54 protein-coding genes and 1 pseudogene (1 of these 55 cut by a window edge) are annotated in these 55939 nt (G+C 65.1%); 36 read left to right on the top strand and 19 right to left on the bottom strand.

Features of this window, described 5'->3' with window-relative positions:
* Together CFB17_RS19505 and CFB17_RS17265 are read right to left on the bottom strand one after the other, a co-directional pair.
* On the bottom strand, window positions 1-191 hold a 191-nt coding region (locus CFB17_RS19505; RefSeq protein WP_207762162.1), incomplete at its 3' end, for a hypothetical protein.
* Between the two features lie 105 nt (window positions 192-296).
* Complete coding sequence (locus tag CFB17_RS17265; RefSeq protein ID WP_088562829.1) at window positions 297-1241, bottom strand: ABC transporter substrate-binding protein; 945 nt, start codon at window positions 1239-1241, stop codon at window positions 297-299.
* Window positions 1242-1385: 144 nt separating this feature from the next.
* On the opposite strand from CFB17_RS17265, the gene CFB17_RS17270 reads away from it, so the two are divergent.
* Window positions 1386-2942, top strand: a complete 1557-nt coding sequence (locus tag CFB17_RS17270; RefSeq protein WP_088562830.1) for a ribulokinase — start codon at window positions 1386-1388, stop codon at window positions 2940-2942.
* A 25-nt stretch (window positions 2943-2967) separates the two neighbouring features.
* Here the strand turns inward: CFB17_RS17270 and CFB17_RS17275 are convergent, their stop codons facing one another.
* Window positions 2968-3627 carry an MBL fold metallo-hydrolase gene (locus CFB17_RS17275; protein WP_088562831.1) on the bottom strand — a complete coding sequence of 220 codons (660 nt, stop codon included), beginning with the start codon at window positions 3625-3627 and terminating at the stop codon, window positions 2968-2970.
* Window positions 3628-3855: 228 nt separating this feature from the next.
* Between CFB17_RS17275 and CFB17_RS17285 the strand changes: the two genes are divergently transcribed.
* A complete protein-coding gene (locus tag CFB17_RS17285) occupies window positions 3856-4803 on the top strand; it encodes a DMT family transporter (protein ID WP_133063949.1) in 948 nt (315 codons plus the stop codon).
* Window position 4804: 1 nt separating this feature from the next.
* On the opposite strand, the gene CFB17_RS17290 is transcribed toward CFB17_RS17285, so the two are convergent.
* Entirely contained in the window at window positions 4805-5761 is a 957-nt protein-coding gene (locus CFB17_RS17290) for a threonine dehydratase (protein ID WP_088562834.1), read from the bottom strand.
* Between the two features lie 250 nt (window positions 5762-6011).
* On the opposite strand from CFB17_RS17290, the gene CFB17_RS19345 reads away from it, so the two are divergent.
* Window positions 6012-6164, top strand: a complete 153-nt coding sequence (locus CFB17_RS19345) for a hypothetical protein (RefSeq protein ID WP_165769686.1) — start codon at window positions 6012-6014, stop codon at window positions 6162-6164.
* 343 nt (window positions 6165-6507) lie between these two features.
* Here CFB17_RS19345 and pcaD read toward each other — a convergent pair whose 3' ends face one another.
* Window positions 6508-7305 (bottom strand): 3-oxoadipate enol-lactonase, encoded by a 798-nt coding sequence (gene pcaD / locus CFB17_RS17300; RefSeq protein ID WP_088562836.1) that lies wholly within the window; start codon window positions 7303-7305, stop codon window positions 6508-6510.
* Between the two features lie 175 nt (window positions 7306-7480).
* Between pcaD and CFB17_RS17305 the strand changes: the two genes are divergently transcribed.
* Window positions 7481-8314 (top strand): EcsC family protein, encoded by an 834-nt coding sequence (locus CFB17_RS17305; RefSeq protein WP_243389930.1) that lies wholly within the window; start codon window positions 7481-7483, stop codon window positions 8312-8314.
* On the opposite strand, the gene CFB17_RS17310 is transcribed toward CFB17_RS17305, so the two are convergent.
* On the bottom strand, window positions 8284-9897 hold the full coding sequence (locus tag CFB17_RS17310) for an FAD-dependent oxidoreductase (RefSeq protein ID WP_088562837.1): 1614 nt from the start codon (window positions 9895-9897) through the stop codon (window positions 8284-8286). The genes CFB17_RS17305 and CFB17_RS17310 overlap by 31 nt on opposite strands.
* 182 nt (window positions 9898-10079) lie before the next feature.
* Between CFB17_RS17310 and CFB17_RS17315 the strand changes: the two genes are divergently transcribed.
* The 12 genes from CFB17_RS17315 (at window position 10080) to CFB17_RS17370 (ending at window position 23435) form a co-directional block, all read left to right on the top strand.
* Window positions 10080-10499, top strand: a complete 420-nt coding sequence (locus CFB17_RS17315) for an EVE domain-containing protein (protein ID WP_088562895.1) — start codon at window positions 10080-10082, stop codon at window positions 10497-10499.
* 8 nt (window positions 10500-10507) lie between these two features.
* Window positions 10508-11182, top strand: a complete 675-nt coding sequence (locus tag CFB17_RS17320) for a class I SAM-dependent methyltransferase (protein ID WP_165769687.1) — start codon at window positions 10508-10510, stop codon at window positions 11180-11182.
* Between the two features lie 327 nt (window positions 11183-11509).
* Window positions 11510-13324, top strand: a complete 1815-nt coding sequence (locus tag CFB17_RS17325) for a type I secretion system permease/ATPase (protein ID WP_165769688.1) — start codon at window positions 11510-11512, stop codon at window positions 13322-13324.
* Window positions 13325-13335: 11 nt separating this feature from the next.
* A complete protein-coding gene (locus CFB17_RS17330) occupies window positions 13336-14724 on the top strand; it encodes an HlyD family type I secretion periplasmic adaptor subunit (RefSeq protein WP_088562840.1) in 1389 nt (462 codons plus the stop codon).
* Between the two features lie 800 nt (window positions 14725-15524).
* The gene (phnC, locus tag CFB17_RS17335) at window positions 15525-16325 is read left to right on the top strand and encodes a phosphonate ABC transporter ATP-binding protein (RefSeq protein ID WP_088562896.1); all 801 of its coding nucleotides are present in this window, start codon (window positions 15525-15527) and stop codon (window positions 16323-16325) included.
* Window positions 16326-16380: 55 nt separating this feature from the next.
* Window positions 16381-17319: a phosphonate ABC transporter substrate-binding protein gene (gene phnD / locus CFB17_RS17340; RefSeq protein ID WP_088562841.1), complete on the top strand. Its 939-nt coding sequence runs from the start codon at window positions 16381-16383 to the stop codon at window positions 17317-17319.
* An 89-nt stretch (window positions 17320-17408) separates the two neighbouring features.
* Complete coding sequence (phnE, locus tag CFB17_RS17345) at window positions 17409-18320, top strand: phosphonate ABC transporter, permease protein PhnE (protein WP_088562842.1); 912 nt, start codon at window positions 17409-17411, stop codon at window positions 18318-18320.
* A complete protein-coding gene (gene phnE / locus CFB17_RS17350; RefSeq protein WP_207762164.1) occupies window positions 18317-19198 on the top strand; it encodes a phosphonate ABC transporter, permease protein PhnE in 882 nt (293 codons plus the stop codon). The genes phnE (CFB17_RS17345) and phnE (CFB17_RS17350) overlap by 4 nt, the downstream gene beginning before the upstream one ends.
* 182 nt (window positions 19199-19380) lie before the next feature.
* Window positions 19381-19830: an RbsD/FucU family protein gene (locus CFB17_RS17355; RefSeq protein ID WP_088562898.1), complete on the top strand. Its 450-nt coding sequence runs from the start codon at window positions 19381-19383 to the stop codon at window positions 19828-19830.
* A 149-nt stretch (window positions 19831-19979) separates the two neighbouring features.
* Entirely contained in the window at window positions 19980-20945 is a 966-nt protein-coding gene (locus CFB17_RS17360) for an ABC transporter substrate-binding protein (RefSeq protein ID WP_088562843.1), read from the top strand.
* 26 nt (window positions 20946-20971) lie between these two features.
* Window positions 20972-22471 (top strand): sugar ABC transporter ATP-binding protein, encoded by a 1500-nt coding sequence (locus CFB17_RS17365; RefSeq protein WP_207762165.1) that lies wholly within the window; start codon window positions 20972-20974, stop codon window positions 22469-22471.
* Entirely contained in the window at window positions 22464-23435 is a 972-nt protein-coding gene (locus CFB17_RS17370; RefSeq protein ID WP_207762166.1) for an ABC transporter permease, read from the top strand. The genes CFB17_RS17365 and CFB17_RS17370 overlap by 8 nt, the downstream gene beginning before the upstream one ends.
* 310 nt (window positions 23436-23745) lie before the next feature.
* Here CFB17_RS17370 and rpsU read toward each other — a convergent pair whose 3' ends face one another.
* The gene (rpsU, locus tag CFB17_RS17375) at window positions 23746-23949 is read right to left on the bottom strand and encodes a 30S ribosomal protein S21 (RefSeq protein WP_088562900.1); all 204 of its coding nucleotides are present in this window, start codon (window positions 23947-23949) and stop codon (window positions 23746-23748) included.
* Between the two features lie 177 nt (window positions 23950-24126).
* On the opposite strand from rpsU, the gene def reads away from it, so the two are divergent.
* Both def and CFB17_RS17385 read left to right on the top strand, forming a co-directional pair.
* The gene (gene def / locus CFB17_RS17380; RefSeq protein ID WP_088562845.1) at window positions 24127-24696 is read left to right on the top strand and encodes a peptide deformylase; all 570 of its coding nucleotides are present in this window, start codon (window positions 24127-24129) and stop codon (window positions 24694-24696) included.
* Complete coding sequence (locus CFB17_RS17385; RefSeq protein WP_088562846.1) at window positions 24693-25445, top strand: COQ9 family protein; 753 nt, start codon at window positions 24693-24695, stop codon at window positions 25443-25445. Before def ends, CFB17_RS17385 begins: the two co-directional genes overlap by 4 nt.
* A gap of 7 nt (window positions 25446-25452) precedes the next feature.
* On the opposite strand, the gene CFB17_RS17390 is transcribed toward CFB17_RS17385, so the two are convergent.
* Window positions 25453-26001 carry a DUF2239 family protein gene (locus CFB17_RS17390; RefSeq protein ID WP_088562847.1) on the bottom strand — a complete coding sequence of 183 codons (549 nt, stop codon included), beginning with the start codon at window positions 25999-26001 and terminating at the stop codon, window positions 25453-25455.
* A 101-nt stretch (window positions 26002-26102) separates the two neighbouring features.
* On the opposite strand from CFB17_RS17390, the gene CFB17_RS17395 reads away from it, so the two are divergent.
* Window positions 26103-26942, top strand: a complete 840-nt coding sequence (locus CFB17_RS17395; RefSeq protein ID WP_207762167.1) for an SDR family NAD(P)-dependent oxidoreductase — start codon at window positions 26103-26105, stop codon at window positions 26940-26942.
* Between the two features lie 40 nt (window positions 26943-26982).
* On the opposite strand, the gene ilvD is transcribed toward CFB17_RS17395, so the two are convergent.
* On the bottom strand, window positions 26983-28839 hold the full coding sequence (gene ilvD, locus CFB17_RS17400) for a dihydroxy-acid dehydratase (protein ID WP_088562849.1): 1857 nt from the start codon (window positions 28837-28839) through the stop codon (window positions 26983-26985).
* Between the two features lie 166 nt (window positions 28840-29005).
* Here ilvD and CFB17_RS17405 point away from each other — a divergent pair, with 166 nt between their 5' ends.
* Window positions 29006-29386, top strand: coding sequence for a winged helix-turn-helix domain-containing protein (locus CFB17_RS17405; protein ID WP_243389931.1), 381 nt, complete (start codon window positions 29006-29008; stop codon window positions 29384-29386).
* A 314-nt stretch (window positions 29387-29700) separates the two neighbouring features.
* On the opposite strand, the gene modC is transcribed toward CFB17_RS17405, so the two are convergent.
* The 5 genes from modC to CFB17_RS17430 are packed head-to-tail and all read right to left on the bottom strand — an operon-like array spanning window position 29701 to window position 34458.
* A complete protein-coding gene (gene modC / locus CFB17_RS17410; protein WP_088562850.1) occupies window positions 29701-30789 on the bottom strand; it encodes a molybdenum ABC transporter ATP-binding protein in 1089 nt (362 codons plus the stop codon).
* Window positions 30786-31484 carry a molybdate ABC transporter permease subunit gene (gene modB, locus CFB17_RS17415; protein ID WP_088562851.1) on the bottom strand — a complete coding sequence of 233 codons (699 nt, stop codon included), beginning with the start codon at window positions 31482-31484 and terminating at the stop codon, window positions 30786-30788. Before modB ends, modC begins: the two co-directional genes overlap by 4 nt.
* Before the next feature lie 19 nt (window positions 31485-31503).
* On the bottom strand, window positions 31504-32304 hold the full coding sequence (gene modA, locus CFB17_RS17420; RefSeq protein ID WP_243389932.1) for a molybdate ABC transporter substrate-binding protein: 801 nt from the start codon (window positions 32302-32304) through the stop codon (window positions 31504-31506).
* 47 nt (window positions 32305-32351) lie between these two features.
* Window positions 32352-32891 (bottom strand): gluconokinase, encoded by a 540-nt coding sequence (locus tag CFB17_RS17425; RefSeq protein ID WP_088562903.1) that lies wholly within the window; start codon window positions 32889-32891, stop codon window positions 32352-32354.
* A gap of 31 nt (window positions 32892-32922) precedes the next feature.
* Window positions 32923-34458: an MFS transporter gene (locus CFB17_RS17430; RefSeq protein WP_088562852.1), complete on the bottom strand. Its 1536-nt coding sequence runs from the start codon at window positions 34456-34458 to the stop codon at window positions 32923-32925.
* Window positions 34459-34626: 168 nt separating this feature from the next.
* Between CFB17_RS17430 and CFB17_RS17435 the strand changes: the two genes are divergently transcribed.
* Genes CFB17_RS17435 through CFB17_RS17450 form a run of 4 tightly spaced genes read left to right on the top strand, consistent with a single transcriptional unit; the run spans window position 34627 to window position 38351 of the window.
* Window positions 34627-35103 (top strand): MarR family winged helix-turn-helix transcriptional regulator, encoded by a 477-nt coding sequence (locus tag CFB17_RS17435; RefSeq protein WP_088562853.1) that lies wholly within the window; start codon window positions 34627-34629, stop codon window positions 35101-35103.
* Window positions 35103-37175 carry an FUSC family protein gene (locus CFB17_RS17440; protein WP_088562854.1) on the top strand — a complete coding sequence of 691 codons (2073 nt, stop codon included), beginning with the start codon at window positions 35103-35105 and terminating at the stop codon, window positions 37173-37175. Before CFB17_RS17435 ends, CFB17_RS17440 begins: the two co-directional genes overlap by 1 nt.
* A complete protein-coding gene (locus CFB17_RS17445) occupies window positions 37172-37378 on the top strand; it encodes a DUF1656 domain-containing protein (protein ID WP_088562855.1) in 207 nt (68 codons plus the stop codon). The genes CFB17_RS17440 and CFB17_RS17445 overlap by 4 nt, the downstream gene beginning before the upstream one ends.
* 55 nt (window positions 37379-37433) lie before the next feature.
* A complete protein-coding gene (locus CFB17_RS17450) occupies window positions 37434-38351 on the top strand; it encodes an efflux RND transporter periplasmic adaptor subunit (RefSeq protein ID WP_088562856.1) in 918 nt (305 codons plus the stop codon).
* 6 nt (window positions 38352-38357) lie between these two features.
* Here CFB17_RS17450 and CFB17_RS17455 read toward each other — a convergent pair whose 3' ends face one another.
* Window positions 38358-38597, bottom strand: coding sequence for a hypothetical protein (locus tag CFB17_RS17455; protein ID WP_207762168.1), 240 nt, complete (start codon window positions 38595-38597; stop codon window positions 38358-38360).
* A gap of 178 nt (window positions 38598-38775) precedes the next feature.
* Between CFB17_RS17455 and rfaD the strand changes: the two genes are divergently transcribed.
* The 3 genes from rfaD to CFB17_RS17470 all read left to right on the top strand — a co-directional run bounded on the left by rfaD (window position 38776) and on the right by CFB17_RS17470 (window position 42704).
* Window positions 38776-39756 (top strand): ADP-glyceromanno-heptose 6-epimerase, encoded by a 981-nt coding sequence (rfaD, locus tag CFB17_RS17460; RefSeq protein ID WP_088562857.1) that lies wholly within the window; start codon window positions 38776-38778, stop codon window positions 39754-39756.
* A gap of 103 nt (window positions 39757-39859) precedes the next feature.
* Complete coding sequence (locus tag CFB17_RS17465) at window positions 39860-41332, top strand: glycosyltransferase family 4 protein (RefSeq protein ID WP_088562858.1); 1473 nt, start codon at window positions 39860-39862, stop codon at window positions 41330-41332.
* Window positions 41333-41375: 43 nt separating this feature from the next.
* Window positions 41376-42704 carry an MFS transporter gene (locus CFB17_RS17470; protein ID WP_165769689.1) on the top strand — a complete coding sequence of 443 codons (1329 nt, stop codon included), beginning with the start codon at window positions 41376-41378 and terminating at the stop codon, window positions 42702-42704.
* Here the strand turns inward: CFB17_RS17470 and CFB17_RS19725 are convergent.
* Both CFB17_RS19725 and CFB17_RS19995 read right to left on the bottom strand, forming a co-directional pair.
* Window positions 42689-42847, bottom strand: coding sequence for a hypothetical protein (locus tag CFB17_RS19725; RefSeq protein ID WP_165769690.1), 159 nt, complete (start codon window positions 42845-42847; stop codon window positions 42689-42691). The two genes, CFB17_RS17470 and CFB17_RS19725, sit on opposite strands and share 16 nt — an antisense overlap.
* A 147-nt stretch (window positions 42848-42994) precedes the next feature.
* Window positions 42995-43385: pseudogene (locus tag CFB17_RS19995) on the bottom strand (AMP-binding enzyme); the annotation flags it as partial.
* Window positions 43386-43972: 587 nt separating this feature from the next.
* Between CFB17_RS19995 and CFB17_RS17480 the strand changes: the two are divergent.
* The 7 genes from CFB17_RS17480 to treY all read left to right on the top strand — a co-directional run bounded on the left by CFB17_RS17480 (window position 43973) and on the right by treY (window position 52186).
* Window positions 43973-44260 carry a ribbon-helix-helix domain-containing protein gene (locus CFB17_RS17480; RefSeq protein ID WP_088562860.1) on the top strand — a complete coding sequence of 96 codons (288 nt, stop codon included), beginning with the start codon at window positions 43973-43975 and terminating at the stop codon, window positions 44258-44260.
* 84 nt (window positions 44261-44344) lie between these two features.
* Window positions 44345-44740 carry a VOC family protein gene (locus CFB17_RS17485; RefSeq protein ID WP_088562861.1) on the top strand — a complete coding sequence of 132 codons (396 nt, stop codon included), beginning with the start codon at window positions 44345-44347 and terminating at the stop codon, window positions 44738-44740.
* A 39-nt stretch (window positions 44741-44779) separates the two neighbouring features.
* Entirely contained in the window at window positions 44780-45343 is a 564-nt protein-coding gene (locus tag CFB17_RS17490) for a twin-arginine translocation signal domain-containing protein (protein WP_088562862.1), read from the top strand.
* Window positions 45344-45400: 57 nt separating this feature from the next.
* The gene (locus CFB17_RS17495) at window positions 45401-46969 is read left to right on the top strand and encodes a GMC family oxidoreductase (protein WP_088562863.1); all 1569 of its coding nucleotides are present in this window, start codon (window positions 45401-45403) and stop codon (window positions 46967-46969) included.
* A 116-nt stretch (window positions 46970-47085) separates the two neighbouring features.
* Window positions 47086-47475: a DUF2934 domain-containing protein gene (locus tag CFB17_RS17500; protein WP_088562864.1), complete on the top strand. Its 390-nt coding sequence runs from the start codon at window positions 47086-47088 to the stop codon at window positions 47473-47475.
* A gap of 122 nt (window positions 47476-47597) precedes the next feature.
* On the top strand, window positions 47598-49412 hold the full coding sequence (gene treZ / locus CFB17_RS17505) for a malto-oligosyltrehalose trehalohydrolase (protein WP_243389934.1): 1815 nt from the start codon (window positions 47598-47600) through the stop codon (window positions 49410-49412).
* Entirely contained in the window at window positions 49412-52186 is a 2775-nt protein-coding gene (treY, locus tag CFB17_RS17510) for a malto-oligosyltrehalose synthase (protein ID WP_088562865.1), read from the top strand. The genes treZ and treY overlap by 1 nt, the downstream gene beginning before the upstream one ends.
* Window positions 52187-52188: 2 nt before the next feature.
* Here the strand turns inward: treY and CFB17_RS17515 are convergent, their stop codons facing one another.
* Window positions 52189-52683 carry a Spy/CpxP family protein refolding chaperone gene (locus CFB17_RS17515; protein WP_165769691.1) on the bottom strand — a complete coding sequence of 165 codons (495 nt, stop codon included), beginning with the start codon at window positions 52681-52683 and terminating at the stop codon, window positions 52189-52191.
* Window positions 52684-52887: 204 nt separating this feature from the next.
* On the opposite strand from CFB17_RS17515, the gene betC reads away from it, so the two are divergent.
* A complete protein-coding gene (betC, locus tag CFB17_RS17520; protein ID WP_088562867.1) occupies window positions 52888-54393 on the top strand; it encodes a choline-sulfatase in 1506 nt (501 codons plus the stop codon).
* Between the two features lie 13 nt (window positions 54394-54406).
* On the opposite strand, the gene betI is transcribed toward betC, so the two are convergent.
* Window positions 54407-55006 carry a transcriptional regulator BetI gene (gene betI / locus CFB17_RS17525; protein ID WP_088562868.1) on the bottom strand — a complete coding sequence of 200 codons (600 nt, stop codon included), beginning with the start codon at window positions 55004-55006 and terminating at the stop codon, window positions 54407-54409.
* Window positions 55007-55157: 151 nt separating this feature from the next.
* On the opposite strand from betI, the gene CFB17_RS17530 reads away from it, so the two are divergent.
* A protein-coding gene (locus CFB17_RS17530) for a choline ABC transporter substrate-binding protein (RefSeq protein WP_088562869.1) crosses the window boundary here: on the top strand, window positions 55158-55939 show its 5' portion. Its footprint extends 211 nt past the window's final position; the window shows 782 of its 993 coding nt (coding positions 1-782); the start codon lies at window positions 55158-55160; the stop codon falls past the right edge of the window.

Consider the following 55939-nt stretch of genomic DNA (forward strand, 5'->3'; position numbering starts at 1 on the left):
TCGACTTCCATGACGGGGACGCGATTGACGAGCGCCATCTCCTGGGCGGTACGTCCAGCCGCCATGGCCTGGGCCGTGCGCCTGCGGTCGCGCCTAGCCCAGAAGGGGTAGCGGCGCCGTGGCGGCTTGGGGGCGAGGCGATCGGTCCAGTCTATGGGGCCCACTGTACAAGGAATATAGTCCTTATACAACAGATCTCATGCGCTGCCCGCTATCCGCCCCACCCATCGCCCCCAAGGTCCAGGAGGCGGTGCCTCCTGGTCGCCGAAGGCTTCTTCCTCCGTGCTCGCCTGGGGCTATTGCCGTGTCCAGCCGACATAGGAACTGACATTGTCGCGGGTGACGAGTTTGGGCGGCAGCAGGACGACCTGGGTCTCGGGCTTCTTGCCGTCCATGATCTGCTTGCCGATCTCAACTGCCTGTCCTGCCATGGTATAGGGATCCTGGCTGGCGGAGGCCTCGATCAGGTTTCCTTTCTCCTTGAGGGCGACGACGATGTCGGGCGCGCCATCGACCGAGGTGATGAAGAAGTCGTGACGGCCGAGCTGGCGGGCGGCGAGGTCGGAGCCGATCGCCTGGGGATCGTTGATGGTGAAGACCGCCTGGACGTCATCGAAAGCGGTGAGCAAGCCGGTCATGACCTGGAGACCGCCCTCGCGCGAGCCCTGGCCATTTTGGTTGTCGGAGAGGATCTTGATGCCTTTTTCCTTGTCCAGGACCTCATGGCAGCCTTTGACGCGATCGACCACGGCCGAGACGGGGTTGCTGTTTTGAATGATGACGTTGCCTTTGCCCTTCAGCTTGTCGACGATGTACTGACAGGACTGGGCGCCGGCCATGACATTGTCGGTCATGACGGTGCCATCGGCACCCTTGGCGGCGGCATCGACGGCCATGACGACGATGCCTGCCGCCTGGGCGCGCTTCACGGCGGGCTCGATCGCGTCGGGATCGACGGCATTGAGGACGATCAAATCGACGCCTGACGCGATGAAATTGTCGATCTGGGTGAACTGCTTGTTGAGGTCGTAATCGGCCGAGACGGCGGTGACGGTGGCCTTGCCGCCGGCGATCTTCCTGGCCGCGGCCTCGGTGCCCTTGACGATCTGGACGAAGTAGGGATTGCCCAGGCTCCCGACCGAGACGCCGATCGAGGTTAGATCCTTGGCCTCAGCCGCGAGTGGCACGCCGCCTCCCACGAGTGCGCAGGCCATCGCCGCGTTCAAGATAGAACGTTTCATTGTCGACCTCCCTTGATCGCCGCATCCTGAGTTGGCGGCGTTGATTATCAGGCCGAGAGAATGCGGCCCCCGCCATCCTGTCAACTGTCGCCGGCCCGGCTATGATCGCGTCCCAAAGGGTGGAAGGCGGGAGGCCGGCCGCGAATGACGGAGAAAGCCTATGCGATCGGGCTCGATTTCGGCTCGGAATCGGCTCGAGGCGTGCTCCTCGACCTGAAAACCGGCCAGATCGCGCACCGCGCCATGCATGCCTATCGCCACGGCATCATGAGCGAGCGCCTGCCCGATGGCTCGCGTCTTGGCCCGGCCTGGGCCCTTCAATGCGCGAGCGACTATGTCGAGGCGGCCCAGATCCTGCTGGAAGCCCTGGGCTCGGGCCGGCAGATCATCGGCATTGGCATCGACTTCACCGCCTCCTCGCCCTTGCCGGCGAGGCTGGACGGCACGCCGCTTTCAGACCTCCATCCCGAGCGGCCGCATGCCTATGTGAAGCTCTGGAAGCATCGCGCCGCTCAATTTCATGCCGATGCGATCAATGCCAGGGGCGGTGATTTCCTCCGGGATTGCGGCGGCCGTGTCTCGGCGGAATGGCTCCTGCCCAAGGCCGCTCAGCTTGCGGCCGAGGATCCCGATCTCTGGGACATGACCGAGCGTTTCATCGAGGCTGGCGACTGGCTGGTCTGGCAACTCACCGGGCAGGAGGGGCGCAGCCTCTCCTTTGCCACCTTCAAGGCGCAGTATCACGAAGGGGAGGGGTATCCAGTGCATGTCGTGCCGGGGCTGGCGGACCGGCTGGCACCCCCCTTGCCGATCGGTCAGGCGGTGGGCGGCCTGACCGCCGCCTGGCGCCAACGCACGGGTCTGAGGGGCCCCTGCCTGGTGGCCGCCGCCGTCATCGATTCGCATGTGGTCATGCCGGCCGTGGGGGCGACTAGGCCAGGCACGCTCGTGGGGGCACTCGGCACCTCGGCCGCCTTTCTTCTCCTGGACCGCGAGCCCCGCCCGCTGCCGCACGGCATCGAGGGCATGGCCAAGGACGGCATGCTGCCGGGCTTCTTTGCCTACGAGTCCGGCATGGCGGCCTTCGGCGACACGCTTGCCTGGTTCGTCCGCCATTTCCCCAAAGGCGGCTCCACCGCCGACGCCTTCATCGCCCATGGCGAGGCGGCGGCGGCCCTGCCGCCCGGCGGCAGCGGTCTCGTGGCGCTGGACTGGTGGGCCGGATGTCGCGTGCCGCACGCCGATTCCCGCCTCTCCGGTCTTCTCCTTGGCCTCACGCTCCAGACCGGGCCGGCGGAGATCTACCGTGCCCTCATGGAGGCACTGGCCTTCGGCGCGCGCACCATTCGTGACGCGCTCCAGGATGGCGGCGTGCCCGTCGGCCGCATCGTGCTCACGAGCGGGCTGGCCGGCCGTAATCCCTTCCTCATGCAGCTCATGGCGGACGTGCTGGCAGCGCCCGTTCACGTGCCTGATCTGGTCGAGGCGACGGCGCTCGCGGCCGCGATCCACGGTGCCGTGGCGGGCGGCGTCGTCGAGGATTTCGCCGCCGCCGCCGACCGCTTCGGCGCCACCCGCTTTGCGACCTACGAACCAAACGAGGCGGCCTCGTCTGTCTATGGCGATCTCTTCGCCCATTACCGGACACTCAGCGGCGACTCGTCACTTCGCGCCATCATGCACAGCCTGGCGCCGGGCTGAGCCTGGCCCGGGACCGGCCGGGGGCTCAGTCCTGGAGGAAGGGGTTGCTCTTGCGCTCGGCGCCGATCGTCGATCCATGGCCGTGGCCGGGGATGAAGCCAATGTCGTCGGGGAGGGGAAGGAGCTTGGTGCGGATCGCCTGGATCAGCGCCTCGTGGTCGCCATAGGCGAAGTCCGTCCGTCCGACCGAGCCCTTGAAGAGGACGTCGCCGACCAGCGCCAGCTTCAGCTCGGTGGCGAGATAGACGAGGCTGCCCGGCGTGTGGCCCGGGCAGTGGAGCACGGCGAACGGCCGGCCGCCGATCGTTACCGTGTCGCCTTCCTTCAGCCAGCGATCCGGCGTCACCGGTGCCGCCTCGGTGATGCCGAACTTCGCCCCTGACTGGGCGAGGTCGTCCAAAAGAAAGCGGTCCCGCTCGTCCGGGCCCAGGATCGGAACGGGGTGCCCGCTCCTTGCCACCAGCCGCTCGCGCAGCACCGTGGCACCGGCCGCGTGGTCGACATGGCCGTGCGTGAGGAGGATTTGCTCGACATCCAGGCCCTGGCCGCCCGTCGCCTCCATCAGCTTGTCGACGTCGCCGCCCGGGTCGACCACGGTTGCGAGCTTGTTCGTCTCGTCCCACCAGATCGTGCAGTTCTGCCGGATCGACGTGACCTGCACCATCATGCCCTTGAACTCGCCCATCCGGCCCTCGCCCTATCAATCCTTGCATGTCCAGGGCTTCTTATGGGCCGCCAGAGCCGTCGTTGCCACCGCCGGCTTCGTCTTATGGACGCCAAGAGCGCCATTTCGGGCGGCCCCGCCATGCGTTATGATCCAGTTCGCGTCCGGCCGAATCACGGCACCGGGGATCAGCCATGAAGGTGACGTGGTGCTGGCAGGCCATCCGATCGCAGCTTGGAGGGCCCGCCCGTGAGCGAGGTCCAGGCAGTCCAGGTGCGGGGCGCGCTCGATGCCCGCGCCATGTCGTGGCTGCTCCTCCTTTGCATGGCCTGGGGCGCGCAGCAGGTCGTCATCAAGCTGGCGCTGCCGACCGTGCCGCCGCTCTGGCAGATCTCGCTCCGCTCGCTTATTCCAGCCTTCCTGATCATCGCCTGGGCGCGCCTGCGGGGCGAAAACGTGCTCGTGCCGGACAAGAGCCTGAAGGGGGGCCTCGTCCTTGGCCTCGTCTTCACGATCGAGTTTTTACTGGTCTACCAGGGCACGGCGCGGACGACCGCGTCGCGTTCGGTCATGTTCTTCTACACGGCCCCGTTCTTCGTCTCGCTCGGCGCCCATTTCACCATCCCGGCCGAGCGGCTCTCGCGCCGCCAGGCAGGCGGCCTCCTTTTGGCCTTCGCAGGGGTCCTAGTCGCCGTCGGCGATGGCCTGCGCCTGCCGCAATGGCACGAGATCCTGGGCGATCTCATGGTCCTCATGGGGGCGGCGCTCTGGGCCGTGACCACGCTGATGTCGCGCCTGACGGCCCTGCGTTTCGCAACGCCCGCGAGGCTCGTCTTCTACCAGATGGCCGTCTCCGCCATCCTCTCGCCGCTCTCGGCCCTCGCCGCCGGCCAGCCCTTGCCGCTCGACATGGACCTCAAAGCCGCCCTCTCGATCCTCTACCAGTCGGTCGGCGTCTCCTTCGTCACCTACATCGTCTGGTTCTGGCTGGTCAGGCATTACCCGGCCTCCAGGCTTTCCTCCTTCACTTTCCTCACCCCCGTGCTCGGCATGGCCGCCAGCGCGCTCGTCCTGGGCGAGCCCCTGACTCCGCTCCTCCTCCTGGCGCTGGCCCTGATCTGCGGCGGCATCTACCTCGTCAATCGTCGCGGTCCCGGCGAGGCCGAGGCGACGCCGCGCCTCTTGCGCGGGCGCTAGGTCAGTTTTTCAGCACCCAGTCCTGGAAGAGGGCGAGGTCGATATTGCCGCCGCTGAGCGGCAGCCCGACGCGACGGCCCCGCATGGCCTCCCGCTCCTGCAGGAGGGCCGCCAGGGGGGCTGCCCCGGCACCCTCGGCCAGATTATGCGTATCCGTCCAGTAGGCGCGAATGGCAGCCGCGATCTCGTCGTCGGAGACAGTGACGATCCGTGCGGCACCCTTAGCGATCATGGCCAGCGCGTCCGCGTCGGGAACCCTGGTCGCCAGCCCGTCGGCCTGGGTGTCGGCGCGCTCGATTGTGACCGGGCGGCCGGCTTCCAACGATAGCGCATAGGTGGGCGCACCCTTGGCCTGCACGCCGATTATCTCGGTTTTGAGCCCCAGAAGATCGCGGGCCTGGATGGCACCGCAAATGCTGGAGCCCTGGCCGATCGGCACGTAGAGGGCGTCGAGCGGCGGGGCGCCGCGAAAGAGCTCCAGCGCCCAGGTAGCCACACCCAGGACCAGGTCCGGGTGGAAGGAAGGGGCAAAGAAGCGGCCCTCGACCTCGGCCAGGCGCCTTGCCTCGGCGCGCGCCGCATCGAAATCCTGGCCATGCTCGATCAGCCGCGCACCGAAAGCGCGCATGGCGGCGTTCTTCTCGCGGCTATTCCCCTCGGGGACGACGATCGTGACGTCGATGCCGTGCCTTGCCCCGGCAAAGGCCAGCGACTGGCCATGATTGCCGCGTGTCGCCGAGATCAGCCCGTTTGGCGCCAAACCCTGCTCGGCGAGACGACGCACATGAACGATGCCGCCCCTGACCTTGAAGGCGCCGGTCGGTGTCTGGTTCTCGTGCTTGACCCAGACCTCGGCCGCCGTCCGGGCGCAGAGCAGCGGCCAGCTATAGGCGGCCGTTGCCGCGAAGACCTCGTGGACCTCCGCTGCCGCCGCTTCCAGCTCAACGAGCGAGAACATCGCAATCCCTTCCTCACAGGCCTGGGTCCGCATGCTTGCAGCCCTGGGCTTGAACGATGCGGCGATCGCGTCGATCTCGCGATCCGGCCAACTGACGCGCCGGCGTCCAAGCTTTCACCGCTCGGCCGGATCGGGCCGGTTGGGTGGACAATTCGCATGCGATGCCAGCATCGCCGGATTATGGGGGCGCCGTGGGAAGAGTCCACGCCCCTGGCGAGGATGAGCAAGGATCAAAGGACAGCCATGCTCGATGTCCACATCGTCGCTCGCAGTCCTCAGCCGCCATGTGGACGCCGTCGTCCTGGCAGCCTTGGATCAGCTGATTAGCGAGGCGGCCGACGCTGACACGGTCACGATCAATCCGCTGGCCTTCGCCAAGGCGCCTGCCTCGCCGTTCCCTTGAACGAACGGATTACTTCGGCCAGACGGTAAACACCGCCGCGCGCGTTCAGGGATCGGCCGGCACGGAAGCCTCGTGACGGCAACGATCGCCGAGGATCAGGCGACGAGGCAGATGATCGCGGCCGCAGTCTTCACCATCTCAGTGCGGCGCTCAAAGGCATCGAGGGCAAAACGTCGATCTACGAAATTTCCTAGCCAGCCCCCGGTGGAGCGGCCGCCTCTGCCCGTCGCTTGAATAGCCGCCGCGCCGCGGTCCCGCTGCTTGGTCCCGGTAATACGGACTCGCTGGATGGACGTTGCCGGCCGACTCACTCGTAGCTGGGCTCGGCGTTGATTCCTTGTGCTCAGCCCGTTGCCGGCTGGGCCTGGATGAACGCGGCCAGGGCCACATCGAAGCCCTCGCGCTGCTCGATATTGGCCAGATGGGCAGCTTCGAGTTCGATCAGGTAGGCGCCCTGGATGGCCTCGGCGATGGCACGGCCGGCCTCCGGTGGCGTGCCCTTGTCGTGGGTTCCGACGATGACCGCGGTCGTGGTGGCGATATTGGGTAATGCCGCCAGCAGATCCATGTCGCGCACCGCAGCACAGGTGGCGACATAGCCCTCGGGATCGCAGGCGCGCAGCATGGCATCGATGCGGGCCACCGCATCGGGCTCCCGCTCCTTGAAGCCTGGCGTGAACCAGTTGGCCATGACCGCGTCGGCTATGGCGTCGATGCCGAGGTCGCGCACCTTCGCAATCCGCTCGTCATAGACGGCAGGGTTGGCCGTCCGGGCGGCGGTATTGGCCAGGATCAGCGCATTCAGGCGCTCTGGCGCATGCAGAGCCAGCCACATACCGATCATGCCGCCGATCGAGATGCCGCAAAACGCCACCGACTTCAGCTCCAGGGCATCCAGAAGGCAGAGCACGTCCTTGCCCAGCCGCTCGATCGAATAGGGACCCGGGGCGATCTCGGAAGCGCCATGGCCCCGCATGTCATAGCGCAGCACTCCGTGCGTCTCGAGAAGGGCCGGCATCTGATCGTCGAAAAGGGCGTGAGTGGTGCCGAGCGCCGCTGAAAGGAGGATGACGGGGCCATCTTCCGCCCCCTCGAACTTGTAGGCGAGCCGCTGGCCGTCATCGAGCGTGATCGTCTGCATGTCCTTGACCTTCCAAAACGACGACTTGCCTGAAGATGGCAGTCCTTGGCCCCTTGGCCAAGCACATGGCGGCGGGGCCGGATCTTGCGCCCTCTTCGGGCGTTGTCCCCCGCGAGTGAAATGGGTTGCGTCAGGCGGTCGGGATCACGATCTCTACCCTAGACAGGAGGCCAGTATGAGCGGCACGGACATGGTGATCGCCGCATCGGCGGACGCCCTTAACGACAATCTCCCGGCGGAGCTTCCCTTCGGACTGCCGCTGGCGGCCCTGGAGGAACTGACCCATGCGCGTCATGTGCTGGAGCAGGATTCGCTGACGACCAGGCTTTCGGCCGCGGTCGGTCAGCCGATCGACGCGATCAAGCGCCGCCTGCCGACCAAGTTGCAGTCGCTGATCGACGAGTCGCTCCGCCGCGTCCTCTCGCGCGCGCTCAAGACCGTCCTTAGTCACGAGCCGACCCGCAGCCTGCCCATGGTGCGCGCCGACTGGCTGCATCGCGGCCTGGCGGCGGCCAGCGGGGCGGCGGGCGGCGCTTTCGGCCTCGGCGGTACGCTGGTCGAGCTGCCGGTCTCGACCTCGTTGCTGCTGCGCCAGATCGCGGCCGAGGCCGTCGCCAATGGCGAGGACCCGACCGACCCCGTGACGGGCATCGAATGCCTGAAGGTCTTCGCCTTCGGCAGCCATGACGAGCCCGCCGATGGCGGCGAGACCGGCTATTTCGCCACCCGCATCGCCCTTGCCCGCCTCATCCCCAACATGAGCACAGCCATGCTGCCGAGCTTCGTGGGCGCGATCACGGCGCGCTTTACCCAGCCCGTTCTTCTCAAGCTCGCCACCCAGGCGGCACCCGTCGTCGGTGCCGCCGCCGGGGCAGGGATCAATCTCGTCTTTCTCGAGCATTTCCGCCGCGTCGCCCGCGCGCATTTCACCGTCCGTCGCCTGGAGCGGGAATATGGCGCCGAGAATGTTCGACTTGCCTATGAGGCGGCGCGCCCGTCCCAGGGCTGAACGAGCGTCTGCAAGGACCGCTCGGCCCCAAGGAACGTCGGATCGGGCAGCCGGCCCGTTTCCATGAGATGCATGAAGGCGATGAGCTCGGCCTTGCGGTTCATGCCCGAGGCGGCAATCGCCCGTCCCCCCTTGATGTAGTAGGCGATGAAATCCTGCCGGTCCGGGTCGCCCTTCAGGATCAGGCGCTCATAGCCGGCCGGCCTGCCGACGGCGTCCAGACCCTGGCCCGCGATATTGCTCCAGAAGAAAGGCGGCTTTTGGAAGGGGGCCAGGTGGCCCATCATGTTGAGGCCCGCCTGCATGCCCTGCTGGCAGGCTGCGCGCCAGTGCTCGACCCTGGCCGGCGCGTGGTCCAGAGGATCAGGATAGGCCGCGATGTCGCCCGCCGCATAGACGCTGTCGCCGATCGCCAGATAAGCGTCCGTGCGCACGCCGCGATCGGCCTCCAGCCTTGCCCCCACCAGCATGTCGGTGGCGGGCACGGCGCCCGCGGCCATGAGGACGTGACTGGCCTCCAGCAGCCGCCCGTCATCCAGCCGTACGCCGCGTACGGCCGTCTGTCCCTCGAGCGCCACGACTCTCGCCCCCCGCTCGACGCGCACGCCGCGGCTTTCCACCAGCCGCAGCACGGCACCCGCCACGTCCGGCCCCAGCCGGTCGGCCAAGGGTGCGGCCTCGGCCGAAAGGATCGTCACCGCGATGCCACGGCGCCCGAGAAAGACGGAGGCCTCGACCGCGATGAAGCCGCCGCCGACGATGACAAGCCTTGCCTGTCCAGCCGCCAGCCTCGCCAATTGCCGGGCATCGGCCAGGCTGCGAAGGGTGAGGACACCAGCTAGATCCACGCCCGGGATGGCTGGCATGCGCGGCCGGCTGCCTGTTGCCACCAAGAGCGCGTCGGCCTCGAAATGACGGCCGTCCGCGAGTGTGACCCGCCGGGAGCCGATATCGATCCGCTCGGCTTGGCCCTCGACGTAGCTGAGGCCATAGCGCTCATAAAAGCCCTGGCCTTCCAGCCAGACGGCCGAGTCCGGCAGCGGCCCCGCGATAAAATCCTTGCTCAGGCTGGGACGATCATAGGGGGGGTCCGCTTCCTGCCCGATCATCAAGATCTCGCCAACAAAGCCGCGCCGGCGCATGGTTGTGGCAGCGGCGGTGGCAGCGGCACCGCTGCCGACGATGAGAAAGCGAGTATTGGCGGCCGAGGGATCGAGCGTACCGACCGCGTCGGTGCCACGCTTCATCTTCTCCAGCCGGGCGATCGCCCGGCCATGCTCCTGTCGGACGGGATAGCGATCGAGGCCATGGAGTGCCGGCGGGTCGATCAGCCGGCCGTCCGTCATCGCGAAGCTGGCTTTGTGGAACGGGCAATAGAGCCGCCCGTCGCAGAGACTGGCCGCGTCCAGGGGCAGGCCGTAATGCGGGCAGGTGGCCTGGAACGCTGCCACACCTTTTGGGGTGCGCACGAACAGGGCCTTGGCCTTGCCGCTGCCCGCCACGCAGAAACCATCCCGCGGTATCTCGTCGACGGCCACGCTGACCTCGGGGATTTGCGCCTCCTGGATGTCTGGCTGGCTCACCTACGATGCTCCTCCCGTCCGCTGCGAGCCGCAAGCGACTCTGACTGGAAAGTGCCGAAGGCCGTGATCGTTGCATGAGCGGGCTCGAGGTCAAGTGCTGGCCATTTGCCGCACCCCGGCGATTTCGACCGGTGGCAAAACCCGTTAGGAGGGACGGGCACGCGTTGATGAAGGGGCCGAAGGTGGCATACTGGCTGTTCAAATCCGAGCCCGATTCCTTTTCCTTTGCCGATCTGCAGGCCAAGGGCCGAGCGGGCCAGGAATGGGACGGGGTGCGCAACTATCAGGCGCGCAATAATATGCGCGCCATGCGGATTGGCGATCAGGGCTTCTTTTATCATTCCAATATCGGCAAGGAGATCGTCGGCCTTGTCGAGGTCAAGGCGCTGGCGCATCCGGATTCGACCAGCGAGGATCCGCGCTGGGAATGCGTCGACCTTCGCGCGCTCCGCCCCCTTCCCAGGCCCGTCAGCCTGGCCGAGGTGAAGGCCGAGCCCCGCCTCAGTCAGATGTCGCTCGTGACCTCGATGCGTCTTTCGGTCCAGCCCGTTACCGACGCGGAATGGAAACTGGTATGCGCCATGGGCGGCCTCGAGCCCTGACGCGGTCCATGGCGCTCGATCATCGCCGCTTCGTCAGGGAGCATTGCTCCATCGGCCGGCCCGGCAGCCTGCCGGAGCTATTGCTCTACATGGCAGGCGATGCCGACCGGCTTTGGCGGATGACGAGTGCCGAGCGCGCCGACCAGGCGGTCGACCTGCCCTTTTGGGCCTTTCCCTGGATCGGCGGCCAGGGCCTCGGCCGCTGGCTGCTCGACAACAAAGCCGAGGTCGCCGGCCGGCGGGTATTGGACCTGGGGGCGGGCTCGGGCCTGGTCGCGATCGCGGCACTCCTTGCCGGGGCCAGGGCCGCAATCGGCGCTGACATCGATCCCTTCGCCATCGCCGCCATGGAATTGAATGCGGCCTTGAACGACGTCTGCCTCGAGGCCCGGGCAGGCGACCTGCTGGCCCTGCCGCCGCCCTCCGTGGATCTCGTCCTCGTGGGTGATCTTTTCTATGAGGCGACGATGGCGCGGCGTCTGCTGCCCTGGCTCCAGGAATGCCATAATCGCGCGATTCGCGTTCTCGTAGGCGATCCGCAAAGGCCGTATCTGCCCAGCGGCCAGTTCCGTCGCATTTCAACCCTGGAGATCGAGGCTGCCGCCGAGCTCGAGGACCGGGCAATCAAATCTGTCGGTGTTTTCGAGCTGCATGTGACCGATGCAGGGAAGAAAGCCGACTGAAATCGCGCAAAATGGCTGACTCCGCGCGTGAGTTCGTCTATAGCCAAGCTGCGACAATCAATTTTGCGTGAGTCTCAGCGGGGCCGAGCAAGGAAGTTCGTGAGTTTTTCTCAATTAAAGATTTTGTTCTTTTCACGCGAGGCACTTGTTTTCCATGCTGAGCATGGCTGTCGGAATTTCTGAAAGTTAACGCGGTGTTGAGGCCGCGCTGTCTATTGTAGGACGATATTCTTTTGGTGTTCGGGGCCGGCGGCGTGGCGGCCCTGCGATGAATAAGGATGGGCGTCGCCGGCATCTGATCGCCGCATCGACCCTGACGAGGTGATGATGATGAGACACACGGCCGGGATCATGCAGCATGTGCAGCCGACGGCGCTGGAGCTGGCCATCAAGAGGTGCGGCAAGGCGTTTGGCACGGTGCTGGCGTTCAGCCTGGCGATCAACATCCTCATGCTGGCCTCGCCTCTCTATATGCTGCAGGTCTATGACCGCGTCATTCCGACGGGCCATCTAGATACGCTCTTCCTTTTGACGCTGATGGGTGGCGTCGCTCTTTTGATCCTGGGCCTCGTCGATTATTGCCGCAACGTCGTCCTGGCCAGGGTCGGCCGCTGGTTTAACGCCGCCGTCTCGCCGATTCTTTTCGAATCGGCCATGCGTTCGCGGCTGCAGGGCGATGCCAGTGGCGCGCAGCCGATCCGCGATCTCACCCAGGTGCAAAGCTTCCTCGGCAGCCAGGGGTTGGTCGTCTTCTTTGACGCCCCCTGGGTTCCCGTCTTTCTCATCCTGATCTGGCTGCTCCATCCCTGGCTTGGGGCGGTGGCGCTCTGCGCAGCGATCGTCCTTTTGGCCATCAGCCTTTTCAACGAGTGGGTGATGCGCAAGCCGCTGGCCGCCTCCAGCAAGGCCTCGCTGCGCTCCACGCTGCAGGCCGACCTCGCCATCCGCAACGCCGAAGTTGTCCAGGCCATGGGCATGCTGCCGGCTCTGCAGGAGCGCTGGCGCGCGGCCAGCGAGAGCGGCCTCGATGCCAATCAATCGGCGGCGGAACGCAGTGCCGCCATCATGGGCTTTACCAAGTTCTTCCGCTTCTTCGTGCAGATGTTGATCCTGGGCGTCGGCGCCATGCTGGTCCTCGAAGGTCAGCTGAGTTCGGGCGGCATGGTTGCAAGCTCGATCCTGCTGGGTCGCGCCTTGGCCCCCGTCGAGCAGGCCATGGGCGCCTGGCGCAGCTTCACCTCGGCCAAGCTCGCTTATGTCCGCTTGCGTGACCGCCTGCGCGCCTTTCCGCCCGAGCAGGCCAAGACGAGCCTGCCGGCACCGGTCGGCAGGCTTTCGGTCGACAATCTTACCTTCGTGCCGCCGCGCAGCGACCGACCGGCTGTCCAGGGCCTGACCTTTGCCGTCGAGCCCGGCGAGATGCTGGCCGTCATCGGCCCGTCGGCTGCCGGCAAGAGCAGCCTTTGCCGTCTCCTGGTCGGCGCGACCGAGCCTTCGGCCGGCAAGGTCCGTCTGGACGGTTCGGAGCTCAAGCATTGGGATCGGGTCGAGCTCGGCGCCTATATCGGCTACCTGCCGCAGGACGTCGAGCTCTTCCCCGGTACGGTGCGCGAGAACATTGCGCGCATGACCGAAGGCGACGACGCCGCTGTGGTCGCCGCCGCCACCCTCGCCAATGCGCATGAGATGATCCAGCAATTGCCGCTCGGCTACGACACGCCGATTGGCGACACGGGATCGAGCCTGTCGGGCGGCCAGCGCCAGCGCGTGGGCCTGGCCCGCGCCGTCTATGGCGATGCGCGCCTCGTGGTGCTCGACGAGCCTAATGCCAACCTGGACCAGGCGGGGGAGGTGGCGCTGGCCGAGGCGATCGTCAAGCTGAAGCGACGCAAGGTATCCATCGTCATCGTCGGCCACCGTGTCTCCACCGTCCTCCAGGCCGACAAGATCCTCGTTTTGCAAAATGGCCGGATGGAGTTGTTCGGGCCGCGCGACGAGGTCCTGAAAAAATTGCGCGGCACGCAGACCGAGACGCGGCCGGGGCAGCAACCGCCATCCCGTCCGCTCGAGGTCGCCGAGGGCGGCCAGGATGCGCCGGCTGGAGATACACCGGCGGCCACGCGTCAGCAGAACAAGGGGTAAGGTAGAGTCGGATGGCAACGTCGAACATCACCGCCGGCAACGCCGCCCTGCCGAGCCCGGCCGCGCGCCTGCCGCTCAGCCGCCGACCGCACATGGACAGGCCCCATAATTTCGTCAGCGCCGCTCTCCTGGGGTGGGGCGCCATCATTCTCTTTTTCGCCTGTTTCATCGGTTTCGGCGTCCTGGCCCCCCTGGCGGGCGGTGCCACGGCACCCGGCATTATCAGCCCGGAGGGCAGCCGCCGGACCGTCCAGCATCTCGAGGGCGGCATCATCAACGAGATCCTCGTTCACGACGGCGACCAGGTCAGGGCCGGACAGCCTTTGATGATCCTGGCCGAGACCCAGTCGCTGGCCAACGTCAACATGCTACGCAGCCAGGAGGAAGCGCTTCTGGCCACCCAAGTGCGCCTCCAGGCCGAACAGACCGGCGCTGATAGCGTGATCTTTCCTGCCCGCCTGCAGCAGAGCTCCGATCCAGGAACCAAGGAGATCATGAAGGCGCAAGTCACCCTCTTCCAGACGCGGCGCGGCACGCTTGCCGCCAAGAAGGAAATCTTGCAGCAGCGAATCAACCAGCTTGGCGAGCAGATCGACGGCTTGAAGGCGCAAATCGCCAGCACGCAGACGCAGCTCAACCTGATCCGCAGCGAGATGGCGACGGTCCAGGACCTCCTGAACAAGGGTCTCGAGCGCAAGACCCGGCTCCTGAGCCTGGAGCGCGAGGAAGCCCGTCTGGACGGTAACCGGGCGGCCTCCGTGGCCGACGTGGCGCGCGCTGAACAGGAAATCGGCGAGACCAAGCTGCAGATCGTGTCGGCCGATGCCGATCACGCCGACGAGGTCGCCAAGCAGATGGACGAGACGCATAACAACCTTGCCCAGGTCCAGGAGAAGCTGCTGGCCGGCCGTGACGTTCTCGCCAGGACCAGCGTCGTCGCTCCGGTCGATGGGCGGGTCGTCAATCAGCGCTTCAAGACGACGGGCGGTGTCGTGCGTCCAGGCGAGCCCATCCTCGACATTGTTCCCAGCAACGAGGATCTCGTCATCGATGCCCGCGTGGCGCCGACCGACATCGATATCGTGCGTGCCAATCAGAAGGCGAAGGTCCATCTCTCCGCCTTCTCACAGCGCTACATGCCGCAGATCGAGGGCACGGTTGAAACCGTCTCCGCCGACCGTATCGTCGACCAGCAGCCGCAGCCTGGCGGCGACAACAAGGGCTATTATCTGGCCCGCGTGAAGGTGGATCGCGACTATCTCCATCGCATCCTGCCCGGCGTCGAGCTTCTTCCCGGCATGCCGGCCGACGTCCTCATCGTCAGCGAGGAACGCACGCTCTGGGACTATCTGACCAAGCCCTTCAGCGATGTCCTCCGCCACGCCCTCCACGAAGTCTGAGCCGTCACCTGCCCGGCGCGCGTCGGGCGCCCCCGTTAAGCAAAGCGTCCGTCATCTCCGCTCGTTGATGGACGGACGGGCCGGGTGAGGGAGCAAGCCTCGGCATGCGCCGCGCTTGGGAGGGGCGGATATGCGAGTTCCTCGGCGGCAGCCGATCTCCGGGTGTCTCCGCCGACCGAACACAACCATCCGATCGGCGGAGACACCCACCCGGCAATGGTGATGCCATCAGCGTTGTTGTCTTGCCTGCACGGCACGACAACAGCTGATTCCACGGTGATGGCGAGCGCCGCGATCAGCAAGCTGTCGGCGTTATTGCCTTGACGGTATGCATTTGTCGCAGGGCCTTTTCGCAGATTGCCACTGGATCAGTCCGACAAATCCCCTTATTTACTGCAGTGCAGCAGGGCAGCCTCTGGGGCTCTGCTGGTGGCGACGAGGATTTGTCCGATGTCGCTTCTCACCGGGTGCAACACCCGGTGCAGATCTGAGGGTTTTCCCCTCCGATCACCCAGACGTTAGCCTCCCTGATCTACTTGGCCGGGTTTCGACCCGGCTTTTTTTTGCTCGACGGCTGGAAGCAGCTCAGCGGACCAGTTTATGCGCCGAGCCGACCGGCCAAGTCAAGGGATGCTGCATTGCAGCAATCCGTTTTTGCGGGGGCTCGCCGCTGGAATACGCCGCCAGCATTACACTGATACGATCTTGAGCGTCGCAGCCTGATCGTCATCCATCGGTCACCGCCCTGTCACCATCGGCTGTCACTCCAAGGCCCGTCCAGCCGATGGCAGGAGATGGCGATGTTGATTCTTGAATCCCTGGGGAAGCAGTTCGACGGTCGGGCGGCGGTCGACCGCGTAACCCTGCGTGTCGCGCGTGGGCAGATGCTTGGCGTGATCGGCCGCTCGGGTGCCGGCAAGTCGACGCTCCTGCGCATGATCAATCGTCTGGTCGACCCGACGAGCGGGCTGATCCGCCACGACGACCGTCTGGTGAGCGCATTGAAGGGACGCGAGTTGATGCGCTGGCGGGCCGCCTGCGCGATGATCTTCCAGCAATTCAATCTGGTGGGCCGCCTGGACGTCGTCACCAACGTCATGCTGGGTAGGCTCAACCGTCACGGGTTCCTGGGCTCGATGGCCGGCGCCTTCTCGGCCGCGGAGCGTGCCGTCGCCCTCCAGGCTCTCGATCGGCTGGGCATCGCCCAGACAGCATTGCAGCGCGCCGAAACGCTCTCGGGCGGCCAGCAGCAGCGGGTCGCCATCGCCCGCGCTCTCCTTCAAGAGCCGGAAATTCTTCTGGCCGACGAGCCGATCGCCTCTTTAGACCCACGCAGCTCCAAGCTCGTCATGGATGCGTTGCGGCGGATCAATCGCGACGACAAGATCACCGTTATCGTCAATCTACACGATCTCGACATAGCGCGTGCCTATTGCGACCGGATCGTCGGCTTGGCGAACGGGTCGGTCGTCTTCAACGGGGCGCCCGAGGATCTCGACAGCCAGGCGCTCGAAACGATCTACGGCCATGATGTCGAGACCGGCTCGCTCCTGGACGAGCCTCGCCGGCCTACTGACTTCAGGGTCTGGGCCGCCGCCTGAGGCTCAGGCGCTAAGGCAACCCTCATCCCATAATCAAACCCATCGGATTCCGCTCATGTCGATCTTCGGGCAAGCCCTTCGCGCCGCCTGCGCCACGGCGCTTCTTCTCTCCACCACTGCGGCCGACGCCCAGGATTGGAAAGCCCGGATCCCGGTGATCCGCATCGGCATCCTGGGCGGCGAGAACGCCGCTGACCGGCTGACGAACTATGCCTGCTGGAAGGACAAGCTCGAGGCGCATTTCAACGTCCCGGTCGAGCTTTTCCCGGCTGCTGACTATGCGGGCGTCATCCAAGGCCTGCTGGCGGGCCAGCTCGACATCGCCAATGCCTTCTCGCCCAATTCCTATGCCAGTATCGTCTCGCAGGATCCGGATGCGGTGGAGGCGGTTGCGACCCAAAGGCAGACGGATGGCAGCCTCGGCTACTATTCGGTCATCATCGCCCGCAAGGATAGCGGCTTGAAAACCGTGGCCGATCTCAAGGGCAAGACGCTTGCCTTCGCCGACCCCAACTCGACCAGCGGCTATCTCTATCCTTCCTTCGAGCTGAAGGCGCAGGGGTACGATCCCGCCACCTTCTTCGCCAAGACGGGCTTCGCCGGCGGCCATGAACAGGGCGTCGTCGCCGTTCTCAACAAGCAGTACGACGCTGCCGCCACCTGGAGTTCCGCGATCGGCGACGAAAGCAAGGGCTACTCCAGCGGAAACCTCGCCAAGATGGTGCAAAAAGGCGCCCTCAATATGAAGGACATCGTCATTCTCTGGAAGTCGAGCCTGATCCCGAACGGACCGGAGCTGGTGCGCAAGGCGCTACCGGCCGATTTCAAGGCTGAATATGCCAAGGTGCTCTTCGACCTGCCCAAGTCCGACAAGACGTGCTTCGACGCCATCGAGGGCGGCGATTTCGCCGACTTCGCGCCGATCCCGGCTGGCTTCTACGACACGGTCATCAGGATGCGGCAGGAGCAGGACGCAGGCCGTCGCAAGAGCTGACAGCCGCGCCGTCTTTTCGTCTCAGTGCCAGAGGGAGCCCGCCAAGGCTCCCTTTTGCCATTCCGACCTTTCAAGTCCGAGGCCCCTCCATGGCCAGCCAGCCGCCCGTCCTGCCCGCCACCTCTAGCCAGTCCCTCTCCCTCTTCGAGCGCCAGCTCAAGGCGCAGCGGCGCGACAAGCGGTTGAGCACGCTCGTCTCCCTTGGCCTCTTCCTGATCGTGCTCGCATGGTCGATCGAGGTCTCGGGCTTCGCTCCCTCAGTCCTGCTGGCCGGCCTGCCGCGCTTTGGCGAGTATATCCACCTCACCTTGCCGACGCTGAGCCTCGAGAATCTCCTGGCCAACACCGACACCAAGGGGTCGATCCCCTATTGGTTCTTCAACTTTCGCCATTACGTGGTCCTCCTTTTCCAGACCATCAACATGGCGATCCTGGCCACGCTCGTCAGTTTCGTCCTGGGTGCCGCCTTGAGCTTTCCCGCCAGCCGCAACCTCGCCCCCAATCGGCTGACCTACCTGCTGGCCCGCCGTGGCCTCGAGATCGCCCGTTCCGTGCCCGATCTTGTCTGGGCGCTCCTCTTCGTCTGGGCCTTCGGCATCGGTCCCCTGGCCGGCATCGTCGCCATCATCGTCCATTCGACGGGGGCTCTCGGCAAACTCTTCTCCGAGATCAACGAGAATATCCCGATGAGCCCGCTCGAGGGCATTCGCGCCACCGGCGCCTCCTGGTTTCAGGAGATGCGCTATGCCGTGCTGCCTCAGGTCATGCCGCTCTTCCTCTCCAACGTCCTCTGGCGCTTCGAGAGCAATATCCGCCAGTCCTCGGTGATCGGCTTCGTCGGCGGCGGCGGCATCGGCGAAGAGCTCTACCTCGTCATCGTCCGCAATTATTACGAGGAGGTGAGCGCGCTCGTCCTGCTGATCGTCCTTACGGTCACTTGCATCGACCTCCTCTCGGCGCATGTTCGCCACGGCCTCATCGGCAAGGAGCGCCTCGCATGAGCGCCTCGCCCATGGCCACGATCGATCCCGCCACCCGCGACCTCGCTGCTGTGCTGGCCGCCTATCCCGAGGTCTTCAAGCAAGCCAAGCTCCGCCGCCGGCAGCGCACGGCCATCCTCCTCGTCATCGCGGCCTACCTGCTCTTTGCCGCCTGGTTCTTCGACATCACGCCCTACCGCCTGTTTGGCGGCCTCGGCAACATGGGGATCGTCATCCGCTCGATGGTGGTCTGGAAGAACGTTGCGACCTGGGATTATGCGAGCCTTTTCCAAGGTATGATTGAAACGATCGCCATGGCCTTTCTCGGCACGCTCTTGGCTTCGCTCCTGGCCTTTCCCTTCACGTTCCTGGCGGCTCGCAACATCGTCAAGCCGGTCCTGCCGCGCCACGCCGCGCGACGATTCCTCGACCTCATGCGCGGCGTCGACCAACTCGTCTGGGCCCTCGTCTTCGTCCGCGCGGTGGGTCTAGGACCTCTGGCCGGCGTTCTTGCCCTGATCGCCAGCTCGATCGGTGATCTGGGCAAGGTCTATTCAGAGAGCGTCGAGGATATCGACCAGAAGCCGATCGAGGGTGTTCGCTCGACAGGCGCCTCCCGCGCCCAGGAGCTCCGCTTCGGCCTCCTGCCGCAGGTCCTCCCCGTCCTCCTGTCGCAGACCCTTTACATGTTCGAGCATAATGTCCGCTCGGCCACCGTCCTTGGCATCGTCGGCGCCGGCGGGATCGGCCTGCAGCTGTCCGAGCGCATTCGCGTGCAATACTGGGATCAGGCCTGCTTCATCATCATCCTGATCGTCGTCACGGTCGCGCTGATCGACCTGTTCGCCGCCTTCGTTCGTCACCGCTTCATCGGCAAGCCCGTGGCTGCCCGGTTCTAGGGCTTGCCGACCGCACTATGCCGGCGCCGTGATCAGCACCTTGGACTGTCAAGGCAGCGCCGACCCGGTCGACAACCGGCGGCCGGACCGGAGGCTTGACGGTGCATTTCCGCGGCGATCTAGTGGCGGACAATAACAACCATAACGGAGGCTGGCGGCCCTTCGGCCCCCGGAAGCTAGGCATGCTCAAGAGCATTCATCCCTTGATAGGTCCGGAGCTGTTGCACGCGCTGGCGGCCATGGGCCACGGCGACGAGATCGTTCTGGTCGACGCAAATTTCCCAGCGACCTCGGTCGCTTCGGAGACCGTCCTTGGCCAGCCTTTGCGGCTGGACGGCGTCGACGTCGTCGAGGCCGCCCGGATTGTCCTCTCGCTCCTGCCGCTCGATGCCTTCGTCGACGACCCGGCCGTCGTCATGCAGGTGGTCGGCGACGCGACAGCCGTTCCCGAGGTCGTGGCCCTGCTGCAAAAAATCGTCGAGGAGGCGCATGGCCAGGCCCTGCCACTCAAGGCGATCGAGCGCTTCGATTTCTACGCCCGCGCCAAGCAGGCCTTTGCCGTGGTGGCCACCAGCGAGCGCCGCCTCTATGGCAATATCATTCTGAAAAAGGGCGTGATCCCGCCGCCTTGACGCGACCCTGGCGGCCGCATGGCGCCTTGGCAGAGTACGCGCTGCTCGTCGCGCATTGACGCGGTGCGACGGGAGCGCTCTAGTCCTCCTTAGACGAAGACCAATGAAGAGCCGAGAATTCGGCCGGCACCTCAGGGAGGGTGTGCAACATGACAGGAGTGGGTGTCGCAAGACGCTGCGTGCTCGCGGCGGCCTGTGTCTTGATGCTGGGCGCCGTTCCGGCCCTTGCCGAAACGATCCCGGTCATCGTCAAGGACACGACGTCGCAATACTGGCAGGTCGTGCTGGCGGGTGCCCGCCAGGCGGGCAAGGATCTGGGCGTCAGCGTGCCGGAGATGGGCGCCCAAAGCGAGGCCGACATCGCTGGCCAGATAACGGCGCTTGAGAATGCCGTCGCTTCCAATCCGACAGCGATTGTCATCGCCCCCACCCAGTTCGCCGCCCTGGGCGCGCCCATCACCGATGCCGCCCAGTCGGTCAAGATCATCGGCATCGACAGCGGTGCCGACACGGACGCCTTCACCTCGTTCCTGACCACGGACAACGAGGCCGGCGGCAAGGCCGCGGCCAGGGCCCTGGCCGCGGCCGTCAAGGCCAGGACCGGCAAGGCCGAAGGGGAGGTGGCCCTGATCACCGCCCTGCCGGGCGTGGGCTCGCTCGACCAGCGCGCCAAGGGCTTCAAGGAAGAACTGGCCGCCTCCTACCCCGGTCTGAAGCTCGTGGCCGACAAGGTGGCCGACGGTCAGCCGACGACGGGGCTCAACATCACGACCGACCTTTTGACAGCCAACCCCAATCTGGTCGGCATCTTCGCCTCCAACCTGCCGATGGCGCAGGGTGCGGGCCAGGCGGTAGCCGAGTCCAAGCCCAAGAATCTGAGCCTGATCGGTTTCGACAGCGACCCCAAGCTGGTCCAGTTCCTCAAAGACGGCGCGCTCGCGGCCCTCGTCGTCCAGGACCCCTATCGCATGGGTTATGAGGGCATCAGGACGGCGCTGGCGGCGGCCAAGGGCCAAAGCGTGCCCAAGAACGTCGATACCGGGGTCACCGTGATCACCGGCGCCACCATGGATACGCCACGCGCCCAGGAGCTCTTGAACCCGAAGATCAACTGAGCATGCCGGTCCAAGGAACAGGGCCGATGGGTGTGAGCCCGATGCCGGGCGGCCCCGTGCTCGAGCTTCGCGCCGTCGACAAGCGCTTTACCGGTACCTACGCCTTGAAGAAGGTCGACCTGGCCTTCAAGGAGGGCGAGATCCACGCTTTGGTCGGCGAGAACGGTGCCGGCAAGTCGACGATGATCAAGATCCTGACGGGCGCCTATGTGCGCTCGGGGGGGACCATCCTCTGGCGGGGCCAGGAAGTGGCCCTCGACACGCCGCAGGCCGCCCTGGCGCTGGGCATCAACGCCGTCCACCAGGAAGTCGTCCTTTGCCCGCATCTGAGGGTGGCGGCCAACATGTTCCTGGGCGACGAGTCCACCCGGACGGGGCTGCTCCGGGATCGGCTGATGCAGCGTCGCGCCCAGACCGTCCTCGACGAACTGGGCTTTCGCATCGATGCCGGCATGCTCCTGGGCGATCTCACCATCGGTCAGCAGCAGCTCGTGGCGACGGCCAGGGCCGCCATGCGCGGCGCCCGGTTTCTCATCTTCGACGAGCCCACCGCCTACCTCACCCGCGAGGAGACCGATCAGCTCTTCCGCCTGATCCGTCGCCTCCACCAGGATGGCGTGACGATCGTCTATATCAGCCACCGGCTGGAGGAGATCTTCGAGCTGGCGGAGCGGGTCTCCGTCCTGCGCGACGGGGCGCTGGTGGCAACGCGTCTGGTGGCCGAGACATCGACGGCGGAGCTGATCCGCGACATGGTGGCCCGGTCCCTGGCGGAGATCCATTACAAGGAGGAGGTGCCCAAGCGCGACCTGCTGCTTGAGGTCGAGGGGCTCTCCGGTCCGGGCTTCAAGGACGTCTCGCTCACCGTCCATCGCGGCCAGGTCGTCGGGCTCTATGGGCTGATCGGTGCAGGGCGTAGCGAATTCGTCCAGTGCCTGTTCGGCCGCACGCGGCGCACGGCCGGCAAGGCTACCCTCAAGGGCCTGCCCTTCCATGCCCGCACGCCCGCCGAAGCGATCGCCCTGGGCGTGGCCCTGGTGCCCGAGAGCCGGCGCGACCAGGGCCTCTGCCTCAATCTTGGCGTCGGCTTCAACCTCAACCTGACGATCTTCCACCGTCTCAGCCGTCTCGGCATCGTCAGGCGGGCGGCCGAGCGCGCCGCCGCGGCGGAGCGCATGTCGGACATGCACATCGTCGCCGCCGGGCAGGGGGCGAGAGCTGCCACGCTCTCGGGCGGCAACCAGCAAAAGATCGTCATCGGCAAATGGCTGAGCCACGGTGCCGATCTCTACATCTTCGACGAGCCCACCGTCGGCGTCGACGTCGGCACGAAGCTCGAGATCTACAAGATCTTCGCCAGGCTCCTGCGCGAGGGGGCGGGCATCATTCTGATCTCCTCCTACCTTCCCGAGGTCCAGGATCTGGCCGACGAACTGCTCGTCTTCAATCGCGGCAGGCTGAAGTCCCGCCATCCGGCCCGCGCCGTCGGGCCCGAAACGGTGCTCAAGGAGGCCATTGGTGTCTGAATCCACGGCAACGGGCGCGCTGGCCGGCCGCAAACTCAAATTTGGCTTTCTCCTCAACCTTACCCTTCTAGGGCTCCTCGTCCTCCTCTGGGTGATCTTGGGTTTCGCAACCGAGAATTTCGCGACCTATACCAACATCACGAACCTTCTGCGCCAGGCCTCGCTCTGGGCGATCATCGCGATCGGCCAGACCTTCGTCATCATCACGGCCGGGATCGATCTTTCGGTGGGCGCCGTAGTCGGCCTGGCCAGCACGGTCGTGGCCCTGCTCCTGGTCCAGGGCTGGCCGATTTGGGCCGCCTGCCTCGTCACCCTGCTCATGGGCGTGCTGATCGGCGTGGCGCACGGCTTTGCCATCGTGCAGATGCGCCTGCCGCCCTTCATCACGACACTGGCGACGCTGACGGCATTGCGGGGCATAGGGCTCTTGATGACCAGCGGCCAGACCATTGCCGGCCTGCCTTCAAGCTTCAGCGCCTTCTCGCGCGAATCCTTCCTGGCCGTTCCCAATCTTTTCTGGATGGTGCTGCTGGTGGCTGCCCCCTGCTATCTCCTTTTGCACCATAGTCGCCTTGGCCGTCATCTCTTCGCCGTCGGCAGCAATCGCGAGGCAGCACGCTTGTCCGGCGTCAGTGTCGGCCGCACCATCTATCTGGCCTATATCGTCTCGGCCGGCCTCGCGGCACTGGCCGGCATCCTTACCGCCTCGCGCATCGGCATCGGCGTCGCCACCACGGGCGAGGGCTGGGAATTGCAGAGCGTCGCCTCTTCGGTGATCGGCGGCGCCAGCCTCTTTGGCGCGGTCGGCAGCGTCATTGGCCCGCTGCTTGGCGCCATCCTGCTGACAACGATCAATAACGGCGCCAATCTCCTGAACGTGAATCCGTTCTGGCAGCGGATTATCACGGGCGGCCTGATCGTCATCATTGTCTATTTCGACCAGCTGCGTCGTCGCGGGCGCTAGGCGCTGGTCGTGCATCCGCGATGACGCCAGCCGCGAGGCCGGCGCGTTCATTCCGGGCTTAAATTTTGCCGAGTCTCGATCTGGCCACGGACGACGCCCGCGCCCCGCTCTGCCGGGGCGCTCCCCTTAAGCGAAGACGAAGCGCGCACAACAGTGAACGCGCGCACAAAAGCCAAAAGGGGCGCGGATGCACCCCTTCCATTGCCGGTCAGCCTCAAGTCGCGCTTTAAGCTGGCAGTTGACCGATCAGAGAGCCTGAACAATGTCCGTCCGGGAAACCCGGCGGCATCGCGACCCTCTATCCTCGATCCTAGAGTTCGTCGCGCTCGGCGCGCTTGCGCAGCAGCTTGCGATAGCGACGAACGGCTTCCGCCTTCTCGCGGGCGCGACGCTCGGACGGCTTTTCATAGTGCCGGCGCATGCGCATCTCGCGATAAAGCCCCTCGCGCTGCATCTTCTTCTTGAGTGCGCGCAGAGCTTGATCGACATTATTGTCGCGAACCTGAACCTCGATGATGGGACGGCCCTCCGTTGGTCCCGTGCCATCGACTTCCATCATTGAGTCTGACAACAGGACGACAAAACCCATGCCCTCTTTATGAGGGCCTGCTGGCGGCTCTATAGCATATTTTGGCCGGGCGGCAATGGCGCAGACACCGGCCGCCGCGCAACGAGGCTCGATGGAGGGCGCATGAGCATCCGTGAACTGACCTTGATGGGCAACCCCGTCCTCCTTGAGGTAGCCCAGCCGATCACCGACCTTGACGACCCTGAGCTGCAGATCCTCATCGACGACATGGTGGCCACCATGGAGGAAGCGGCCGGTATCGGCATTGCCGCGCCCCAGGTAGGCCAGAGCCGACGCCTCATCGTCGCCCTGCCGATCCAGGATCGCAACGAGGAGCGGGAGCCGCCCATGATCCTGCTCAATCCCGTTCTCGAACCCCTGGACGACGAGATGGTGGACGGGCTGGAGGGCTGCCTCTCGATCCCGGGCCTGCGCGGTATCGTCCCACGGCATCGCAGGGTGCGCTACCGGGCCCTCGATCGCACGGGCGAGCCAATCGAGGGGATCGCTGAGGACCTGTTCGCCCGCATCCTGCAGCACGAGGTCGATCATCTGGACGGTATTCTCTTTACGATGCGAATGACCGACCTCCGTCTCCTGGCCATGCAGTCGGAGGCGCACTATTTGGCAAGAAGTGAGGCCGATTCCGAGGCCCCTGAAGACGACGAGGAGGAGGCTGGTCCGTCCGCATGAGCGACACGACCGCATTCGACGCCACCACCGAGGCGGCTCCCGATCCGATGCTGCGCCGCATCGCCGACAAGGATGCCGTCCTGGAGGCCGCCTTTACGAACGCCGCCTTCGACGGCTGGTCCTTGAAGACGCTCGAGCGTTCGACGCAGGAGGCGGGGCTCGACAAGATGCACGCGACCCGCCTCTTCCCGCGTGGCACCCACGACCTTCTGGATTGGATCGACGATTGGGCCGACCGCCGCATGCTCGAGGCGGTGCCCGAGACCACGCTCCTCCGGGTCGGGATCAGGCGCCGCGTGGAACTGCTGATCGATGCCAGGCTCGATGTCCTGGGGCCGCACCAGGAAGGCCTGAGGCGGGCGCTCCTGACGCGCGGCCTGCCGCACAATGCCTTGGGCAGCCTGCGCAGCCTCTGGCGGACGGCGGACCGCATCTGGGATGCCGTCGGTGTCGACGAGGATCAGAGGAGCCTCAGCCACTATTCCCGCCGCGCGACGCTGGCGGCCCTGCTGGTCTCGATCATGCTCTACTGGTTCGAGGATCACTCGCCGCAGCATGTCGAGACGCGCGCCTTTGTCCGCCGTCGCCTGGACGACGTGTTGCGGCTCGGTAAAAGAGCCGGCTCGGCGCGGCAGATCCTGGATCGGCTGCCCCGTCTCCGTCCGCGCCTGAACACCCTGGTCGAGCGCTCGGGCTTCCACCCCGTTCGTCCCGGACACGGGCCGAAGCGTCCGACACGCGAGGTCTGAGCGGGCGCTAGAACGCCGCCGCCGCCCTGCTCGCCACGTAGGTCCTGATGTCGGCGGGCCAGTCGGCGATCTCCGCCTGGAACTTCAGGCGGTCGCCGGCATAGAGAGCGCGCAGCGCCTCCTCGTAACCCGGTCGGTCGCCCGCCAGGGCGGACATTAGCCGGTAGGCTCGATCCCTGGCCTGTCGCTTGTGGTCGGCCTCCTCGTTGGCATGCCTTGCCTGGTCGACCAGCTTGCGCAATGCCACCGAGGCGCCCCCGGGCTGCTGCGCCAGCCATTCCCAGTGGCGGGGCAGGAGGGTCACCTCGCGGGCGACCACGCCGAGCCGAGGCCGGCCTGGCCCCCGCCGCTCCGACGGGGCGCCGTCCTCCCGGGCCAGCCAGGCAAGGCGTTGCCATTCCACGATTTCGCTCGTGGCATCGGCGAAGATCAGGATCTGCGCGTCGTTGCCGGCCAAGGTTTCGAGGGCTTCCATCGTCGCCGCGGCCGTGCCTCGCGCCACGAGGCGGTCGCCGTCGAACGCCACGTAGCTTCTTTCGTCTAGGCTCTCATTCATGCGGGCTGCTTCCCTGCTTCCCAGCTTTCTCGACCTATATACGCTGGCGGCGGATAAAGTCTTAGTATTATCCGGGTATAATTCATGCAAGGGACAGGATCATGACGCACGCAGCGCTGGCTTCAGGGCAGGTCGCCCTCCTGACGGGCGCCGCCAGCGGCATCGGGCTCGCGGCCGCGACGCGCTTTGCCGGCTTCGGCATGAAGCTTGTCATCGTCGACATCGACGCCAACGCTCTTGCCAAAGCCGAAGGCGAACTCCTGGCGGCCGGCGCGCCAGAGGTCATGGCGGCCGTCGTCGACGTCGCCGATGCTGCGGCGATGCGCGCCCTCGCCAACCGGGTTGCCCAGGTCTTCGGGCCGCTATCGGTGCTGATGAACAACGCAGGTAGGGAAGGCGGGGGCGAACTCCTGGGCGATCCGACCCGTTTCAAGGCGATCCTGGACACCAATCTCGGCGGCGTCGTCAACGGCATCCAGGCCTTCGTGCCCGCGATGATCGAGGCGGCCAAGCCCGGTCTCGTCATCAATACCGGCTCCAAGCAAGGCATTACCACCCCGCCCGGAGACACCGCCTATAACGCGAGCAAGGCGGCGATCAAGGTCGTCACCGAGGCGCTGGCGCATGACCTCAGGCAGCATCCGGGGCTGCCGATCACCGCCCACCTGCTCATTCCCGGCTTCACCTTCACTGGCTTCACCCGCGTGCGGACGGACATCAAGCCCGACGCCGCGTGGCTGCCCGAGCAGGTCATCGACTTCATGCTGCCGGCCATCGAGCGCGGCGACTTCTACATCTTGTGCCCGGACAACGATGTCACCCGGGCGATGGACGAGAAACGCATCGCCTGGGCAGCGGGCGACCTCATCGAGAATCGCCCGGCTCTTTCCCGCTGGCACCCGGACTACGCGGGGGCGTTCAAGCAGTTCATGGAGAGCTGAGGCTCCGGAGGCGACGTAAGGCCCCCCGGAGCGGTAAGGGTCAGCGGCGCCGCAACTGACTGACGTCGCGCACCGCGCCGCGCGCGGCACTGGTCGTGAGTGCCGCATAGGCCTTAAGGGCCACCGACACCTTGCGATCGCGTGCCGCCGGCTGCCATGCCTTGTCGGGTCCAAGCGCCTCCATGGCGGCACGGCGCGCCTCGAGCTCGGCATCCTCGATCATCAGCATGATGGAGCGATTGGGGATGTCGATTTCGATGATGTCGCCTTCCTCGACGAGGCCGATGGCTCCGCCTTCGGCCGCTTCCGGCGAGACATGGCCGATCGAGAGACCCGATGAGCCGCCGGAGAACCGGCCGTCCGTTACGAGCGCGCAGACCTTCCCCAGGCCCTTCGACTTCAGATAGCTGGTCGGGTAGAGCATTTCCTGCATGCCGGGGCCGCCTTTGGGCCCCTCGTAGCGGACCAGGACGACGTCGCCGGGCACGATCTTGCCACCCAGAATGCCCTCGACGGCGGCGTCCTGGCTCTCGAAGATGCGAGCGGGACCCTTGAAGGTCAAAATCGAGGCATCCACACCGGCCGTCTTCACGATGCAGCCATCGCGCGCGATGTTGCCATAGAGGACGGCCAGACCGCCATCCTGCGAGAAGGCATGCGCCTTGTCACGGATGACGCCGGCTGCCCTGTCGGTGTCGAGCTCGCGCCAGCGCGCCGACTGGCTGAACGCTACCTGCGTCGGCACGCCGCCCGGCGCCGCCCGATAAAAGCTGTCGACCTCGGCGGTCGGCTGGCCGCGCACGTCCCAGCGGGCCAGGGCTGCTTTCATGGTGGGCTCGTGCACGGTCGAGACGCTCGTATCGATCAGGCCCGCGCGATCGAGCTCGGCCAGGATGCCCATGATGCCACCCGCCCGATGCACGTCCTCGACATGCACGTCGGCGACGGCGGGTGCCACCTTGCAGAGCACGGGCACGCGACGCGAGAGCCGGTCGATGTCGGCCATCTTGAAGGGGATCTCGCCCTCCTCGGCGGCCGCCAGGAGATGGAGGACCGTGTTGGTCGAGCCGCCCATCGAGATGTCGAGGGTCATCGCATTCTCAAAGGCGGCCAACGAGGCGATATTGCGCGGCAGCACGCTTGCATCGTCCTGCTCGTAATAGCGCCTTGCCAGATCGACGATCAGCCAGCCGGCTTCCTTGAAGAGTCGCTCGCGATCGGCGTGCGTCGCCAGGACCGTGCCGTTGCCGGGCAGTGCCAGGCCCAGGGCCTCGGTCAGGCAGTTCATCGAATTGGCGGTGAACATGCCCGAGCAGGAACCGCAGGTCGGACAGGCGGAGCGCTCGATCGTTTGGACTTCGTCGTCGGTGATCGAGCCGTCGGCCGCGGCCACCATCGCGTCGATCAGGTCCATCGAGCGGGTCTTGCCGCGATGGAGCACCTTGCCCGCTTCCATGGGGCCGCCGGAGACGAAGATGACCGGCACGTTCAGGCGCATCGCCGCCATCAGCATGCCGGGCGTGATCTTGTCGCAATTGGAGATGCAGACGATGGCATCGGCGCAATGCGCGTTCACCATGTATTCGACGGCATCGGCGATGATCTCGCGGGACGGCAGGCTGTAGAGCATGCCGTCATGGCCCATGGCGATACCGTCATCGACGGCGATCGTGTTGAACTCCTTGGCGACGCCGCCCGCCTTCTCGATCTCGCGCGCTACGAGTTGGCCCAGATCCTTCAGATGCACATGGCCGGGCACGAACTGGGTGAAGGAGTTGGCAATGGCGATGATCGGCTTGCCGAAATCATCGTCCTTCATGCCAGTCGCACGCCAAAGGCCGCGCGCACCGGCCATGTTGCGGCCATGGGTGGTGGTGCGGGAACGATAGGCGGGCATCGGACGAGTTCCTTGGAAGGCTGTGAGAGAGAGCGGTTTTAGGCCATATCGTCACGCTTGCTAAGATGTCTTCGTCCTCAGTTCATGTTGAAGGTTTGCAATCCCACGCAGTTCCGCCCTAGTTTTGATCGCGAAAAAGATAAATCGTAACCCTCGATCGGCTTTGGTGGGCGTGGATCAGACGGCAGGCAGACTCTCCTTGCGGGTCGATTTCCTGGGCGGCACGCCGGAACGGCGCCTGGGGCCGGGCAAGATAGCCCTTTTGGAGGCGATCGCGCGGACGGGCTCGATCTCGGCTGCCGGGCGCTCGCTCGGCATGTCCTACAAGCGCGCCTGGGATCTGACCGATGCCATGAACCGTCTCTTCAAGGCGCCCGTGGTCGAGACACGCAGCGGCGGCCGCGATCATGGCGGTGCTGTGCTGACGACGACCGGCCAATGCGTGCTCGAGACCTACCGTGCCCTCGAGGTCAGGGCGATGTCGGCGGCAGACACGCATCTGGCGGCGCTAGCCGAGCTTCTGGCAACGCCCAGCGCCGACGGCTGAACGAGCTCGGCCCCATCTCGTAGATCACGGCCATCAGGACGAGGGCAAAGTCGGCAGGACGCCGACGAAGATCAAGCTCCAAAAAGGGCGCCAGCGGCGTGTCGCGGGCCCCGATGAGTGCCGTCTCCGCGGCACCTGTCAGCCTCGATGCGGCGATCATGAAAAGGAGCCCCAACTGGGTCTGGGTGATCCCGAAGGTCGCCAAGCATGCCCTCATTGGGGCTCGGTACGTTAAGGGCCGCCAGCGGTGCCGCGATGGGCGGTGAGCAGGGAGGCGGCCGCTACAATGGGGCGAGCGCCGGTCGACTCTGAGCCTAGCGATCCGAAGCGCGTGCCAGTGTCATCGCTTTGATGAGGGCCACGACCTGCTGGCCCGGGGCCAGCGCCAAGTCGACCAGGGCTTCCTTGGTGATCAGTGAGGCCAGGCGCTGGCCGGCCGCGTCCAACTCGATCAGCACATCCACGCCCGCCTGCGGCTCGATCCGTACGATGCGGCAGGTCAGGCGGTTGCGGATGCTGAGCCCCCGCACGCTGCCCGTCGCCAGGGCCACGTCCCGGGCCTTCACGTGCAGTCTTTCGCTTGCCCCCACGCGAAGACCGTTCGCGACCGGCAGGTGCATCATTCCGGCCGGATGCGCCAGACGCTGGACGCCGTCCTCCGGTGGACCCTGAACACTGGCCCTGAGCAGGGCGCTTACTTCGTGCCGGCCGGTCAGACGTTGCAACGCCGGATCACCGAGGACGGTCTCGACAGGCGCGCAGCTTAGAACGCGGCCTTGGTTCAGGAGCACGAGCGTATCCGCCAGCCGCACCACTTCGTCCACGTCGTGTGTGACGTAAACGATGGGAAGGCGCGCTTCGCGGCAGAGCCGTTCGAGATAAGGAAGGATCTCCAGCCGCCGCGGCTGGTCCAGCGAGGCCAGCGGCTCGTCCATTAAAAGGAGGCGCGGTGCCGAGAGGAGCGCCCGACCGATGGCGACGCGCTGCGTCTCGCCGCCGGAAAGGGCAGCCGGCCTGCGATCCAGCAGATGGCCGATGCCCAAAAGCTCGATGATCGCCGACTCGTCCTGATGGACGGCATCGGCTGGTGCCAAGTCGCGACCGTAATGCAGGTTCTGCCTGACCGTCATGTGTGGGAAGAGGCGCGCATCCTGAAAGACATAGCCGATGCGACGGCGGTGGGGCGGAAGGTGGAAGCGCTTGGCAGTGTCGAGCAGGACGGCCTCGCCGACGACGATCCGCCCGTGCCTTGGCTGGCGCAGGCCGGCAATAAGGCTGACGAGCGTGGTCTTGCCGCTGCCCGAGGGGCCAAAGAGGGCGGTGACGCCGTCAGGTGCTGCAAAGCTGACCTCCAGGGTGAAGGCGCCCTGGGTATGGTCGAGATTGACCTCGAGGGCACTCATGCCTGGCCGAGGCGCCTTGCAGCGTAGCGCGCCATGCCTTCCGATGCGGCCAAAGCCAGCAGCGAGATGACGACGGCCACCAGCGTCAGGCGAAGCGCACCGGCATCGCCGCCCGGCACCTGAGTGTAGGTATAGATGGCGGCCGGCAAGGTTTGCGTTTCGCCCGGGATGTTGGAGACGAAGGTGATCGTGGCGCCGAACTCGCCCAGCGCCTTGGCAAAGCAGAGGACCACGCCGGCGAGGATGCCCGGCAGCATCAGGGGCAAGGTGATCGAGAGGAACACGCGTACCGGCGAGGCGCCGAGCGTTCCGGCTGCTGCTTCAAGCCGCTGGTCGACCGCCTCCAAGGAGAGACGGATCGCCCGGACCAGGAGCGGAAATCCCATGACGGCGCAGGCCAGTGCCGCGCCGGTCCAGCGAAAGGCGAAGGTGAAGCCGAACCAGCTCCAGAGATAGGCGCCGATGGCGCCGCGCCGGCCGAACAGGAGCAGGAGGATATAGCCCGTCACGACAGGCGGCAGCACGAGCGGCGCGTGGATGAGGCCATCCAGGAGCGCGCGGCCCGGAAAGCGCCGCCTTGCCAGGAGCCACGCGGCGGCGATGCCAAAGGGCAGGGCACCGAAGGTGGCAAGGAGCGCCACTCTCAAGCTTAGGAGGATCGCCGTCTGTTCGTCGGGGGTGAAGGCACTGAGCATCTGGATCGCAAAGCGGCGCTCAGTTGCTCGTGCCGTCCAGCACGGTGAAGCCCTGCCGTTCGAAGGCAGCCTTGGCGGCGGGCGAGCGCAGGAAGGTCAGATAATCGCGCGCGCCCGACTCGTTGGCAGCATCTTTCAAGATAGCCGCCGGATAGATGATGGGCGGGTGGCTATCGAGGGGGAAGGTGCCGATGATCTTGACGCCGGGCTCGGCCGTGGCGTCGGTCGCGTAGACGATGCCCAGAGGGGCCTCGCCCCTGGCGACCAGCGCCAGCGCCGCGCGCACGCTCTCAGACTGGGCCAGATGGTCCTTAACCTTCGGCCAGGCGCCGAGCTTCTCAAGCGCGGCCTTGCCATATTTGCCGCAAGGCACCGAGTCGACCTGGCCCATCGCCAGTCGGCCGCCGGCCAGGAGCGGGCTTGGATCGAAGCCCGGGCCGATCTCGACCTTATCGGTCTTGAAGTCCTTGGCGGCGACGAGCACGATGCGGTTGGCCAGAAGGTCGGTGCGCGTCTCCTTTTCGATCAGGGAGCGATCGGCCAGATAGTTCATCCAGTCCTGGTCGGCGGAGATGAAGACGTCGACAGGTGCCCCTTGCTCGATCTGCTTGGCCAGGGCCGAGCTGCCGGCGTAGCTGGCCTTGACCTGGACCTTGGTCTTGGTCGCGTAGGCTTGGTCGATCTCGTCCATCGCGTTCTTGAGGCTGGCGGCCCCGAAGGCGGTGAGCGTGCCTTCGGCTGCCATGAGGCGGGCTTGCGGCCATGCCAGGATCAAGGCCGCGAGCAGGGCCGCCTTCAAAATGCCGAACCGTCGCATCATCGTCTCCTCGTTATATACCCGCGCATATCACGATGGCGGCCGGTGCGTCATCCGGCATAAGCCCGGATATCGGCCAGCGCTTCTGCGACCAGTGTCTCGACGTCTGACCCGAGGTCGAGGATCAGGGCATTCTCACTCGGCAGGGGCTTTTCGAAATCGGCCAGTTGGCTGTCCAGGAGAGCCGGCGGCATGTAGTGGCCCTTACGCTTTTGCAGGCGCGACGCGATCAGTTCCTTGTCGCCGAAGAGGCAGATGAAGCGGATCGGCATGCCAGCCGCCGCCACCAGCCTGGCGCGGTAGCTGCGCTTCAGGGCTGAGGACGCGTTAACGACGCCGCCTTTCGCTCTCGCGGCCTGCCCGATCGCCTCCCCCAGTCGGTCGAGCCAGGGCCATCGGTCCTCATCGTGGAGGGGGATGCCGGCCGTCATCTTGTCGATATTGGCCTTGGGATGGAACTGGTCGCCTTCGAGAAAAGGCACGCCCAGGATCTCGGCGAGCCTGCCGCCGATCGTCGACTTGCCCGAGCCCGAGACGCCCATGACGATGACGGCGAAGGGACGGTGCGGCGCAGCGGCAACGGGATCCATGACAACTCCGGAAGGGAAGATCGAGGCGGTCTTACTCGAGTGAGGCCGCCGCATCGACCAGGGGGCTCGATCGTAGCGGGCGTTCCGGCAGAATGCACGCCAGCAGGGCGGCAAGGCCGGTCAGGATCGCGGCGGCGAGGAAGGCCAGGCTGCAGCCATGCGCCACGAGACCGGCATCGCCGGCGACGTTTAGCAGGTCGAGGCCGCGATGGCCCTGGGTGAGGGCCACGGGACTGCCGGCCACAAGCGTCTGGGCGACGATGGCCGTCAGCAGCGAGACGCCAATGGCTCCGCCCAGGGAGCGAAAGAAGGAAATGCAGGACGTGGCAACACCAAGATCCTGAGTCTCGACGGCGTTCTGTACGGCCACCAGCGCGACCGGCATCGAGAGGCCGATGCCGAAGCCGATGGCCGCTAGCTGGATCACGATCAGCAGCGGTGAGGGGGCGTGCGTCGCCAACAATCCCAGCGAGAGCAGGGTCAGGGTTGCCAGCCAGAGCCCCGCCAGCGGGTAGATCTTGTAGCGGCCCGTCTGGGCGACGCGCATACCCGTGCTGAGTGCTGCCGCCACGGTCGCGATGGTGATCGAGATCATGAGCAGGGAAGCTTCGCCGGTCGTGTAGCCGAGCCCATAGATGAGGAAGATCGGCAAAAGGACGATGCAGCCGACCAGCGTCATCGAGGCCGGGATCGTGAAGCCGACGACAATCGTAAAGACCGGGTTGCGAAAGAGGCGAAGCGGCAGGACGGGCTCGGCAGCGCTTTCCTGGCGGGCGATAAAGAGTCCCGAGAGGACCAGCGCCAGGGCGAAGAGGCCCCATAGCCGGAGGTCGGACCAGGGCAGGTCGTTGCCGCCCATGACCAGAAAGCCGATCAGGCACGCGATGGCGCCTGTGAAGATCGAGGAGCCGGCCCAGTCGATGCGGTGACGCACGCCGCGCGGTCGAAGAAGGCGCAAAGCCCGCTGGATCACGATCAATGCCAGGAGGCAGATCGGCACGTTGAGCCAGAAGATCCAGGGCCAGGCGGCGTGCTGGATGATCGCCCCGCCAAGGACCGGCCCCAGCACGTTGCCGGCAGCGAACGCGCCGCCGATATAGCCCTGCCAGCGACCGCGCTCGCGCGGGCTGACGAGATCGGCGATCGTCGCGTGCGCCATCGCCAGCAGGCCGCCGCCGCCAATCCCTTGCAGCGCGCGCGCCAGGACGAGGGCCAGCATGGTGGGGGCCAGCGCGCAGAGCACCGACGCCACCATGAAGATCGAGATCGCCGTCATGAGCATTGGTCGGCGACCATGGAGGTCGCTGAGCTTGCCGTAGATCGGCGTCGAGGCCGTCGAGGTTAAAAGATAGATCGAGACGATCCACGAGACATTTTTAAGGTCACCCAGGGCGGCGCCGATATTGCCCAGTGCCGTGGCGACGACGGTCTGATCCAATGTGGCCAGGAAATTTCCCAGCATGAGGCCGCAAAAAGCGATGCGGATCTGACTGTTGGTGAAGCTGGGCCCAGTATCGGCGAACGGACGGGCGACGGTAGCGGACATGAGGGCACGGCCGAAGGTCAAGGTGAAGAGACGTCCAGGAACACCCGTATGCGCGCCGACGTCGTTTGGCCTCGCGGTTTTAGCAATGCCGCGCGCCTATCGGCCTCGTCAATCCATCATGGCAGCCATCGCTGATTGCGGGTATCCGTCCGATTGCATTTAGATAGGTGTCAAAACTATCTAAGCGGCATGTCGACACCGCCGATCAGCGCCGCACGGCAGACCTTCGGTCTGCGCCTTCTTCGCGTATCCCGCCTCTGGCGACGCGCGGTGAACGAGGTGTTGGCCCGCTACAATCTCTCCGAATCGACCTCACTGCCACTCTTCCTGCTTCGCGCCGGCGGCTCGGGCCTGCGCCAGGGAGCGCTAGCTGCCCAGCTCGGCATCGAGGGGCCTTCGCTTGTCCGTCTGCTCGACCGATTGGCGGCCGAAGGGCTGGTTGAGCGCTGGCCGGACCCGAGCGACAGGCGCGCCCGGACAGTGCATTTGACCCCCTCGGGACTGGCGCTGGTCGAACGGATCGACGAAGTCTTGACGGATACCCGCCTGCGACTAACAGGGCAGGTCAGCGAGGCCGAGCTCGAAGTCTGCCTCGGCGTCTTCGATCAGGTCGAGACCTCGGCGGCGCGAGCCGAGCCGCATCTTGGACAGGAGGGGCGGGTCTGATGCTGATCCCCGGCTGGCGTGCCTGGGTCTTTTCGCTCAAGGCCTATATCGCCATGGCGCTGGCGCTCTTTATCGCCTTCTCGATCGACCTGCCGCGCCCCTATTGGGCGATGGGCACCGTTTATATCGTCGCCCAGCCTCTTTCTGGCATGGTGCAGTCGAAGGCCGCCTACCGCGTCGCGGGCACGCTGGGCGGGGCCATTTTCGCCATCTTCGTGATGCCGATCTTCATCACGTCGCCCGAGTTGCTGACCGCAGTCCTGGCTCTTTGGACCGGGCTTTGCCTCTATTGCTCGTTGATGGACAAGACCCCCCGCAGCTACGCCTTCATGCTGGCGGGCTACACTGCGGCCTTCATCTCATTCCCCTCGGTGGGTACGCCCCAGAACATCTTCGATATCGGCCTTGCCCGGTCGGAAGAGATCATTCTGGCCATTCTCTGCGTCACCGTCATCGACATGCTGATCCTACCGCAACGTGTAGGGCCCGTTCTCGAACAGCGCCTCGATATCTGGTTTGCCAACGTCATCGACTGGGCGCGCGGTGTCCTGCTTCCACGCAACCTCGCGGAGGGGGCGAGCACCGACGATGCGCCGCATCGCCTCATCCTCGATGCTGTCGCCATCGAGCAACTTCGTACACATGCTGCCTTCGATACGCCTCGCCTGCGACGCGTCCAGCCATCGCTTTTCCAGCTGCAGCAGAGAATGCAGTCGCTCTTTGCTGTCATTAGTGCCCTCGACGACCGCCTGACCCAGATCCGCCAGCATCGACCGGACCTCGCAGCCGAACTCGACTCCGGCCTTGAGGAGATCGAACTCTGGGTCAAAGACCCCGACCCTGGCCGGGTCCAGCATCTTCATAAGTTGTTGCACAGCCTTGAGCCCTCGCCCGCGGCCATCCGAGAGAGCCGGGATGAGCTTCTCCTCGCCAACGCCATCGCCCGGCTGCGCAATCTCGTCGACTACTGGGTGGAATGTCAGGTGTTGCGTGCCGAGGTCACGGCCGGTACCCCCGCTCCCCGGGCGAGTGCTCCGATAGCCGTGCATCGCGATCATGCCATGGCTGCTCTCTCGGCCGTGGCAGCCATGCTGGCGGTCGGCGTCTGCTGCACCTTTTGGATTGCTGCCGGCTGGAGCGATGGTGCCTCGGCACCGATGATGGCGGCCGTCCTCTGCTGCTTTTTCGCAACGCAAGACGACCCGTCGCCGATGATCGCCACTTTCGTCCAGATGATGATTTTTGCCGTAGGCATCGCCGGCCTCTATCTGTTCTGGGTGTTCCCCGCGATTGACGGCTATACGATGTTGGTCGCCTCCCTCGCCCCCTTCACCATCCTGGCCGGCACCTATATCGCCATGCCGCAAACCATGCTCTATGGTCTGGCACTGGTGGTGAACGCTGCGGCGTCGATGGGCCTAGCGGAAACCTATACCGCGGATGTGCAATCCTTCCTTAACAGCTCGACGGCCCTCGTGCTTGGCAGCTACACGGCACTGGTCGTGACGCGGCTTGTCCGAACTGTTGGCGCCGACTTCATGGTCAGGCGGCTTGTTCGGGCGATGCAGCGCGACCTCGCCGACATTTCGCTGGGTCGTCTGCAGATCAGTCGGGAGCATCTCGAGGGCCGTATGTTCGATCGCATCAGCGCGCTCATTCCGCGCGTGCGTGGCCAGGCACCCGAGCAGGGCATGCGCGTTCTGCGCGAGGCCCTGGCTGATTTTCGCCTCGGCTATAATCTTTTGACGCTGCGCCGCCTGCGCAAGCGCCTCTCGACACCTGCTCGCGAGCAACTGGCGTCGTTTCTCCGCTCGCTGCCTCCTTTCTTCAAGCGCCGGCGGAGCGGTCGGGATCACGGCTCCGCAGCACTGCTGGACGAGCTCGACAGGCTCATCGCGACGATCGGGCGGGAACCCTCGAACCACCTGACCAACGAGATCCTTTTGACCCTCATCGGCTCCAGACGTGCGCTTTGCCCCGAGGCGACCTTCGGCTCCGCTGCCATTGATTCCTTACCCCCGGGTATGCCCCCAAGCAGGGCCAGGGTCGGCACCCTGGAGGAAACCGCATGAATCATGAGCTCGACATCTATGGCCTGTTCATCACCCCGCTTCTTGCCTGGGCCGTCATCGCCTGGCTGATCTCCATCCCTCTTCGTCGCCTGCTCGAGACAATCGGCTTTTATCGTCTCGTCTGGCACAGAGCACTGTTCGATACCGCTTTGTTCTTCATCCTCCTGGGCGGCGTTTGGTACGCCGTCCTGCAGTGGACCTGACAAAGCCGGTCCGAAGAAAAAGAATGAAAGGGCCGGCGCTCCGGCAACCGAGGTCATGAAAGTCCTAGCAACCCTCCTGGTGCGTCTTCTTGTCACCATCTGCGTCGTCGCCGTGGCCGTTCTCGTCGGCTGGCAGCTCTGGGTCTACTACATGGAGGATCCCTGGACGCGGGACGGCCGTGTGCGCGCCGACGTCGTCCAGATCGCTCCCGACGTTTCGGGCCTCGTGACGAGCGTTGCCGTCGTCGACAATCAGATCGTGCAGAAGGGCCAGGCTCTTTTTACGATCGACCAGGCGCGCTTTGAGCTGGCGCTGCGCGAGGCCAACGCCACGGTCGAGGCCAAGGAGGCGACCATGGAACAGGCGCGGCGTGACGCCAGTCGCTATCAGCGGCTCGACACCAACGCTGTCTCGCAGTCGTCCCGCGAGCAGGCCGAGAGCCAGTATCTCACTGCCAAGGCCGACTATGACCAGGCGGTCGCGGACCGCGATACCGCCAAGCTCAATCTCGACCGCACCGTCGTCACCGCGCCGGTCAATGGTATCGTCACGAATTTCGGCCTGCGTCCCGGCACCTATGTGAGTGCCGGCCGCGGCGTCTTCGCGGTCATCGATCGCGACAGCTACTATGTGAACGGCTACTTCGAGGAGACGAAGCTCGAGCGGATCAATATCGGCGATCCCGTCAGCATCCATCTCATGGGCAGCAGTGTCGACATGCGTGGCCGGGTCGAGAGCATCGCCAGCGGCATCGTCGACCGCGAGCGTTCGGACAGCGCCGATCTCCTGGCGGACGTCAACCCGACCTTCAGCTGGGTCCGCCTTGCCCAGCGCATTCCCGTCCGCGTGCGCCTCGAGGACGTGCCGCCCGAGGTCAAGCTGGTCGCCGGGCGGACGGTGACGGTCACGGTCCTCGAGAACGAGGCGCCACGGGGCCAGACCGCTGTGCCCGGGCCAGCGCCCAGGAATTGACCGAACTCAGGCCTGGGCCGGCGGAGGCATGCCCGGCTCGATGACGTCGGGATCGCCTCCCGGGGGTTCGATCTCGGGCGGCAGATCGTTCGGCGGATCCTTAGCTGGTGGCAGGATGTCGGGCAGGTCCGGATCAGGCCAAGGCGGCGCGCCCGGCGGTAAGGGAGGCGGTATCGGATCGGGGGGCAGCGGCTGCCCAGCCCGATGATCGCAGATGTGCGAGAAATCGTCATGATCGGCCAGCATGAGGGCTCCGGCAGTGACAGGTGCTCACCTGATCAAACGCCGGCGGCGCTGGCTGTTCCCCCTATTCTTTAGGCTCTAGCGCCCACGCCCGTGCAGGGCCTCTCGCTGGACGGTCGAGGGCTTTGGCGCTAGATCCCATTGGATCAGCGCTGGCAGGCGCTGGCACCTCGGAGGATCGATGATACTCATGACGGGGGGCGCGGGCTTCATCGGCTCGAACCTCCTCTGGCACATGAACGAGGCCGGGTTTCATCGGATCGCCGTGGCCGACCGTCTGCGGAACGACGATAAATGGCAAAATTTGCGCGGTCGTGAATTCGCCGAATTTCTGCAACCCAGTCAGGTGGGGGCTTGGCTTTCAAGCGCGCCCAGGCTCGATGCGATCATCCACCTTGGGGCCCTCTCCGTCAGCACCGACGATGCTGATCGCGTGATGGCGGAGAATTTCGCGACCTCGCTCCAGCTCTGGCGTTACGCCGCCGAGCATGACGTGCCTTTCCTCTATGCATCCGCAGCCGCTACCTATGGCGATGATGCGACCGGTTTCGTTGACGACAACGCGCTAGCCTCGCTGCGTCGACTTCGCCCGCTCAGCCTTTTCGGCTTCAGCAAGCACGTCTTCGATCTCAAGGTGATCCGCGATTCGCTCGATGGCGAAAAGACGCCGCCCCGCTGGTATGGCCTCAAGTTCTTCAGCGTCTACGGGCCGAACGAATATCACAAGTGCGGTATGCGCTCGCCCGTTTACGAACTTGCCACCGCCCTCATGGCCGGCAGGCCACTGCAGCTCTTCAAGTCCGATCGACCAGACATGGCGGACGGCGCGCAGGCGCGAGATTTCATCCACGTGGACGATGTCTGCCGCATTATCCTCTGGCTGTTGACGAGCAATGTCAGCTCCGGCCTCTACAATGTCGGCAGCGGCCGGGCCCGAACCTTCCGGGATGTGGCCGAGGCGGTCTTTGCCGCGCTGGGCCAACGGGCCGAGATCGATTTCATCGACATGCCGGCGGCACTCAAGGGTCGCTATCAGCATGTGACCGAGGCCGACATGCGACGCCTGCGCGAGGCTGGATGGCACGAGGTGCCAACACCGCTCGAGGCGGGCGTGCGAGATTATATCCAGTCCTATCTGGCCGGCGGCCAGCGTTACCGATGATCATGGCGCCTTTGAGAGCGGGCGTTTGCGCTCGCGAAGGGAAAGCTCGTATGCACCCATTGCCGATCAGCCGCATCGCCCTTGCGCGCGCTGCTCGTTCCCGATGAGTGACACCTCGCGCGCGCCGCGCGTTCTGGTCGAGCTGCGCCCCTGCTTTCAGGGCCACGCAGGCATCCCGCAGGAGACCCGGCTGATCTTCGCCATGCTGGCAGCCCAAGGTGATATCCGGCCCTGCGGCCTGGTCAACACGCTGGCTGGCTTTGCCGTGCCGTCCGCCGGCAAGACGCTTTCGATCGAGGCCAATTCCCGGCTCCTGATCGCGATCGACCGCGCGAGCCAGGGCATCCGGGCGCGCAACATCACCGCCAAGTTGCGTCGCCGGATGATCAAGAGCAATTCCGCACTCCTGCGTCGGTTGGCGGGACATCATCGCGAGCCGGCGGCACTCGTCGACCTTGACCCCGCCTTTTTCGGCGACTTCATCTGGACGCGGCTTTTTGCCATGACGCTGGCACCGGAGCGTCGTGCGCAGGTCATGGCGAGCGATTTTTCGGCCCTTGGGACCAGCTGGAACGAGGCCGATCGCTTTTGCGGCCGTCCGCAGGAGACGCAAGCGATCGTAAGCGAGGATTTCGACTTCTTCCTGGCGCAGACGCCCTCGCCCTTCCGCATGTCGGCGCGGACGCAGACCATCGTGCGCTATCACGACGCCATTCCAATCTTCTGGCCGCATACCATCTCCGACACGACGGCGCATAACCGCACACATGACCGGGGCCTCAAGGCCAGCTTGCGCGAGAAGGCGGTCTTCGTTTGCACGAGCGAACCCGTGGCCAGGGATCTGCTGGTGCTTGCACCCGAGGCGGAAGCCTCGATCGAGGTCATTCCCGATCTCGTCTCGCCGGCCTTTCGTCCCGATCCACAGCCCCTTCAGACGGTGGCCGAGATCATGGTGGCGCGCCGACATGGGGTGGACGAGCCGACGCCCTCGGCGGTTCGCCAGGAGATCGAACAACTCCTGGCCTCGGGCGGGGCTGGCAATTTCGTCATGGCCGTCTCGACGATCGAACCGCGCAAGAATTTCGACCTCTTGCTGCGCGCCTGGCAATTGGCGGCCGGTGGTCCGGGCAGCCGCCTTGTCATCGTCGGTCGGCCGGGCTGGCGCTGCGACGATGATTTGCGCCAGATCCGCACCCAGGTGTCCCTGGGACGCGTCGTTCATCTGGCGGGCGTGCCGCTGGAGGAGCTGCGTATTCTCTACACCGCCGCCAAGGCCGTCGTTTGCCCGAGCCGGGCGGAGGGCTTCGATCTCTCGGGCATCGAGGCCATGGCCTGCGGCAGCGCCGTTCTCGCCTCCGACATTCCCGTGCATCGCTGGGTCTATGGCGAGGCGGCTGGCTATTTCGATGCCTATGATCCGAACGCGCTGTCTCTCTTGCTTAAGGCAGCACTCGCAGGCGAGAATGTCATTCAATGCCTGCGAGCGCGCGGGCCCGCTCAGGCAGGGCTCTACGGCGAAGCGGCCTTGGCCCCTCGCTGGCAGAGTCTGTTCGAGCGCCGGCGCCGTCAACGATAAGGACCAGCGTCGCACGGCGCCGCTGATGGGGAGGAGCAAGCGCATGGCCGAGATCCAGACTCCGGCGACGCCAATACCGGACATGACGTCGATGAGGCGCATACGGTCGATCTTCAGCGGCTCGGTCGGCAACCTCGTCGAATGGTATGACTGGTACGTCTATTCAGCGTTCGCGCTTTATTTCGCCAAAAGCTTTTTTCCAGCCGGCGACCAAACGGCACAGCTCTTGAACACGGCAGCGGTTTTCGCCGTGGGCTTCTTGATGCGGCCGATCGGCGGCTGGCTCATGGGCTGGTATGCCGATCGCGCCGGGCGCAAGGCGGCCCTCATGGCATCCGTCACCGTCATGTGTCTGGGCTCGCTCATCATTGCCTTGACGCCGGGCTATGCCAGCATCGGCATCGCGGCACCGATCCTCCTGGTCCTAGCTCGGCTGCTCCAGGGCCTGAGCGTCGGTGGCGAATACGGAACCAGCGCCACCTATCTCTCCGAAATGGCCAGTGCCGGCCATCGGGGCTTTTATTCCAGCTTTCAGTATGTGACCTTGATCATGGGCCAGCTCCTGGCGCTGGCCGTCCTTATTCTCCTGCAATGGGTCTTCCTCTCCAGCGCCCAGCTCGAAGCCTGGGGCTGGCGCATCCCCTTCTTCATCGGCGCCCTTTGCGCCGTGACAGCGTTCTATTTGCGCCGACGTATGGAGGAGACCAGTTCCTTCGAGGCGGCGAAGTCGACGAAGCAGGGCCGTGGTCAATTGGCCGAGCTCCTCAAGCATCCGCGCGCCGTCTTGACCGTCGTCGGTCTCACGCTGGGTGGTACGGTCGCTTTCTACACCTACTCGATTTACATGCAGAAATACCTCGTCAACACGGCTGGGTTTTCCAAGGATGCCGGGACGCTGGTCTCGGCCGCTTCCCTCCTGGTCTTCGCTCTGCTGCAGCCGGCCATCGGCGCGCTCTCCGACATCACGGGCCGTCGGCCGCTGCTGATCGCCTTTGGCGTGCTGGGCACGCTGGCAACCGTGCCGATGCTGCATGCGATCGGCAGTGCCAGCGGCATGTGGGAAGCCTTTTTCCTTCTGACGGCGGCACTTCTGGTCGTCAGCGGCTACACCGCCATCAACGCCGTTGTGAAGGCCGAGCTCTTTCCCGTCGAGGTACGGGCACTGGGCGTGGGGCTGCCTTACGCGGTCACCGTCTCGGTCTTTGGCGGTACGGCCGAATATATCGCGCTTTGGTTCAAGAGCGCCGGCCATGAGGAGTATTTCTTTTGGTACGTGACGCTTTGTATCTTCGTCTCGCTGCTGGTCTTCATCATCGCACCGGATACCAGCCGGACCTCGCTTATCGACCGTGACATTCAGGCGGCGAAATAGCTGAGCGCCATGGCGGCGATCACGACCGCGGCAATCCCCGCGATCGTGATCCCAAGCTGGCGGCTAGAACGTGTCTCGCGGCTGGCCGAGCGTGCATCCTGGCTGTCGCGCACGGCGCCATCGCCCGCGTTCTTGTCCTGCATGATCCCTCTCCCTTCGCTGAACCCAGGGCATTTGCCCTTATGGTTTGGTTGGAAGCGGAATGATCAGCTCTAGGTTCCAGGCGTGGAACGGGTGCCGGCAAAGCCCGGGCCGGCCGAAAGGCCTCGATCTTGTCCGGGATGGCGGGATCATCGCGCCGGCACCGACCATTTTTTGCCATCGGCCATTTTCTTCATCGTGCCCGAAGGATCTTGCCCGAGCGGGTTTTGGGAAGGCGAGAGACGATCGCCACGTGCCTGAACGCCGCGACTGGACCTATCTGCTCGCGCACGCGGGCCACCAGGTCCTTCTCGATCGCCTCTCTCGACCCCCGAATGCCGGTCTTGAGGACGACAAGGCCCAGCGGCGACTCGCCCGTCAGCGGATCGGTCACGCCGAAGACGGCGCATTCGGCACCGCCGGGCGGACTGCCAGGACTTGCTCAAAGCCGCCCGTCGAGAGCCGGTGGCCGGCCACGTTGATGACGCCGTCGATGCGACTCATGACGAACAGATAGCCGTCGTCGTTGCCATAGCCGGCACCCCGCCTGAAGGCTCTCAGACTGGGCGGCTTTCAGGGACGCTCTCAGGGCAGAGGACGTTGCCCGGCGGGTAGCGCAAGCGCGTTATGCCTGGCGCTTTTGAAATGGCGACCGGGGGCTTGGCCCCTAACGCACTTCGAGAACAGCAATCGCGATGATCATGACGATGATGACGGCTGCCCAGATCATCTGTGTTTTATAGGCCGCATCGCCCGTGATGTAAGAGTGAGGACAGCGGGCTGGACAGCCGCTCGTAAGTGCGCATCCGCCCGCCAGAGTCTCCGCAGGCAGCCGGGCGGCAAGGGCAGGCGGCTCACCAGGGCGCCCATGCTCCCGGCCGGCACCTCCAGCCCCGCCTCTTTGCACCAGAAGGCCCCTGGCTCGGCCAGCGATCGCGCATGCAGATCCGCGTACCTACCTTTTGCGGCCGTTTTCTTCTTTCCCTACCCTGATCATCTTACTTTTTCGACTTGCAGACGGCGGCATAATCTTCGGTCTCTATCCAGGATACTGGCACTTTGCGCCGAACCGGCATAGCCTTCTCAGCCCGGCTCGCTGGTAGCGCCGGAAGCTGGAGCAGCTTTGCATGTGTCGAATCTATGCCGGCATCGACCCCTATGACTGCGAGGCCCTCACGCGCTCTGTCCGTCTCAACGGGCACGTGACCAGCATCAGGCTGGAGCGACGTTTTTGGGCCATCGTCGATGACATGGCGGCAGCGCAGGGCAAGTCGACTCCCTGCTTTTTAGGCGTGCTCTACGACGAGATCTTGGACCTCCATGGCGAGGTGAGAAATTTTGCCTCGCACCTGCGCGTCGCCTCGACGATCTTTTGTTCCGTCCATAACGGGCCGGCGGCGATCGCCGCCGAATGACGAAAAGCGCGGTGTAGTAAGTATCTACTACCCAGGCCGTCGCGCCATATTCTAAACCGGTTCCAATATCCTTGGAGGAACCAGGTGGCCAAAGCCATTCACAGCATGATCCGTGTCCTGGATCTTGATCGCTCGATCGACTTTTATGCCAGGGCCTTCGATCTCAAGATCGCCGACCGGATCGAGTTCGACAGCTTCACCCTCGTTTATTTGAGCAATGCCGAGTCGACGTTCGAGGTCGAGCTCACCCTCAATCATGGGCGCAAGGAGCCCTACGACCTGGGTGACGGCTACGGCCACATCGCCTTTTCCACCGACGATCTGGAAGGGCTGCGCGCAAGGCATCAGGCCGCCGGCTTTGCTCCCAAGGACATCAAGGAACTGAGCCGGGACGGTAAGCTCGTCGGCCGCTTCTTCTTCATCGACGACCCGGATGGCTACAAAATCGAGGTTCTCGAGCGGAGCGGTCGATTCAAGTAAAAGTGAATAATATACCTGTCTGGGAGGCAATGATAATAAATGAAGATCACCATTCTCGATCGTCGTCGGTTCATGGCGCAGGCGACGACGGCCAGTGCTGCGGTGGTCGTCGGTACGTCCGGCGGCGTCACGCTGATGTCGAGCGAGGCCGCCTGGGCGGTACCGTTGAAGACGGTGGACGAGGCAGGTGCCAAGCGGCTCCTGGCGATGATCCGGACACTCTATCCGCACGACCGGCTCAGCGATGCCTATTACGCCGAGGCCCTGGCCGGGATCGACGCAAAGGCCGCCGGTGATAAGCAGCTGAAGACCCTGCTTACCGTTGATGCAAGGAAGCTGGACGAGGCCACCACCAGGAATTTCGCCGACCTGCCGGAGGCCGACCGCATCGCGGTCTTAAAGAGCATTGAGGACACACCGTTCTTCAAGCGCGTGGCCAACGAGATGCTGGTGGCTTTCTACAATAACAAGAAGATCTGGCCCGAGTTCGAGTATCAGGGCTCTTCCTTCGAGTATGGCGGCTATCTCAAGCGAGGTTTCCAGGACGCTGCCTGGACCGGCGATCCGCCCCCCGAGGCGAGCCCGCCGCCTTATCTCGGCTGACCATCCGATCACCGCAATCAAAGTTCGGCAAAAAGCCGACAGCCAAGGGAGGCATGCATGGCGACTTTCGCCAAGAGCGACGATTCGGTCGTCGTTATCATCGGTAGCGGCGCCGGGGGCGGCACGCTCGGCAATGCCTTGGCGCAAAAAGGCGTCAAGGTGGTGATGCTGGAGGCGGGCGCGCGTCAATCGACCGACAGCTACATCAACGACGAATGGGCTTCCTTTGCCCAACTCGCCTGGATCGATCCCCGCTCGACCACCGGCTCCTGGCGGATCGCGCGCGATTTCCCGACGCTGCCAGCCTGGATCTGCAAGACGGTGGGCGGCACGACGACGCATTTCGCCGGCGCCTCGCTCCGCTTCAAGCCCTACGAGTTCAAGGCGCGCACGACTTATGGCGAAATCGCTGGCGCCAATCTGTTGGATTGGCCGATCGGGCTCGAGGACCTCGAGCCCTATTATGCCAAGGCCGAGAACCTCATGGGGGTCACCCGCACCAACGGCATTCCCGGCCTGCCCGGCAACAATAATTTCCGCGTCATGTACAAAGGAGCCAAGGCCGTCGGCTACAAGGACGTCCATACCGGCCGTATGGCGATCAACAGCGAGCCGCGCGACGAGCGGACCTCCTGTCATCAGCTGGGTTTCTGCTTCCAGGGCTGCAAGATGGGCGCCAAGTGGTCGACGCTCTACACGGCCATCCCGGCCGCCGAGGAGACCGACAATTTCGAGCTGCGCACGGAATGCCAGGTCGTCCAGATCCAGCACGATAAGGCAGGCAAGGCATCAGGAGTTCTCTATGTGGACGCGGCCGGCAAGTCGCAGGTGCAAAAGGCCAGGATCGTCGCCGTCGCCGGCAACGCGATCGAGAGCCCGCGCCTTCTCTTGAACTCCGAATCGGCGATGTTTCCCGACGGCCTGGGCAATGCCTCGGGGCAGGTCGGCCGGAACTATATGCGCCACACGACGGGCTCGGTCTTCGGCGTCTTCCCCGAGAAGGTTCATTTCTTTCGCGGCACGGTCATGGCGGGCATTATCAATGACGAGAATCTGAACGATCCCAAGCGCGGCTTCGTCGGTGGCTACCATCTGGAGACGATCTCGCTGGGCTTGCCCTTCACGGCCTCCTTCATGAATCCGGGCGGCTGGGGGCGGAGCTTTGCTGCCGACATGGATGCCTATCCCCACATGGCCGGCATGTGGATCGTCGGCGAGGACATGCCGCGCGAGACCAACCGCGTTACCCTGGACGCCACGGTCAAGGACAAAGCCGGCATGCCGGTGGCCTCGGTGCATGTCGACGATCACGAGAATGACGAGGCCATGCGCAACCATGCCTATAAGGCCGGTGCCAACATCTACGAGGCAGCGGGTGCCACGCGCAGCATCCTGGTTCCGCCTTATCCCTCCACGCATAATCTGGGCACCAACCGCATGAGCGCCAGGGAAGCGGACGGCGTGGTCAACAAGTTCGGCCAGAGCTGGCAGGTCAATAACCTCTTCGTCTCGGATGGCAGCCAGTTCACCACGGGCGCTGCGGAAAACCCGACCTTGACCATCGTGGCGCTGGCGCTCCGCCAAGCCGATTATATCGCCGAACAGATGGCGAAGAAGGTGATCTGAGCCGGCGCACCGATGGCTCCCCCAATAAGGGAGCCTGGAGCCGGATCGTCCGTTCCTCAACCGTCGATCAGGTCGAGCATCACCGACCGAAACGAGGGCTGGCGAGGAGCAGCGAGATGGCAGATCGCGAGGAGCGTATCAGGAAGCGGGCCTACGAAATCTGGCAGCGCGAGGGCGAGCCACACGGACGTGATCAGGATTATTGGCATCGGGCCATAGCGGAACTTGGTGAGGAGGATGTCGGCGAGGTGGAGGTCGCCCTGCCTGCGCGTGCGGCGGACGACCTAGCGCCGAAGCGGCCGCGCCCAGCGCGAAAGCCCAAAGGCGCAGCCGGTCAGATGGTGGATCTGGCCCAATCCTTCGCTTCGGCCGACCTTGATCATGCGGTCGAGGAAGCCAATGCGAGCGTGCGCGAGGTCGGCGGCACGCCACCAACGAATATATCGGCCAAGCCGGCCGCAACGCTCACTCGAAAGAAGACGACGCGCGCGCCCAAGGAAAAATGACGCGCTTTGGGTAGCGGAGCCTCGCCGCAAGCTGTCGGTTGAAGGCAGGAGGCCGCTTGGCGGCTCGCCCTGACGCCCTGGCTGGACCGGGGGGTGTACGATCTTCAGCCTGGAGCTATTTGATGAATGCCTTCTCCGGTCCGCGCGACGCCTGGCAGCCGAGCATGCCCTTTGGCGCCCAGCCTCAGCCGGATGGCAGCGTCCGTTTCGGTCTTTGGGCCCCCGATATCGATGACGTGGCGCTGGCCATCGGCGATGAGCGGCTGCCCATGCGCAGGGAAGCGAATGGTTGGTTCACGCTCGTGCGGCTGAATACAGCGCCCGGTACTGCCTACCGCTTCGCCCTGCCAAACGGCATGCTTGTGCCGGATCCGGCTTCGCAGGCGCAGCTTGGTGGTCCAGAGGGCCCATCGCTCGTCGTCGACCAGACGCGGTATCGCTGGCACCAGACCGATTGGCGCGGGCGGCCCTTCGAGGAGGCCGTGATCTTGGAATTGCACGCCGGCGCCTTCGCGGCACCGGGCGGCTTCCAGGCCGTGGCCGAGCGGCTGGACGGGCTGGCCGAGCTTGGCATCACCGCCATCGAGCTGATGCCGATTGCCGATTTCGTCGGCGCGCGCGGCTGGGGCTATGACGGGGTGCTGCCCTACGCGCCCGCTTCGATCTATGGATCGCCGGATGCGCTGAAGGCTCTGGTCGATGCCGCACATGCGCGTGGCATCATGGTCTTCTTGGACGTGGTCTATAATCATTTCGGCCCGGCCGGAAACTTTCTGCCGGCCTATGCCGGCTCGTTCTTCACCAAGGACAAGCCCACCCCCTGGGGGGCCGCCATCGATTTCAGCCGTCCGGAGGTCCGGGCCTTCTTTCGCGACAATGCGATCTATTGGCTGGAGGTTTTCAGGCTGGATGGCCTGCGCTTTGATGCCGTGCACGCCATCTTGGATGACAGCAACGAGCATTTCCTGACCGAGGTAGGACGTACCATCCGCGCGCGGTTCCCGGATCGCCATATCCATCTCATTCTCGAGAATGAGCGGAACGAGGCACAGCGCCTCCTGGGCGATCCATCAGGGGATGCCCTCTACGATGCCCAGTGGGCCGACGACATCCATAATGCCAGCCACGTGCTGATGACCAAGGAGACGGACGGCTATTACGAGGATTACGAGGACGACCCGGCAGCCAAGCTGGCGCGCGGTCTGACGCAGGGCTTCGTCTTTCAGGGCGACCATAGCCGGCACAAGAAGGCCAGGCGGGGCCAACCAAGTGCCCATCTCTCGCCGCGCAACTTCGTGTTTTTCCTGCAAAACCACGATCAGATTGGTAACCGGGCGATGGGGGACCGGCTGACCGCCAGCGTCGAGCCCCGAATCCTCGAGGTGATGACGGCCCTCCTCCTCCTCTCACCGACGATTCCGATGCTCTTCATGGGCGAGGAATGGGGGGCTGAGGAGCCGTTTCCCTTCTTTTGCGACTTCAAGGGCGAACTGGCCGATGCGGTCCGCAAAGGTCGGGCCAGGGAGTTCGCGCGTTTTAAGTCCTGGGCTGGCGATGCGCTGCCCGATGCGCTGGCGAGGGAGACGTTCGAGCGAGCGATCTTGAAGCATCCCGAGGCGCCTAATGGCCGCACAAGGTTGGTGGGCCACCTTCTGGGACTCCGGCAGCGTCACGTCGTGCCGTTCTTGAAGGCGATGCCACGATACCAGGAGCAAGGCGGCACGGCCCGCGTCGACGGCTGCCTGCTCGACCTCGCCTGGCAGGATGGCCAGGGACGCAAGCTGCGGATCGTGGCGCATCTGAGCGATGATCGCGCGCCGGTCCTGGCCCATCCCCTGAAATCGTCGTTCTATGAAAGCCAGCCGGAAATGGCGGCAGCCCTGCAGGCCGGGATCAGAGGCTGGTCGCTGGCAGCTGCCATCGAAGAGGCAAGCTGATGCCGGTCGTATCGCCCCTCCGCGCCACGGCAAGGCTGCAGTTCCATAAGGACTTCACGCTGGACGATGCCATTCCGGTCGTGGCCTACTTGGCCGATCTCGGCATCAGCCATGTCTATGCCTCGCCGCTCTTGCACGCGCGACGTGGCTCGACGCATGGCTACGACGTCGTCGACTATGGCGAGATCGATCCCGAGCTCGGCGGCGAGGCCGCCTTCGAGCGGTTCTCGGCCGCGCTTGCGGCACGCGGCCTCGGGCTGATCATGGATTTCGTCCCCAACCATATGGGCGTGGGCCCCGAGAACGCGTGGTGGATGGATGTCCTGGCGTATGGCCGGGACAGCCGCCATGCGAGCTTTTTCGACATTGACTGGGAAAGCCGGACATCGCCCGGTCGGCTCTTTCTCCCGATCCTCGGCAAGCCCTATCCGGAGGCGCTCTTGGACGGCGATATCGGTCTCCTGCTCGAGGAGGGGCGCCTCGTTATCGACTGCCATGGCCAGCATCTGCCGGCCTCGATCGCCAGCATTGCCCTCCTTCTCGATCGGGCGGCGCTTGGAGCCACGGGCGAAACGGCGCGCAAGCTCGAGGCGCTGGCCGGCCGGTTCGACGCCCTGGCGGACCCCCGGGAGGATTCTGCCCTGCATCGGGCCTTTGCCCAGCTTCTGAGCGACGACGAGGCGGCGAGGCGGTCCCTGGAGGCCGTCGCGGGCGCGGTGGCACCAGGGCAAAAGCGGGGTGCTGAGCAGGCGGAGGCGCTCGATGCCTATCTCGAGCTGCAGCATTATCGGCTGGCCTTTTGGCGCGGCGCTCCCTTCGAGATCAATTATCGCCGCTTCTTCGAGATCAACGAGTTGGCGGCGATCCGAATCGAGGAGAAGGAGGTCTTCGACGCGGCCCATCGCTGGGTTCTAGAACAGGTGCGCCAGGGGCGATTGCAGGGCCTCAGGCTCGACCACATCGATGGCCTCCTTGACCCCTTGGGCTATCTGCGACGGTTGCGTCAGGCGCTCGAGGAGGCTGGCGCCGGGCCGGACTTTGCCGTCCTCGTCGAGAAGATCCTGGCACCCGGGGAGGACCTGCCGGCCGACTGGCCGGTCGAGGGGACGACCGGCTATGAGACGATGGATGCGATCCAGTCCGTGCTCGTCGACCATGGCGGCAAGGAGGCGGTGATCGGCGCCTACGAGGCCTTTACCGGCGAGACGCGCGATATCGAGACGGCCATCTTCGATGCGCGCAAGGAGATCCTGGAGGGCTCGTTCGCCGGCAGCGTCGAGGAACTGGTCCAGCAACTAGCCGATCTCAGCCGTCAGTACTGGCGCTATGCCGATCTCACCCATGCGGCCATCAGTACGGCGCTGATCGGCCTCGTCCAGGCCTTTGGCGTTTATCGAACCTATGTGGCGCCGGATGGCAGCGGTCCGAGGGAGGGCCTGGACGCCGCCCTTGAGGCGGCCGCCACGCGCCTTGAAGGCGAGGATCGCCGGGCGCTGGATTTCCTGGGCGCCGTCTTTGGCGGTGGTTTCGAGGTCGGGCGCAAGAGCCCGTCGCGTGGCGGCGACGCGCTTACGCGCGCTGCGAGGCAGGCCTCTCAGCGCTTCCAGCATCTGACCAGTCCCGTGGCCGCCAAGGCCGTCGAGGATACAGCCTTCTATCGGGTCTTCCCGCTCTCGTCCCTGAACGAGGTCGGCGGCTCGCCGGAGCGCTTCGGCATAACGCCCGAGACCTTCCACGCTTTCGCCCTGCGACAGCAGGCCAGGCACCCCTTGGGCCTTGTCGCCCTGGCGACGCACGACCATAAGCGCGGCCCGGATCTTCGGGCACGGCTCTCCCTGCTGGCTGAACTCGCGGCGGAATGGGGCGATCTCCTGCCGCGCCTGGGCGATGCCGCCGCCGCATGGCGGTACGAAGTCGGCGCGACTCAGGCGCCATCGGCCGCGCATGAATATCTGGCCTACCAAACCCTCCTGGGCATGCGCCCCCTGGAAGCAGGCGGGCCGCCGCTGGACGAACGGCTTGGCGCCTATCTCCTCAAGGCCGCGCGTGAGGGGAAGGAGCGGACGAGTTGGACCAAGCCGGACGAGGCCTACGAGGCGGCGCTGGAGCAGTTCGCCAAGGGCATCGCCACAGCACCGGTAACGAGCGCCTTTGCAGCCGAGATCGAGGCGGTGATCGAGCCCCTGGAGCGTGGGGGCGCCATCAAGTCACTGGCCCAGGTAGCGATCCAGCTGACCATGCCCGGCGTGCCGGATCTCTATCAGGGTGCCGATCGCTGGGATTTCAGCCTCGTCGATCCAGATAATCGCCGGCCGGTCGACTGGGAGAGCCGTGCCGCGGCGCTTGCCACCTTCGAGGCGGCCTCATTGGACGAGTTGCAGGCCAATTGGCGGGACGGGCGGATCAAGCAATGGCTGATCTGGCGGCTTTTGCAGATCCGCCGCGCCGCGCCGACCCTGTTCAAGGAGGGGGCCTACGAGCCGCTCGTGGTGACGTTTCCGCAAGATCGTCCGGATGGCACGCTGCTGGCGTTCGCCCGTTCCGACGGGCAACGCCGCCTCTGCACGATCGTGCCTCGCTTCATCAAGGGCCATCTGCAGGCGGAAGGTGGCCTTGGTCTCGTGGGCTTCGATGGTGCCGTCCTCGACCTTCCATCCAGCAGCCGCGCCACCGATCTTCTCACCGGCCAGGCTCATGAGGGGGAGGTACTCGAGCTTGCCCCCCTCCTCACGGCCTTCCCTTTGGTGCTCCTCATGATCGAACCCGCAGGCTAGGCTCAGCCGTGCTCGGGCATGCCCGGCATGGGGCCGGGGCCCGGGCCGGGGCCGTGCTCCCCGCCGGGGCTGCTGACGAAGAAGGCGGCGCGCAGCGTGTCTTTCTGCTCGGGGCTCAGGCTGGCCTCCAGGGGCTTGAGTGCTTCGGCGAGCTTCGCCTGCGCCGCGGCTCTGGCCGCCATGTGCTGGCTTCTATCGGCGAGCATCGTCGACAGCTCGGGGTGCTCGCCGTTCTTGAACGCAGGCCGTTCGGGCCTCATGGGTTCGCTTCGCAGGAGGTCTGCCACTTTTTGCCAGTAGGGCTGCTGTTCGGGGGTGAGTGCCAGGCTCTTCTCAATGAAGGCGATGCGGCCCTCGCGCAGATGCTCCATCACGGCCGGGGACGGTCCGTGCATGGGTGGGGCACCCGGTGCTTCCTGGGCCAAAGCTGGCAAGGTGGCGCCGCCCAGGGCCAGGGCCAAGGCGGGGACGGCCAGGAGTTTCGTGCTGATCTTCATTGTCGTCATTCCTTTCGCGTCGTCGATGATCTTGCAACGCGAGGGGCCTTGCCGTTCCGTCGGCTTTTCACGTTGCCGATCCATGACATCGAGGAAAGGTTCGGGTGGCTGGCCGAACCGCCGGACCCGGGATCCGGCTCTGGACAGGCGGGGGGGGCTGGTCCAAGGGTCGATGCGGCGTGACGGCGTGCTGGAGAGCCTCGATTGACGAACGTTCCGAACATCCTGATCCTGATGGCCGACCAGATGACGCCCTCCGCTTTGCCGTTCCACGGCAACAGGGCCGTCAAGGCGCCGGTGATGGCAAAGCTTGCGGCGGCGGGCGTCGTCTTCGAGAGTGCTTATTGCAATAGCCCCCTCTGCGCACCCTCACGTGCCATCTTGATGAGCGGACGGCTGCCCTCGAAGACGGGGGCCTTCGACAATGCCGCGGCCTTTCCAACCGAGACGCCGACATTCGCCCATTATCTGCGTGCGGCCGGCTATCGGACCATCCTGACCGGCAAGATGCATTTTTGCGGTACCGACCAGTTGCACGGGTTCGAGGAGCGACTGACCACCGACATCTACCCGGCCGACTATGGCTGGACGCCCGACTGGGCGCAGCCGGACGTCAGGCAGGAATGGTATCACAATATGGGCTCCGTCCTCGAGGCGGGCGTGGCCGTGCGCACCAATCAGCTAGACTTCGATGAGGAAGTGGTCTTCACGGCTGAGCGCAAGCTCTATGACCTGGCGCGGGACAAGGACCGCCGGCCCTTCTGCATGACGGTCTCGCTCACTCATCCGCACGATCCCTTCGCCATTCCTGAGCGCTACTGGAACCTCTACGAGGAGAGCGTCATCGAGCCGCCGCGCATCCCAGCGCCGAGCGAACCGGACCCGCATATGCGCCGGCTGCGCTTCGTCTCGGATATGGACGATCCGCGCGTCACCTTCGAGCATGTCCTCCGGGCAAGGCGCGCCTATCTGGGGGCCATTTCCTATGTGGACGAGCAGTTCGGCCGGGTGCTGGATGCCCTGGAGCGGACGGGCTTTTCCCAGGACACGATCGTCGTCCTTCTCTCCGATCACGGCGAAATGCTGGGCGAGCACGGGCTCTGGTACAAGATGAGCTTCCTCGAGGGATCGGCGCGCATCCCGCTCGTCATCAAGGCCCCGGGCCTGGAACCGCGCCGCGTCAAGGCGGCCGTCTCTGCCATCGATCTGTTGCCGACCCTGGCCGAGATCGCCGGCGTGCGCGCCTTCTCGACGCCGCTCGAGGGCCAGAGCCTAGTGCCGCATCTGCACGGCCGGCCGGGACCCGACCTCGTACTGGGCGAGTATCTGGCCGAGGGCGTCGTGGCTCCCATGGTCATGATCCGGCGTGGCGGGTTCAAGTTCATCCATTGCCCGGGCGATCCGGACCAGCTGTTCGCCCTCGATGCCGATCCGGACGAGACGTCGAACCTCGCGGACGATCAAGCCTTCGCCGACGTCTTGCGGGGCTTTAAGGACGAGGTGGCGCGGCGATGGGACCTGGAGGCGCTTGATCGGCAGGTCCGCGAGAGCCAACAGCGCCGGCTTTTCGTCGATCGAGCCTTGGCGGTAGGCACGCGGACGGGCTGGGACTGGGAGCCGCCGCGCGATGCCACCATGTCCTATATCCGCAGCCACATGGACCTGGACGATCTGGAGGCCCGCGCCCGCTTTCCGCGCATCAGGCCTTGAAGCTGTATGAGGCTCAGTCGGCTGCCGCTGCATCACCCGGCGGCAGCATCGTCGTGACATACGCGCGGATGATCCCGCGCACGTCATCGGCCTGCAGGCCGGCATCCAGGTGGGCCGCCCGCAGCCAGAGGCCGTCGATCAATGCTGCCAGCGTCGTTGCCATCAGCCGCGCCTGCTTGGGGCTCACGATCTGGCGGAGCGGATGCAGGAGGTTGGAGAGTGTACGACCGGTATAGACGTCGCGCAGTCTGGCCAGTTCGGCTTCGTGCGAGGATTGCGCCCAGAACGCCAGCCAGGCGCTGACAACCTCCGGCTGGAACTGTGAATCGTCGAAATTCGCGTCGAGGACCGCCAGGAGCCGCGCGCGTGGTGTGCGGTGGTGCGCCAGCCTTGCCACCAGATCGCGGTTGAGCTGGATCAGGAGCCAGCGCATGGTGGTCGCCAGGAGGTCGTTCTTGCCGCGGAAATAATGGTGGACGATGCCGGTCGAGACGCCCGCTTCCGCAGCGATGCGCTGGACCGTCGTCTCGCCCAGGCCGTGGCGGTGAATGGCCCGAATCGTAGCATCCATCAATTGCTGGCGGCGGACCGGCTGCATGCCGACCTTTGGCATCACGAACGCTCCAGGTTCAACGCCGCCTCGTCGACGGCCCGACCGATTTTTATTGGACGGTCAATCAAGATTAAGTTACAGCCAAGCCGGGTCCCCGAAGAGGGGCTAAGCTCGGACCGGCTGATACTCCAACGAGAAGGTCTCTTGATCAATGGCGACGTCGATCCTTGTTCCGCCTTGTCCGACCCTACGGCGACATCGTTTCAAGGCGGCGCTGTCCGCCGCCATCCTCGCCACCACGCTGGCCCTGACATCCGCTGCCAAGGCGGCCGAGCCAGCCAAATGCCAGGTCGTGCGCCTCTCCGATGTCGGCTGGTCGGACATCACGACGACCACCGCCTTGGCCTCGGTCATTCTCGACGGGCTCGGCTACAAGCCCAAGGTCGACGTTCTGGCGGTACCGGTCACCTTCAAGAGCATGGCCTCGGACGATATCGATGTCTTCCTGGGCAACTGGATGCCCTCCATGGAGAACGACATCGCCCCCTATCGCAAGGACGGCAGCGTCGAGACGCTGCGCGCCAATCTCGAAGGTGCGAAATATACGCTGGCGGTGCCGACCTATCTGGCCCAGCAAGGCCTGACCGACTTCTCCAAGATCAAGGACTTCAAGAGCCAGCTCGGCGGCAAGATCTATGGCATCGAGCCCGGCAATGACGGCAACCGGCTCGTCCAGGGCATGATCGATGCGGACAAATTCGGCCTGAAGGGATTCGAGCTGGTCGAATCCTCCGAGCAAGGCATGCTGGCCCAGGTGGCGCGCGCAGTCCCTGGCAAGCAGCCGATCGTCTTCCTGGGCTGGGAGCCGCATCCCATGAACACCAAGTTCGAGCTCACCTATCTGACCGGCGGCGACGATGTCTTCGGTCCGAATTTCGGCGGTGCCACGGTCTATACGACGACCCGCAAGGGCTATGTGGGCGAGTGTCCGAA

This window comes from Arboricoccus pini (assembly GCF_900187945.1).
Classification (GTDB): Bacteria; Pseudomonadota; Alphaproteobacteria; order Geminicoccales; family Geminicoccaceae; genus Arboricoccus; species Arboricoccus pini.

Excerpts from the sequence above, each read along its gene's own strand:
- CFB17_RS17445 (WP_088562855.1), top strand. The coding sequence starts at position 37,172 with ATGAATCATGAGCTCGACATCTATGGCCTGTTCATCACCCCGCTTCTT.
- CFB17_RS17360 (WP_088562843.1), top strand. The coding sequence starts at position 19,980 with ATGACAGGAGTGGGTGTCGCAAGACGCTGCGTGCTCGCGGCGGCCTGT.
- CFB17_RS19725 (WP_165769690.1), bottom strand. The coding sequence starts at position 42,847 with ATGCAGGACAAGAACGCGGGCGATGGCGCCGTGCGCGACAGCCAGGAT.
- CFB17_RS17265 (WP_088562829.1), bottom strand. The coding sequence starts at position 1,241 with ATGAAACGTTCTATCTTGAACGCGGCGATGGCCTGCGCACTCGTGGGA.
- modA (WP_243389932.1), bottom strand. The coding sequence starts at position 32,304 with ATGATGCGACGGTTCGGCATTTTGAAGGCGGCCCTGCTCGCGGCCTTG.
- CFB17_RS17470 (WP_165769689.1), top strand. The coding sequence starts at position 41,376 with ATGGCCGAGATCCAGACTCCGGCGACGCCAATACCGGACATGACGTCG.
- CFB17_RS17290 (WP_088562834.1), bottom strand. The coding sequence starts at position 5,761 with ATGTTCTCGCTCGTTGAGCTGGAAGCGGCGGCAGCGGAGGTCCACGAG.
- CFB17_RS17440 (WP_088562854.1), top strand. The coding sequence starts at position 35,103 with ATGCTGATCCCCGGCTGGCGTGCCTGGGTCTTTTCGCTCAAGGCCTAT.
- CFB17_RS19345 (WP_165769686.1), top strand. The coding sequence starts at position 6,012 with ATGTCCACATCGTCGCTCGCAGTCCTCAGCCGCCATGTGGACGCCGTC.
- phnD (WP_088562841.1), top strand. The coding sequence starts at position 16,381 with ATGTCGATCTTCGGGCAAGCCCTTCGCGCCGCCTGCGCCACGGCGCTT.
- CFB17_RS17320 (WP_165769687.1), top strand. The coding sequence starts at position 10,508 with ATGGCGCTCGATCATCGCCGCTTCGTCAGGGAGCATTGCTCCATCGGC.
- CFB17_RS17495 (WP_088562863.1), top strand. The coding sequence starts at position 45,401 with ATGGCGACTTTCGCCAAGAGCGACGATTCGGTCGTCGTTATCATCGGT.
- CFB17_RS17390 (WP_088562847.1), bottom strand. The coding sequence starts at position 26,001 with ATGAATGAGAGCCTAGACGAAAGAAGCTACGTGGCGTTCGACGGCGAC.
- CFB17_RS17355 (WP_088562898.1), top strand. The coding sequence starts at position 19,381 with ATGCTCAAGAGCATTCATCCCTTGATAGGTCCGGAGCTGTTGCACGCG.
- CFB17_RS17425 (WP_088562903.1), bottom strand. The coding sequence starts at position 32,891 with ATGGATCCCGTTGCCGCTGCGCCGCACCGTCCCTTCGCCGTCATCGTC.
- def (WP_088562845.1), top strand. The coding sequence starts at position 24,127 with ATGAGCATCCGTGAACTGACCTTGATGGGCAACCCCGTCCTCCTTGAG.
- CFB17_RS17270 (WP_088562830.1), top strand. The coding sequence starts at position 1,386 with ATGACGGAGAAAGCCTATGCGATCGGGCTCGATTTCGGCTCGGAATCG.
- CFB17_RS17465 (WP_088562858.1), top strand. The coding sequence starts at position 39,860 with ATGAGTGACACCTCGCGCGCGCCGCGCGTTCTGGTCGAGCTGCGCCCC.
- CFB17_RS17395 (WP_207762167.1), top strand. The coding sequence starts at position 26,103 with ATGACGCACGCAGCGCTGGCTTCAGGGCAGGTCGCCCTCCTGACGGGC.
- treZ (WP_243389934.1), top strand. The coding sequence starts at position 47,598 with ATGAATGCCTTCTCCGGTCCGCGCGACGCCTGGCAGCCGAGCATGCCC.
- CFB17_RS17455 (WP_207762168.1), bottom strand. The coding sequence starts at position 38,597 with ATGCTGGCCGATCATGACGATTTCTCGCACATCTGCGATCATCGGGCT.
- CFB17_RS17500 (WP_088562864.1), top strand. The coding sequence starts at position 47,086 with ATGGCAGATCGCGAGGAGCGTATCAGGAAGCGGGCCTACGAAATCTGG.
- CFB17_RS17275 (WP_088562831.1), bottom strand. The coding sequence starts at position 3,627 with ATGGGCGAGTTCAAGGGCATGATGGTGCAGGTCACGTCGATCCGGCAG.
- CFB17_RS17480 (WP_088562860.1), top strand. The coding sequence starts at position 43,973 with ATGTGTCGAATCTATGCCGGCATCGACCCCTATGACTGCGAGGCCCTC.
- modB (WP_088562851.1), bottom strand. The coding sequence starts at position 31,484 with ATGCTCAGTGCCTTCACCCCCGACGAACAGACGGCGATCCTCCTAAGC.
- phnE (WP_207762164.1), top strand. The coding sequence starts at position 18,317 with ATGAGCGCCTCGCCCATGGCCACGATCGATCCCGCCACCCGCGACCTC.
- betI (WP_088562868.1), bottom strand. The coding sequence starts at position 55,006 with ATGCCAAAGGTCGGCATGCAGCCGGTCCGCCGCCAGCAATTGATGGAT.
- modC (WP_088562850.1), bottom strand. The coding sequence starts at position 30,789 with ATGAGTGCCCTCGAGGTCAATCTCGACCATACCCAGGGCGCCTTCACC.
- CFB17_RS17325 (WP_165769688.1), top strand. The coding sequence starts at position 11,510 with ATGATGAGACACACGGCCGGGATCATGCAGCATGTGCAGCCGACGGCG.
- rfaD (WP_088562857.1), top strand. The coding sequence starts at position 38,776 with ATGATACTCATGACGGGGGGCGCGGGCTTCATCGGCTCGAACCTCCTC.
- CFB17_RS17515 (WP_165769691.1), bottom strand. The coding sequence starts at position 52,683 with ATGAAGATCAGCACGAAACTCCTGGCCGTCCCCGCCTTGGCCCTGGCC.
- treY (WP_088562865.1), top strand. The coding sequence starts at position 49,412 with ATGCCGGTCGTATCGCCCCTCCGCGCCACGGCAAGGCTGCAGTTCCAT.
- CFB17_RS17450 (WP_088562856.1), top strand. The coding sequence starts at position 37,434 with ATGAAAGTCCTAGCAACCCTCCTGGTGCGTCTTCTTGTCACCATCTGC.
- CFB17_RS17305 (WP_243389930.1), top strand. The coding sequence starts at position 7,481 with ATGAGCGGCACGGACATGGTGATCGCCGCATCGGCGGACGCCCTTAAC.
- CFB17_RS17365 (WP_207762165.1), top strand. The coding sequence starts at position 20,972 with ATGGGTGTGAGCCCGATGCCGGGCGGCCCCGTGCTCGAGCTTCGCGCC.
- CFB17_RS17385 (WP_088562846.1), top strand. The coding sequence starts at position 24,693 with ATGAGCGACACGACCGCATTCGACGCCACCACCGAGGCGGCTCCCGAT.
- CFB17_RS17435 (WP_088562853.1), top strand. The coding sequence starts at position 34,627 with ATGTCGACACCGCCGATCAGCGCCGCACGGCAGACCTTCGGTCTGCGC.
- ilvD (WP_088562849.1), bottom strand. The coding sequence starts at position 28,839 with ATGCCCGCCTATCGTTCCCGCACCACCACCCATGGCCGCAACATGGCC.
- phnC (WP_088562896.1), top strand. The coding sequence starts at position 15,525 with ATGTTGATTCTTGAATCCCTGGGGAAGCAGTTCGACGGTCGGGCGGCG.
- phnE (WP_088562842.1), top strand. The coding sequence starts at position 17,409 with ATGGCCAGCCAGCCGCCCGTCCTGCCCGCCACCTCTAGCCAGTCCCTC.
- pcaD (WP_088562836.1), bottom strand. The coding sequence starts at position 7,305 with ATGCAGACGATCACGCTCGATGACGGCCAGCGGCTCGCCTACAAGTTC.
- CFB17_RS17490 (WP_088562862.1), top strand. The coding sequence starts at position 44,780 with ATGAAGATCACCATTCTCGATCGTCGTCGGTTCATGGCGCAGGCGACG.
- CFB17_RS17330 (WP_088562840.1), top strand. The coding sequence starts at position 13,336 with ATGGCAACGTCGAACATCACCGCCGGCAACGCCGCCCTGCCGAGCCCG.